At 44.9% G+C, this 49,484-nt stretch carries 41 protein-coding genes and 2 pseudogenes; 11 read left to right on the top strand and 32 right to left on the bottom strand.

Going from position 1 to position 49,484, the window contains the following annotated elements:
* Positions 1-301: 301 nt before the first annotated feature.
* The 22 genes from RIC07_RS38065 to pyk form a co-directional block, all read right to left on the bottom strand.
* A complete protein-coding gene (locus RIC07_RS38065) occupies positions 302-1,363 on the bottom strand; it encodes a glycosyltransferase family 2 protein (protein ID WP_446399042.1) in 1,062 nt (353 codons plus the stop codon).
* A 57-nt stretch (positions 1,364-1,420) separates the two neighbouring features.
* Positions 1,421-2,332, bottom strand: a complete 912-nt coding sequence (locus tag RIC07_RS38060) for a glycosyltransferase family 2 protein (protein ID WP_446399041.1) — start codon at positions 2,330-2,332, stop codon at positions 1,421-1,423.
* 117 nt (positions 2,333-2,449) lie between these two features.
* Entirely contained in the window at positions 2,450-3,337 is an 888-nt protein-coding gene (locus RIC07_RS38055) for a glycosyltransferase family 2 protein (RefSeq protein WP_446399040.1), read from the bottom strand.
* Positions 3,334-4,509, bottom strand: coding sequence for a glycosyltransferase (locus RIC07_RS38050; RefSeq protein ID WP_446399039.1), 1,176 nt, complete (start codon positions 4,507-4,509; stop codon positions 3,334-3,336). The genes RIC07_RS38055 and RIC07_RS38050 overlap by 4 nt, the downstream gene beginning before the upstream one ends.
* A gap of 59 nt (positions 4,510-4,568) precedes the next feature.
* The gene (locus RIC07_RS38045) at positions 4,569-5,378 is read right to left on the bottom strand and encodes a class I SAM-dependent methyltransferase (RefSeq protein ID WP_446399038.1); all 810 of its coding nucleotides are present in this window, start codon (positions 5,376-5,378) and stop codon (positions 4,569-4,571) included.
* 21 nt (positions 5,379-5,399) lie between these two features.
* The gene (locus RIC07_RS38040; RefSeq protein WP_446399037.1) at positions 5,400-6,305 is read right to left on the bottom strand and encodes a hypothetical protein; all 906 of its coding nucleotides are present in this window, start codon (positions 6,303-6,305) and stop codon (positions 5,400-5,402) included.
* Positions 6,306-6,313: 8 nt separating this feature from the next.
* On the bottom strand, positions 6,314-7,276 hold the full coding sequence (locus RIC07_RS38035) for a glycosyltransferase family 2 protein (protein ID WP_446399036.1): 963 nt from the start codon (positions 7,274-7,276) through the stop codon (positions 6,314-6,316).
* A gap of 64 nt (positions 7,277-7,340) precedes the next feature.
* On the bottom strand, positions 7,341-8,678 hold the full coding sequence (locus tag RIC07_RS38030) for an ABC transporter ATP-binding protein (protein ID WP_446399035.1): 1,338 nt from the start codon (positions 8,676-8,678) through the stop codon (positions 7,341-7,343).
* A 278-nt stretch (positions 8,679-8,956) separates the two neighbouring features.
* Positions 8,957-9,601, bottom strand: a complete 645-nt coding sequence (locus RIC07_RS38025) for a sulfotransferase family protein (protein WP_446399034.1) — start codon at positions 9,599-9,601, stop codon at positions 8,957-8,959.
* Positions 9,602-9,751: 150 nt separating this feature from the next.
* Positions 9,752-10,510 carry a sulfotransferase family 2 domain-containing protein gene (locus RIC07_RS38020; RefSeq protein ID WP_446399033.1) on the bottom strand — a complete coding sequence of 253 codons (759 nt, stop codon included), beginning with the start codon at positions 10,508-10,510 and terminating at the stop codon, positions 9,752-9,754.
* Between the two features lie 76 nt (positions 10,511-10,586).
* Positions 10,587-11,453: an FkbM family methyltransferase gene (locus RIC07_RS38015; protein WP_446399032.1), complete on the bottom strand. Its 867-nt coding sequence runs from the start codon at positions 11,451-11,453 to the stop codon at positions 10,587-10,589.
* A gap of 59 nt (positions 11,454-11,512) precedes the next feature.
* Positions 11,513-12,223, bottom strand: coding sequence for a methyltransferase (locus RIC07_RS38010; RefSeq protein WP_446399031.1), 711 nt, complete (start codon positions 12,221-12,223; stop codon positions 11,513-11,515).
* Between the two features lie 60 nt (positions 12,224-12,283).
* Positions 12,284-13,162 (bottom strand): sulfotransferase family protein, encoded by an 879-nt coding sequence (locus tag RIC07_RS38005; RefSeq protein ID WP_446399030.1) that lies wholly within the window; start codon positions 13,160-13,162, stop codon positions 12,284-12,286.
* 58 nt (positions 13,163-13,220) lie between these two features.
* The gene (locus RIC07_RS38000; protein ID WP_446399029.1) at positions 13,221-14,537 is read right to left on the bottom strand and encodes an ABC transporter ATP-binding protein; all 1,317 of its coding nucleotides are present in this window, start codon (positions 14,535-14,537) and stop codon (positions 13,221-13,223) included.
* A gap of 98 nt (positions 14,538-14,635) precedes the next feature.
* Complete coding sequence (locus RIC07_RS37995; RefSeq protein WP_446399028.1) at positions 14,636-15,538, bottom strand: ABC transporter permease; 903 nt, start codon at positions 15,536-15,538, stop codon at positions 14,636-14,638.
* Between the two features lie 144 nt (positions 15,539-15,682).
* Positions 15,683-16,600, bottom strand: a complete 918-nt coding sequence (locus RIC07_RS37990; RefSeq protein WP_446399027.1) for a glycosyltransferase — start codon at positions 16,598-16,600, stop codon at positions 15,683-15,685.
* A 27-nt stretch (positions 16,601-16,627) separates the two neighbouring features.
* On the bottom strand, positions 16,628-17,710 hold the full coding sequence (locus tag RIC07_RS37985; protein ID WP_446399026.1) for a glycosyltransferase family 2 protein: 1,083 nt from the start codon (positions 17,708-17,710) through the stop codon (positions 16,628-16,630).
* A gap of 19 nt (positions 17,711-17,729) precedes the next feature.
* Complete coding sequence (locus RIC07_RS37980) at positions 17,730-19,001, bottom strand: glycosyltransferase (protein ID WP_446399025.1); 1,272 nt, start codon at positions 18,999-19,001, stop codon at positions 17,730-17,732.
* A gap of 63 nt (positions 19,002-19,064) precedes the next feature.
* The gene (locus RIC07_RS37975) at positions 19,065-19,988 is read right to left on the bottom strand and encodes a glycosyltransferase (protein ID WP_446399024.1); all 924 of its coding nucleotides are present in this window, start codon (positions 19,986-19,988) and stop codon (positions 19,065-19,067) included.
* A gap of 161 nt (positions 19,989-20,149) precedes the next feature.
* Complete coding sequence (locus RIC07_RS37970) at positions 20,150-21,610, bottom strand: NAD(P)/FAD-dependent oxidoreductase (protein ID WP_446399044.1); 1,461 nt, start codon at positions 21,608-21,610, stop codon at positions 20,150-20,152.
* 43 nt (positions 21,611-21,653) lie between these two features.
* Positions 21,654-22,784, bottom strand: a complete 1,131-nt coding sequence (locus tag RIC07_RS37965; protein WP_446399023.1) for a glycosyltransferase family 2 protein — start codon at positions 22,782-22,784, stop codon at positions 21,654-21,656.
* A gap of 922 nt (positions 22,785-23,706) precedes the next feature.
* Positions 23,707-25,134 carry a pyruvate kinase gene (pyk, locus tag RIC07_RS37960; RefSeq protein ID WP_446399043.1) on the bottom strand — a complete coding sequence of 476 codons (1,428 nt, stop codon included), beginning with the start codon at positions 25,132-25,134 and terminating at the stop codon, positions 23,707-23,709.
* Between the two features lie 137 nt (positions 25,135-25,271).
* Between pyk and RIC07_RS37955 the strand changes: the two genes are divergently transcribed.
* The 4 genes from RIC07_RS37955 (at position 25,272) to RIC07_RS37940 (ending at position 29,557) form a co-directional block, all read left to right on the top strand.
* A complete protein-coding gene (locus tag RIC07_RS37955) occupies positions 25,272-25,466 on the top strand; it encodes a hypothetical protein (RefSeq protein WP_446399022.1) in 195 nt (64 codons plus the stop codon).
* Between the two features lie 338 nt (positions 25,467-25,804).
* Complete coding sequence (gene tal / locus RIC07_RS37950) at positions 25,805-26,956, top strand: transaldolase (RefSeq protein ID WP_446399021.1); 1,152 nt, start codon at positions 25,805-25,807, stop codon at positions 26,954-26,956.
* 234 nt (positions 26,957-27,190) lie between these two features.
* Positions 27,191-29,158 carry an AMP-dependent synthetase/ligase gene (locus tag RIC07_RS37945; protein ID WP_446399020.1) on the top strand — a complete coding sequence of 656 codons (1,968 nt, stop codon included), beginning with the start codon at positions 27,191-27,193 and terminating at the stop codon, positions 29,156-29,158.
* A gap of 6 nt (positions 29,159-29,164) precedes the next feature.
* Entirely contained in the window at positions 29,165-29,557 is a 393-nt protein-coding gene (locus RIC07_RS37940) for a hypothetical protein (protein ID WP_446399019.1), read from the top strand.
* A gap of 120 nt (positions 29,558-29,677) precedes the next feature.
* Here RIC07_RS37940 and RIC07_RS37935 read toward each other — a convergent pair whose 3' ends face one another.
* The 4 genes from RIC07_RS37935 to RIC07_RS37920 form a co-directional block, all read right to left on the bottom strand.
* The gene (locus RIC07_RS37935) at positions 29,678-30,751 is read right to left on the bottom strand and encodes a hypothetical protein (RefSeq protein ID WP_446399018.1); all 1,074 of its coding nucleotides are present in this window, start codon (positions 30,749-30,751) and stop codon (positions 29,678-29,680) included.
* A gap of 144 nt (positions 30,752-30,895) precedes the next feature.
* Entirely contained in the window at positions 30,896-31,825 is a 930-nt protein-coding gene (locus RIC07_RS37930; protein WP_446399017.1) for a methyltransferase domain-containing protein, read from the bottom strand.
* Between the two features lie 168 nt (positions 31,826-31,993).
* Entirely contained in the window at positions 31,994-32,998 is a 1,005-nt protein-coding gene (locus RIC07_RS37925; RefSeq protein WP_446399016.1) for a sulfotransferase, read from the bottom strand.
* 297 nt (positions 32,999-33,295) lie between these two features.
* Positions 33,296-34,654 (bottom strand): alanine/glycine:cation symporter family protein, encoded by a 1,359-nt coding sequence (locus RIC07_RS37920; protein WP_446399015.1) that lies wholly within the window; start codon positions 34,652-34,654, stop codon positions 33,296-33,298.
* A gap of 187 nt (positions 34,655-34,841) precedes the next feature.
* Here RIC07_RS37920 and RIC07_RS37915 point away from each other — a divergent pair, with 187 nt between their 5' ends.
* Positions 34,842-35,012, top strand: coding sequence for a hypothetical protein (locus tag RIC07_RS37915; protein WP_446399014.1), 171 nt, complete (start codon positions 34,842-34,844; stop codon positions 35,010-35,012).
* Between the two features lie 205 nt (positions 35,013-35,217).
* Here RIC07_RS37915 and RIC07_RS37910 read toward each other — a convergent pair whose 3' ends face one another.
* Both RIC07_RS37910 and RIC07_RS37905 read right to left on the bottom strand, forming a co-directional pair.
* The gene (locus RIC07_RS37910) at positions 35,218-35,466 is read right to left on the bottom strand and encodes a hypothetical protein (RefSeq protein WP_446349323.1); all 249 of its coding nucleotides are present in this window, start codon (positions 35,464-35,466) and stop codon (positions 35,218-35,220) included.
* Between the two features lie 179 nt (positions 35,467-35,645).
* Positions 35,646-35,999 (bottom strand): hypothetical protein, encoded by a 354-nt coding sequence (locus tag RIC07_RS37905; protein WP_446344383.1) that lies wholly within the window; start codon positions 35,997-35,999, stop codon positions 35,646-35,648.
* A gap of 59 nt (positions 36,000-36,058) precedes the next feature.
* Between RIC07_RS37905 and RIC07_RS37900 the strand changes: the two genes are divergently transcribed.
* From RIC07_RS37900 to RIC07_RS37880, 5 genes are all read left to right on the top strand, one after another.
* A complete protein-coding gene (locus RIC07_RS37900; RefSeq protein WP_446399013.1) occupies positions 36,059-36,295 on the top strand; it encodes a hypothetical protein in 237 nt (78 codons plus the stop codon).
* A 205-nt stretch (positions 36,296-36,500) separates the two neighbouring features.
* The gene (locus tag RIC07_RS37895) at positions 36,501-39,056 is read left to right on the top strand and encodes a sigma 54-interacting transcriptional regulator (protein WP_446399012.1); all 2,556 of its coding nucleotides are present in this window, start codon (positions 36,501-36,503) and stop codon (positions 39,054-39,056) included.
* A gap of 270 nt (positions 39,057-39,326) precedes the next feature.
* The gene (locus RIC07_RS37890) at positions 39,327-39,779 is read left to right on the top strand and encodes a hypothetical protein (RefSeq protein ID WP_446399011.1); all 453 of its coding nucleotides are present in this window, start codon (positions 39,327-39,329) and stop codon (positions 39,777-39,779) included.
* Positions 39,779-39,925 carry a hypothetical protein gene (locus RIC07_RS37885; protein ID WP_446399010.1) on the top strand — a complete coding sequence of 49 codons (147 nt, stop codon included), beginning with the start codon at positions 39,779-39,781 and terminating at the stop codon, positions 39,923-39,925. The genes RIC07_RS37890 and RIC07_RS37885 overlap by 1 nt, the downstream gene beginning before the upstream one ends.
* A 475-nt stretch (positions 39,926-40,400) precedes the next feature.
* Positions 40,401-41,405, top strand: a complete 1,005-nt coding sequence (locus RIC07_RS37880) for a PEP-CTERM sorting domain-containing protein (RefSeq protein ID WP_446399009.1) — start codon at positions 40,401-40,403, stop codon at positions 41,403-41,405.
* A gap of 84 nt (positions 41,406-41,489) precedes the next feature.
* Here RIC07_RS37880 and RIC07_RS37875 read toward each other — a convergent pair.
* Together RIC07_RS37875 and RIC07_RS37870 are read right to left on the bottom strand one after the other, a co-directional pair.
* Positions 41,490-43,538: pseudogene (locus tag RIC07_RS37875) on the bottom strand (LAGLIDADG family homing endonuclease); the annotation flags it as partial.
* Between the two features lie 90 nt (positions 43,539-43,628).
* Positions 43,629-45,710 (bottom strand): annotated as a pseudogene (locus tag RIC07_RS37870) (ATP-binding protein); the annotation flags it as partial.
* A 250-nt stretch (positions 45,711-45,960) separates the two neighbouring features.
* On the opposite strand from RIC07_RS37870, the gene miaA reads away from it, so the two are divergent.
* Positions 45,961-46,890, top strand: coding sequence for a tRNA (adenosine(37)-N6)-dimethylallyltransferase MiaA (miaA, locus tag RIC07_RS37865; protein WP_446399008.1), 930 nt, complete (start codon positions 45,961-45,963; stop codon positions 46,888-46,890).
* 439 nt (positions 46,891-47,329) lie between these two features.
* Here miaA and RIC07_RS37860 read toward each other — a convergent pair whose 3' ends face one another.
* Both RIC07_RS37860 and RIC07_RS37855 read right to left on the bottom strand, forming a co-directional pair.
* Entirely contained in the window at positions 47,330-48,439 is a 1,110-nt protein-coding gene (locus RIC07_RS37860) for a tetratricopeptide repeat protein (protein ID WP_446399007.1), read from the bottom strand.
* A 176-nt stretch (positions 48,440-48,615) separates the two neighbouring features.
* Positions 48,616-49,071: a YbhB/YbcL family Raf kinase inhibitor-like protein gene (locus RIC07_RS37855; protein WP_446399006.1), complete on the bottom strand. Its 456-nt coding sequence runs from the start codon at positions 49,069-49,071 to the stop codon at positions 48,616-48,618.
* Between the last annotated feature and the right edge of the window lie 413 nt (positions 49,072-49,484).

The following is a 49,484-nucleotide window of genomic DNA, read 5'->3' as shown; positions in this document are numbered from 1 at the left end:
CTCACAAGGGTAGGTTTTTTAAGATGGGGGTTTAGGCAAGACAAGGAAGACAGGTAGACCAGTAGACAAGGAAGAGTGAGAACGAAAAATAGGGCGTTTCGGCTTTTAGAAGTTAGTTTGACCGAACCGAATTCTGTACGGTTTTCCCACCTTGTCTTCTTTCCTTCCTTGTCGTCCTTGTCTTGTCCCAACCATAAAATAAAAAACCTACACCTGTCAGCTACCCCCTACCCCCAGTAGTACCCTCAAGTCCCTTGTCACCCCCTCAGCTACCCTCACCACAATACTTATTCAGCAAACCCTACTTAGAAGGATTAGTACTTGCTGGAAACGGTTGCATCTCTAAGCCTTGAGTGGGAGCGCTCTGACGTTGGCTTCGGGCGTAGCGATCGCTGACATGACGGTTCACCATTCTATCGAGACGGATGAGAATTTTTTCTAATGTCAGACTGCGCTGTCCAAACAGAAGGCTTTTGGCTAGAGGTTTGACATAGGCTTTATGTCGGCGGAATCCTAGCTTTTTATATCGGCTTTGGAAGTAATTATCTTCAGTCAAGTCCCACTTTTCTCGAAAATGTTCCAGACTGGCTAAATCCCAAGCATCACTCCAGCGCAGCATAAAGAAGCCTAGGTCAGACCATTGCACAGGGGGTCCGGGAACATAGGTCACAATCACCTGTCGCTCTGCATAAATTTTGCCTCCAGCACGAGCCACCATCATGCAAAAATCGAGGTGTTCGCGAGTGCTGAACAAACCTTCATCAAGGAGACCCGTCTTTTCAAAGATGTCAGTGCGAGCCAACATACAGTGAAACTCTACGTAGTCACACTCTGCTCGTTGGAGGCGATCGCGCACGTCATCCACTCGTCTTTTAAAATGGCACTTGTGGTGAAAACGCCGTATTTGCTCCTCGCCAACCTGCTCCTCCTTGATAGCGATCGTTCCACCAGGATTGTGGATCATTTCATGAATCGGAGTGCCAATGCAGATTACGGGTCCAACCACTGCCGCTTCTGTCTCCTCAGCACATTCAACTAATCCCTTCAGCCAACCGGGTGTGACAATGACATCATTGTCTACGAAAACAAGATACTTTGTCCGTACCTGACGCAGTCCTAAATTTCTGGATTGGTTAGGCGAAAGGTAGCGATCGACTCGAATCAGTTGAAAATCCTTCTCCTGTGCTTTATTTGCCAAATACTGCTGGATATGCTGAGGCGAACCCCCATCGACATAAACCAAGTTAAAGGGAATTTCCGTATAGTCATAAATGCTCTCCAGGGATTCACGAGTATAGCTGAAACGCTCTCGTGGGGTAACAACCACTGTGACTTGCGGTTCGTTTGTACGTGCAGTTTCCATTTTTGAAGTCTCCTAACAATTGGATTGAGTAGAATTAGCGTTCACGTTTAGACAAGTTTAATTGCTCTTCAACGGTTCTGTTAACATTCGCCCGGTAGATTCGCTTAGTCTGTGCCAAAAGGACTCAGTAATTTGACTGAGGGTATAAGTTGGATGAATCCGCAGCGCTAATAATACGCTCAAGAACGCTGCCCGTTTTTGATTCAGCTCGTAGGACTTAAGGGCGTGTTTGTACACAAAATCAGCAAACATCTTTGGATGCGCCTGAAAAATTGCGCCATGCTTATGGATCAGTTGATTGAAACTGACTTGACGCAGCGATGGATCGCGAGAAATGCGCGAACCGCCATGTACGAACATTTGATAAGTGACAGTTGGCAAACCGAGAATCGAGCAAACTGGATTGAGCCTCAGGAATATCTCGGTATGAACGCGAGAGCTAAATGATTCGTCATATCCACCAATCCCTAATAGCAACTCACGCTCCACCATTAAAGTTTGCTTCGAGAGAAAGGATTGCTCTGGCTCAATTTCTTCGAGGAAAAAATGCTTTCCGCGTGGTAATGTCGGGGGAATCCGCCTCTGAGTCACGTTGCCATCGAGATCCACTACCTCCAAACCAGACAGTACCGCCACGGGTTGAGGAAGCGTTGTATTGGCAAGGGCTGTGAGTGAAACCTCTGCCATCTGGGGTAACAGTTGGTCGTCATCATCCAAGTAGGTGATGTAGCGTCCGCGAGCGGCTTTTGCCCCAGCATTGCGGGCGGCGGCTGTACCTCGGTTCTCAGATAATCGTACCACTCGCAGTCGCGGATGCTCCGGTAAATTAACCGACTCTGGCGAACCATCATCGATAACAACTACCTCAAAATCCTCTACTGTTTGAGCTAGCGCACTCCGAACCGCCCGTGGCAGCAGTTGAGGTCGGTTATAGGTGGGAATGATAATGCTAATCAAAGGACTACTCATGTCTTGACTTCCCTAGTTTGGGGTGAATAGAAGCGGCAGCAGCTTCTTGCTTTTGAAAGTAAGTCATCATATCTCGGCGGATTAGCAACCCATTGAATACCAATACCGCCAACCTAATTAAGCAGGGTTAAATCGGTTAGCATATTGGCAAACACCTTGAAGGAAGTTCCTTAAGGGATGGGTTGGGTCAATTTTCAAAGCCCAAGCGATCGCCAACAGAGCAGCTTGAAATTGTCGTTCTTGCCAGGAGTTTCGAGCATGTCGATAAATAAACTGAGCAAACTGGCGAGGATGGGATTCAAAGGCAACCTGATGCTTTTGAATTAAGCGGTGGAAGCTCTCCTGCCGCAGAACCGGATTGCTCGATACGCGAACCCCACCGTGGCAACGAAGTTGATAGGTTACTGTCGGTAAGCCAATTAAGGTGCAGACGGGGTTGAGCCGTAAGAAGAACTCTGAGTGTACTCGCGAGCGAAACTGTTCGTCCCACCCGCCAATCTGCAAGACTACTTCTCGTTCTACAACCAGAGTTTGTTTGGTTGCATAGGAGCGCCCAGCTTCGGGAGTTTCTAGAAAAAAGTGACTCCCTTTCGGACACAGCGACGGCGGAATGCGGACTTTGATCACTTCTCCTTGAGGGCTGACTTTTTCCAGCCCGGAGATGACGGCTACGGGCGGGGTTGCCGAAGCGCGAGCGATCGCCGCCAGCGAAACCTCCGCCATCTGGGGCAGAAGGCGGTCATCGTCATCTAAGTAGGTCACCCAACGCCCTCGCGCTGCTTCGGTGCCGACATTACGGGCTCCAGCCCCGCCCCGCGACTGCTCTAGGCGAATCACCCGCAGCCGAGAGTCTTTGGGCAGTTGAGCCATCTGAGTCGAGGCATCATCCACGACAATGACCTCTAAATCGTCTAGGGTTTGTGCTAACGCACTGTTGACAGCATGGGGGAGCAAGTGAGGGCGATCGCGAGTTGGGATAATGATGCTGAGTAAAGGTTTGCTCATTGTCCAAGTCCTTGTTTGAGCGATGGCGTATCATCAAGGGAAAATGTTTTCCCGTAGACCGATAATCCACAGTACTTGAGAATCGCTTCCACCCTTTTCTCGTATGACAGCGCTTGTGCTTTCTTGATCCCAGCGACTCGAAGCTGCTCAACCCTGGATTTGTCACTTAACAGACGACCAATCCCTTGAGCCAACGCTTCCGGATTATCAGGTTGGACAAATTCTACTTCCTCATCAGTTAACCAGTCTCTCAGGGCGAGGATATCTGTCGCCACGACTGGCGTTCCCGATGCCAAGTACTCACCCAGTTTCACTGGACTCGTCCAAGCCGCACTGGGATGATGTTGCGAAGGTGGAAGCAGTAATACCTCTGCATGCCAGAGAAAGTTTGGCACCTCGACTTGAGGCTTAAGTCCGTGAAAAATGACATTTTGTAATCTCAGTTCTTCTACTCGTTTCTGGTGTCGGTCAATGTCCTCTTGCCATCCCCCGACAAAATGAAACATCACCTCCGGTAGCTTGGCTGCTGCTTCTAGCACAGTAGGAATACCCTTGTAATCATATAAGTGTCCCACATAAGCCACGTTGGCACAATTTACTGGATAAGGACTCTCTGGTAAGCATTCTGGGCGCTGGTAAAGCTTGAGATCGACTGCATCGGGGAGTACAAGCAGCTTTTCCTTAGGCACACCTTGGGAATGGTAGTAATCAGCTAAACGATGGGAAATCGTCAGCCAAACCAGGAAAGCGCTATGGTGGGTTCCTTTGACTAAACGAAAGAAGCGAGAATTGACGACTCCCACCCGTGAATGCTTTTCTGCAACAGTAGCCATGCCCAATTTACTACTTAACCAAGGAAAAAGGTAGCCACGAGCAAAAACTAAGTCGGGTCGGATTTGGAGTGCAGTTGGTAGAGTTAATAGTGCTGTCCGCCAATAGGTATCCGTACTCCAGCCCAGAATCTTACGAGGCAATTGCACCCAGCGTAGCGGTTCGGTTAACCCATAAATTTTGGCTAGCTTATCCGGGGAGACTCTACCCTCTGGGGGTTCGCGACAAACAACAGTAACGTCATGCCCCAGTCGAGCAAACCCCTGAGCCATCTTAATCGTATTAATTGCATGAGCTTTTTGATAGGAGGCTTCAAACTCACAAGAAACCAGGATATGCATGGCTATCGGTCTTAAAAAAAACGGCTAATGGCATTGAATATAGCAACGGTTAACCTCAGTCAACTCTGCTTAACGGCAAAAAAGATAATTTCATCCGGATTTAACCCATATTTGTTTTTTGATCCACCAAAATATTGGGGATATTTTGACCAAATGAATTCGTTAACTATAAATCCGGCGTTTTGCAATCTTTGAATATAATCACGCCCATAGAGTCTGACATGATTGTGCTGACCATAGGCTCGCTCTCGCTCCTCTGGACTAGATATCGATGGGTCTTCAAACGTCGTATCCAGAGTGAGAGAAATAGGCACCTGAAGAATCGCCCAGCCACCAGGGCGAAGCACTCTATACAGTTCAGACATCGCTACTCTATCCTCTGGCACATGTTCAAGGACATGATTGCAAAGAATGGCATCAAAAGATGCATCGGGATAATGGATATCGGTTATGTCCATCTGCTCCATAACACGAGACGGACTTGAATCGAGATCGGCAGTCAGATAATCTAAGTGGGAGAATTTGGCAATCAGTTTGGTCAGACGTTTCTCTGGAGCAACGTGTAGCAGCTTAGTTGGGCGTGAAAACAAATCAGTTTGATATAAGAGAAACCGATAAATCAATCGTTCGCGATCTGAAGATTTACAACAAGGACAGCGAGCATTCCGTTGCCTACCGCCAACAACATTTTTTTCAACTAGGACGGGAAAATTTTCACCTAATGGGTGCAAAGAACCAAGCCGCGCCTGACAAAGTGGACACTCATATCGGAATCCGATATTTGCAAACTTTAGGCGTACTGATTCAAATCTCGATTGGCGAGGGATAGGAACAAAGAGCCAAAACAGAGTTTCAATTGTGCTTTGCATAGTCAGCTTCATGGAGGATTGCTATATATTCTTTTTGGTTAATAATTTTTTAATCAAAGATTGTTTTGCTTCAGATGGTCTGGGCTGAGGAACGGGTAAATGACTCACCCTGTATTCGTAACCCAACCTTTTAGCCATCGGCTCCACCTCTGCCTCAAACTCACTAATCTCTGAGGGAGTCCATGTCGCAATCGTAGGAACGCTAGATTTTGCATTGGGACGACGTCGCGCCAATTCTTCATAGATTTCCTGTGAAACCATAGACGGGAAGCCAAAAAACTGAGCAATTTCTAGATAGCGGCTGTAGGATAAGTGTTCCAGCTTTTCTACCCGCCAGTGGGTTTCTGGTATGCTTTCAAACTGTTCCATAATTTTTGCATTGAGTGCATTCCAGTACCAAGCAATCTTTCCCACTCGGCTCATTTGGTTCCATTGCCGGAATTTGTCCCCAGAGGGCATAATTCTACCGAGGAAGTGATGAAAATTATGGCAGTAGTCCTGATAGCCTGGTGCTAAGTCAGGATTCGCTCTCACGGCGGGTTTTTCATACCATCCTTTACGCAAATAAGAGTTAACTACTCGCTCTGGACTACGCACTAAAAGAAGAAACTTGGATTCAAAGCGATTATAGAGTTCTAGCAGTGAGAGGGAAAGGTGAGCGCTTGCTTCAAAAGAAAAGAGATGATTTTCCAAGTCTTGTTTAATTTCATCTTCTTTTGTCTGCAAAAAACCCTCGTGATCTACAGGCAAATCATACCATTTACAGTAGCGATGAAACGTTTCATTTAACGGATTCCGTTCATGAACTGATGAAACGCTTGATTCTAGAGCGATAATTTTGGCAAGAAAATTAGTGCCGCAGCGCCCTGTGCCAATGGCAAAACCGATGCGTTCCTGACTATCTTCTCTTGGCGAATAATTATTCATTGGTTGACTTAAGTATTTTGAGGTTTAAATTTTATTGTTTTTAGATGATGAAAGAGATATTTCATAAACAGATTAGCCCGTTCTAAGACGCCTACTTGACTTAATGAAATCAGACGCCAGCACTCAAGAGGTTTAAAACCTGATTCATCCTGTAGCCATTTTTCAAATCTTTTCTTATGAATTTTTTTGATCGATAAATCATCACCTTGATAAATCTCTAAAATTTTTTGATTAAATAAGCAATAATTTTCCGTTACTTTTCTATGTATAGACCGACTTTGATGAAGTCTCTTGGCGATAACTTTTTTTCTCCAGTATCCCACAGATCCCAAGGTGTTTGCAGTTAGAAAAAATGCTTTATCATGTTTGGCTCCAGTATCTGTAGGAAAATTGATGTTATATTTTCCCATCAAAAAGCGATTAACAAGTACTCCTGGGGCTTTACCGCCTATACCTTCCTCCACAAAATACTTTAGGTACTCTCCCTTAGCAAAAACTTTCAGATTCTCTTTAATGTCAATTAAATCGGGTACAGTTATAGGAAGATTGATGAGTTTGTTTAACTCGTCCTCATTTTTAAACTTGAACGCCTGAACATAAACTCCAAATACATCAATATCAACATGATCCAGATAGTTGACTAGAGATAGATAAGTGCCAATAGAGGTGGGGATAAACCGATCATCATCATGCATAATAACGACGTACTTAGTAGACGAATTATTCAACACAGTATTGAAATTTTCGGCTTGGGATATACTAAATTCAGTATGTACATAGTTTATCTTTAAACGTTCAGCATATTCTTTGACCACCTTAGCTGTATCCTCTGGTCGATCACTGTTATCAGATACAACCACTGGTAAATCGGCTTGATATTTTTCAATGTCACTTAGTAATTCTGCTAACATCAAGGCACGATTTTTGGTCGGGATTCCAATCGTTAGTTTTTCCGTTGTTTTTGATATCATTTTTTATTAGTGTCTTGTATTAGTTTAAAATTACTCCGCCATTTTTTATTATTTGATTAAACAGTTATATATTTTTTACTACCCATTCTTTGTCTTGATAATATAAATTTCTACTCATAAGTAAATTAACATCCTCCGATTCCTCAACCTTAAACCTAAAATTTTGAATAATATCAAAACAGTACTGAGGCTTCTTAACCAAATAAATTTCCATACTGTATGTGCTTGGTTTTAAATTACAAGATGACATTTTAATTTGGATTTCCGTATTTCCTGTCTCTAGACTAAATAAATTGTTATCATAATCACTATTAAGATCGAGGATAATTTCATTTTCTCGAGCCATGTCGCAAACTTTACATTTAAGGTAAACATCGTCAAACTGACGATGGACTTTACAGCCAACACAAAAATAAGCAGGTTTTCCAGTTTGAGGAAAATTTATGATATCATTGCCTTCGCCTCTAAAGCAAAGATAAGTAATATCAATCCCTCCACTGTCTGCCTCATCTTTCTCTGGCAAAATTACCTTCCCTTTTGAATATTCAATTCCCTTGATCATCAAATCTTCTTCATACTGTTTGATGATCAAATTCGTTTCCCCTTTCAAAACTACCTTTCCCTGAGAAAGGTAAACGGCTGAGTCACATATAGATAGAATTGCCGCTGGTTTATGGTTCACCAATATAAAAGATGTTCCCTTTTCCCGAATCTCTGCTAGCCTGCGACCACATTTTGCTCGAAACTTTATATCCCCTACAGCCAACACTTCGTCCAGCAACAAAATATCTGGATCTACATGAATTGCACTGGCAAACCCCAACCGTGCTGCCATACCCGAACTATAAGTTTGTACGGGTGCATCAATGGCATCCCCAATTTCCGCAAAATCTACTACCGCATCAAATCGCTCCTCAATTTCTTTTTTAGACAACCCCAAAATTGCCATATTGGCATAGATATTTTCTCTTCCTGTCAGAATTGGATTAAATCCGGCTCCCAAAGCAATGAGCGGAGCTACCCGTCCCTTAACCTTGATCAAGCCAGTGTCTGGCTTGATCAAACCACTAATAATCCGTAGCAGCGTACTCTTCCCCGCACCATTAGCGCCAACTAAACCTAGCGCCTCGCCTCGCCGTAACTGAAAACTAACATCTTTTAACGCCCAAAACTCAGAAGGACGTAACACTTCACTCTGACGCCGTCCGCCGACTAAATCAGTGGTGATATCTTGCACGCCATAGAATAATGACCGCTTTAAGTCGCGACAAAACTTCTTAGAAATCCCATCTACAGAGATGACGACTTCATTGTCGCCCGATTGATTGGCAATATCTTTCTCTGTACTTTCACTAATTGTTCTATTCATTAAAAACTTACCGTCTTCAGAATCATAATTCATTGGGTAGCCTCTGTATAGCCTCGTACAGTAGTTTACTCTTTTTCAAATCAGAGAGCAAACACTAAATAATTATAAACACCAATCCTCGAAAGCAAGTCCAGTATAGTCTCTCAAACGATTTATATCAGGTCGGAGATAGTCTATCAATTCTGCTTCTAAACTTTTGTCCAATGTTGGTCGTTGAACTTTGTGGGAAAATGGCAAGTACAATAATGTTTTGGCTTTTTCTCTAATCGGGCGGGGCAGGTGTTCAATTGTCTCTCCTAGTGAACTTTTTTCTAAAGACTTTCCCAAACATTTTTGCGTCTCTTTTGGCTAGATTTATGATGAATGCGCGATAATTTTTGGTGATAAAATGAATTGTCAACTCCTAGAAAAATGAATAGTTTTTGCAGGAATTTCTGAGGCTTATTCTGCAAATCCTCAGTCGTCATAATAAAAATATTTGATTGAGGGAAATAATTTAAATATTGTTCGAGTTGCGTATAATAAAGGCAACGACGTGTATAGCGACTCGATTCTATTTTTATCAAAGCATCTGATAGACTTCTATTTTCCAAACCAGCACTATACCAGTGCATATAGTGAGAAATTATTCTCTTGATTGGATCTCGCAGAATATAGACAATTTTCACCTCCGGGACGATAGAGTGCATTCTTTTAGGAACTTGATCATACCGAGGATAGTCTGTGTAATTGGGCGATGATTCTCCATAAATCTTTGCTTCACCGACAAAATTTTTCTTATACCATTCAACACCTCGTTCCCAGTTGCGTTGAGCAATAAAAAAATCCAACTCTTTCTCTCGACACATATAAATTTGCGGATGGAGAGATAAGTAGTAATGCAAGCTGCTTGTCCCGCCTTTTTGTGTGCCAATAACAATTAGATTTGGTAAATTTCCCGTTTTTTGTTTTAACATTTGTCAAGTTTTTAGTGTAGGTCAGCAAAAAGCAGATTGTCCAGTTCAGTTAACCCTGTAGGCAAGTTGCTTATCCTTCAGATCAATTAGAACTTGGCATCATGATTAAAAAAAACTAATAAATATCCATATAATCATTGAACGGTAGAACTAAGCTTGTTTGAGACAATGCAATTTCATAAACTCATAAATCTCTATATCAGGTTGACAAATCTCTTGAATTACCTTCAAAAGATGAGACTCAACTAAAGGATTAACAACAGGATTTTTGTTTTGATGAGGAATTCTCAGCGTTAATCCAAACTGTTGTTTAAACCTCTCTTTAAATCCTTGCAAGTTTTCTAAAATGCCAACACAATCAAATTTTAAAATATTTTGCTTGGCAATTTCAACTCGTTGGGAAAGCTTACTCAAATCATAGTCGCGCTCGATGGGAAATCCCGAAAAATAGTTTATATATAAGTGTCCCCGCCTAATCCCTCTACGAGTTTTTAGAAAATCCAAAAGACTCTGTTCGACATAAGAATGGTCTCCTTTGACTTTACTAGCATCAAAAAAATAGTTAGATATATATCGTTTGACTGGATCTCGAAGCAGCGTCACATAAGCATAGTTTTTTGAATAACGTTCCAAAATTTGTTGATTAAAGTGAGCGTGTCCGGAAATATATGAAACATCTCGATTCATGGCATCTAAGATAAAGCTATCTCGCAATAGGTATGTTCCTCTTTCAACAGCAGGAACAGACTGATAAAGCAATTTTGCCATCGCTTTCGTTCGGATTGGATCAAGGATATAACTCTGGCGACCATAATGTCTTTGGATGGCTGAATTTACTGAAGTTCCGCCTGTCTTGGGAACATGCATGAAAAAAATTCGGGGTTTTTTAGAAAAGATATGAGGCGACATAATCAAGCATACAGGTAGTCCTGGAGAAGTAATATTGATGTATCCTCTGCCTTGTCAATCGCAGCGCGATCGCTCGTTATTGGCGGACGTAGAAAAAACTTTGACCAGCACGCTCAGTTTCCAAGAAGCCCTGATTTCGCAATTGTCGGCGTAGCGCATTGACATGGGAAATTCCCAGTATATTCGGATGCATCTCAACGAGCAGTTTGCGAACGCTAGAGAGATCCGCAAAGCTCAACAGTTCGCCTTCGCTACCTTGAACATCCATAATCAAAACCGTTGGTTGGATACGCTGGATCTCATCGTTGAGAGGTTCGACAGGTACTTCGCAAGCCGTTGTTTCTTGTTGAGCTTCAAGTTTGTATGTCGATGAACGGGCAAAGTGTTCAGAAACATAAAACGTGCAGGTATCAGCCGTCCGACCAAGCATGCACATTTTCAGGTGTGGGTTCACCCCATTGAGGGTGTAGTTATCACGGATTAAAGACTCCAGGAAGGGATTAGCTTCGTAGGAATGAACGCGATCGCCGCCGATTTTCAAGGCGCAGGCGGTTGCCAACATGCCAATTCCACCGCCGAGTTCCATCACGATATCGTCAGGCTCAAGCCGAGGGATTACCAAGTGACGCTCATGTCGAGTATGGCGACCGCAGAGCAGCTTTTGCACTTGATAGGGTGACATTCTGGGATCGATACGCATACGGATATCCTCGACAGTGACGACCGAGCCATACATTTGGGGGGATATTGTTTCCTCGGGTAGGGGTCGCTGGCGGCGATAAGCTACTTGTAGGTTGTGATAGAGCGACGGTGTTGCCGACTCCCAAGCGGTAAGAAACTGCCACCACAGCCGTTTTCCTTGTTTGCTTTGTTGTCGCCGAAGATGGCGCATCAGTAGAGCGGCATCCCACCAGTAAGAACGTAACGTATGATAGATAGTCATCTTTTCTTATTCTCTTAATGTTTGTTTTATTACAATCTTATGCGTTTTCCACGGCGCTGCTATTTAATTGCCAAAAAGCCTTCAAAGCAGAGGTGCTTAAATACCGTCATGATATCCACAAAGCCCGCTCGCTGCATCAAGTCAATATTTCCCTGAGTGGAGAAGGGTTCGAGTATACCCTTTAAACTACGACTTTTATTGACAATCTCTTGCTCAGTAAATCCCTGCTGTAATTTGAAATCAACATAGAGCGACGACATCATATCCTGAAAGCGAGCATCAGGCGCCCGCACTTTTTCAAACAGGAGAAATCCACCGCCCCAGTTCAAGCTGTTGTAAATTTTATTGAACAATAGCTGCCTTACAGCAGGTTGGATGAACTGAACGGTATAGTAGGCAACAATCAGATCGGCAGGCTCCAGCTCCGCGTTGAGAATGTCAGCCTCTCGGATTTCAACCCGGGGGAAATTCGAGGTTTTCCGCTTTGCTGCTTCCACCATGGCTGGTTCAATTTCTAAACCGATAAACGAGACATGGCGATCGCTATTCGCTTCGGCGATCTTTCGCGTGAGTTCACCTGTCGAACAGCCCAGTTCATACACTCTCGAACCTGGACGGATAAAAAAATCAGACAGCGCCACCACAATTTCGTGACCTTGTCGATATTGGGGAACTGAGCGACCAACATGGTTATCGAAGGTTTCCGGTACGCTACCCCCGAAAGACCAACGTGCATTTGCTACAGATATAGTATCACCAACTTCAGACATAATAGACCTCTTACATGAATAAATAATTTCAATTAAATTCTTTTAGTTTGTGCCGCTCTCCTAACGTTCAAATGTATACCCTTCCAGGAACGGAAATAACTGTATTTCGTTTTCAATTTCTTGCTTTAAATCTACAGTCCACTCTATTTTATGCCGACTTTTCTTCGGTGATTCAAAAACGATACTGGCACAGGCATCTAAATAACTTGATGATGGCTCTACTCCCAACCAGAGACACAGGTTACGCAGTTGCGCTTTTGGATCTTGAATAAAATCTTCGTGACGCAAATCAAATACGTCTCCTGAATCCGCCATTTCTTTCACCTTCATAACGGATTCACAAACCCGAAAATAGCGATCTGTAGTCGCCTGCAGGTCTAACGAATTCTGCTGGGCGTTCTTCTGGGCTTTCTTGAGCGCCATTGTTGCTATATTATCAAACGGATTGCGGACAACGTGAATAAATCGTACTGGTACTTTGACCACATCTCGAAGCTTCTGAAGTAACTCTGGGTTAGCCGCCAGGTTATTAACTGTAAACTCGCCATGCTTATTACCAATAACCTGAATCTTTTTAAAAGAACCTTGCCATTGATCGGGGACATCGTAGGTATACCCACCCCCGCGCATCCAAGAATGTCCTCTAATTCTAGTCATTTGAAACAGGAGATAATATAGGACATCTCGCTCAAAGCCTGCCTGAACATATTTAACAGCACGCAGTTCATGAGCCATGACAATATTGGGGTGTGCATCAAGTAAAGCGGCGACGATACTATGTCCGCTTCGAGAATAGCCGATAAACGTGCAGTAGGTTTCTATATCTGTGAACCAGTGAGCGAATTTCTGCCTTGTTCCCAGAGTGGCTAAATGAGCTAGACTCAATTGAATGGGTAAAGGGAGTTTTTTACGTTTTTTCAGTAGAAGCCTTAATAACATTAAAATTTATCCGTAGTTTTATTATTCTAAAATTATACCGAATCTGATTAGCAGGGGCTTAATCAATCTTATCTGGATTGACTACCCTCCAGCTTCGAGGTTGATAGAACATGCAACGACTGGTATTCTTCCTGGAGTCTACCCGGAATCTAAAAGAGCGCACAATATCAAAGGAACGCACTCCCTGCTTGACATAGATTTTGGCACTGTAAACCCCCGGAATTAGACAGCAGTAGGGCATATACATTTGTAGTTCAAACTGTCCAGCAGGCACATCCAATGTTGCATTATCATTGACAGACGTAAGGTTAAGAATGCGATTGCTTTCTCCCGATAAAGAGGTCACTAGAACACCGAGATTAACTGAAGTAATATCTTCGTAAGCTCGGCATTTGACACAAAAATAAGCAGGTTCTCCTGTCGAAGGAAATTCTATTATATTGTCCTGATCATCCCGAAAAAACAGTGCTATAATATCTAGACCTATACTTTGATGTTTAGGTTTTTCGGGTAAGGTCATCATACCCGGAACCGGGCTAGTTCCGGATAAAGATAGATCTTTTTCATACTGATGAATAACCGATTCGGTTTCCCCTGCCAGCACTAATTGACCCTTTCGTAAATAGATAGAGTTTTCGCAAACATTCAAAACTGTGTATGGGTTGTGGGAAACTAAAATAAAGGCAGTGCCATTTTCTTTTAACTTAGCCAGCCGATGATGGCACTTCATTTTGAATTTTACGTCCCCAACCGCCAACACTTCATCAATCAATAAAATTTCGGGTTCAACATGAATGGCACAGGCAAAACCTAATCGCGCCGCCATACCAGAACTGTAGGTTTGCACAGGTGCATCGATAGCATCTTGAATTTCGGCAAACTCAACCACATCTTCAAACTTTTCTTCTATTTCCTGGGTTGATAAACCTAAAATTGCCATATTGGCATAAATGTTTTCTCGTCCTGTTAAAATTGGATTAAACCCAGCCCCTAACGCAATTAAAGGAGCGATTCGCCCTCGAACTCTGACGGAACCTGTATCGGGTTTGATCAGACCACTCAGAATGCGTAATAAAGTACTTTTTCCTGCACCATTCGCCCCCACTAGACCAAGTGCTTCTCCGCGCCGTAGCTGGAAGCTAACGTTATCTAGCGCCCAAAATTCTCCGGTTCGTAGCGTGTTACTCTGGCGACATCCACCGGTTAAGTCGGTGAAGATATCACAAATTCCATAAAACAAAGATCGCTTCAAATCTCGACAAAACTTTTTCGACACTCCATTAACAGAAATCACCCCATCTGTATCGGAAGTGGAGGAAGATGAAATGTTTTGGATCAATGATTTTTCGGCGGTCTTTGCTTCATTAAGAGTCATTTTCTTGTATTTGCCTTATTTATTATTGAGATCCAATTTGGAGTTTGTCACTAACTCAATTAAGAGCATCGGGATAAATCTCTTCTGCCTTCCTTCAGTCATGAGCTTACCCTTTCAATAACATACGGAAGCGCAATTCGGAAAGCAATCCAGGTGAGAAACAAACCAATCCAGGTCAAGACACTGACGACCCAAAAGCTGACGGGTTCGGAAATAATACCAGTTGTGGCTAACTCTCGTGTGGTTACCAATAAAGGGGTAACCGGATTGAGTTGAACGAAAAAACCAAATAAGCCTGATTCAGGAACGGAATAGACAACTGGGGTGAGAAACAGCCAGAAGCCTGTCACCATTGTTAATGCCTTTTGCACATCTTGGTAAAGCACTCCTAAGGGAGACAGTAATGTCCCGAAAAGAGTACCCAGCATGATTAAATGAATAAGAGCAACTGGAGCTATGATTAATGTCCAACTCACGGGAATGCGATACCAAATAAATAGCCCGATAATCAAAACCAATTTAATCATAAAGTTAAAGAAAACCTCTCCAACTTTAGCTAATATAACCGCTTCGCGGGGAAAATTAACACGGGCAAGCATTGGCTTTGCCTTGGTTACTGCCTCGACTGGACCATTCAACGATTCAACAAAGGTTTGCCACAAGGCAGTACTGAACATGACATAGGCAGGATAAGGAAAATCGGTTTGACCGACATTGACAATGTTGGCTTCACTTGCCAGGGTAAATCCGACTGCCATGGCGATGGGAGGAATAAGTGCCCACGCAATTCCCAAGACTGACTGACGATATTTAGCGCTGATATCGCGCACCATTAGCCGCCATGCTAACTCGCGAGAAGCGAGTAAGTCATACCACATCTGCCCAAACAGTTGTCGGGGATGTCTAAGTAAGCTTTCAGGAGTATAAGTTACATCAAGCCGTAATTTTCCTCTTCCTAATGGATTGGCTCTTTTTGTATTCCCGTTAGATAGTTTTTCCATTTCTATTTGTCGAAAATATTTATCCGATTAATAATTTTATGTGGTATAATGCATTTCTCGTTTCTGAAGTTTTGAGCATTAATTTTAGGGATAGGTTGTGCCTCAGTAGGGGTTAGGGGAACGAAAATACGGCGGTAATCCGGATTACTCAAATTTCAAATTTTCGGCTTTTGAATCGAACGGGGATGTTCTTTTTGACTGAATCATTTCCCAAAAGAAACCTGCCGCATTTGCCACCTGGGATACGAACAAGACGGCTGTTAGCACCAGTCCTTGTTTTCCCTGCCCATTTTCAAAGGGATAGCGGAGAAGATTAAGATAATAGTTCCCTTCAATCTGGAAATTTCCCCAGCCTTTCTCCGCCCTTGTCTGATGAAAGCGGAAGGCTCCTTGTCCGTAGCTAAAATGCTGCTTCCAAAAGCTGCGAAGTGTCATCGGATGAGCATGATAAATGACGACTTCAGGTGCATAGGTCATCTGATAGCCCTGATGCAACCAGCGATCGCACAATTCCCGATCTTCTGACGTGGTGAAGCTTTGATCAAACCCGCCCAGTTCCCGAAAGCGCTCGGCAGGTACAACCATGTTGTTGGAGGCAAAGAAGCGGGCTTGGTCGGCAATCGCGTTATAGTGGGCGTACCCCATGCTGATAATGTTCTGACTCGTCGTAGAGTAAGGATTATCAGCCAGGGCATTCACCGTTCGACCGCCGACAATGCGATCAGGTGTTGCCGTGAAGCAGTTTTCTAACGCTTGCAACCAATTCGTCGCTGGTCTACAGTCATCATCGGTGAAAGCAAGATACTTCCCAGTTGCCTGTTGAGCTGCACCGTTGCGTGCTGCGGCAGGTCCGGCATTGTTCTGTCGAATTAGCCTTAGGTTGAGTGAGTCTTTAAAGGGAGCCACCACTGTGTCGAGGGGGCTGTCACTACCATCGTCAACCACAATCACTTCAAAGCGATCGCGTGGATAGTCAAGCTGAGTTAGAGATTCCAGACAAGCCGCCAGTTGCGTTGGGCGGTTATAGCTGGGGATAACTACTGAAAAGAGAAATTGTTCCATGTATCTGATTAACTGAGGAAATTGTTATTAATGATTAGCTGGGCTGGAGACTAAGTTTGGCGTAGGTGAAGTGGCAGACTGTTGCTGTCGTTGTTGTTTAGCATGGCGAGTGGTTAAGGTTTGATTAAGTAACTGTTCTGGCTTAATTAAAAGACTTTCCAATTTGCCGCTGCCGATACCAAAGGTTAAAAAACGAACCAACGGAACAATAATTGTGCCTTTTCTCCGCCACCCCTTTTGCAGCTTTTTGTATTTAGTTTGAAAATAGCTGTCTTCAGCCAGATTCCATTTCTTTTGCAGATGCATCAAGCTAGCGAACGTCCAAGCATCGCTCCAGCGCAGCATATAGAAATGCAAATCAGACCACTTCAGAGGGGGTCCGGGAACATAAGTAACGATACAAGCGGGTTCCAAATAAACCGTACCCCCGGCTTGGCGAACGCTCATGCAAAAATCTAAATGCTCTTTGGTGTTGAGCATCCCTTCATCCAGTTGACCCACCTGATCGAAAATAGACCGACGGACTAATACACAGTGAAATTCGGCTAACTCTGTTTGAGTGCGCTCAAGGCGATCGCGAACCTCTGTAACAGGTTTTCCCTGATCATACATTTTCTCCCGCAGCCGTCGCCGTCCCGTTTTATCGACCCAAATATGAGATTCTCCACCAGCGAAATGGACAATTTCATGAATCGGCTCATACTGACACATCAGAGGACCGACTACCGCCGCGTCTGTTTCCTCTGCAGACTGTACTAAAGTGGTGAGCCAATTGGGTGAAACAATGACATCATTGTCTAAAAAGACGACATATTTGGTATCGACTTGAGATAAACCTAGGTTTCTTGCCTGGTTTGGATACAGGTAATACTCTGTGCGTAATAGCTGAAACCCTTTTGCCTCCGCTTGCTGTTCCAAATAGCGTCGAACTGGTGCAGGAGAATTCCCATCGACGTAGATTAACTTATAGGGCAATTGAGTGTGAGCAAATACACTCTCTAGAGACCGACGCGCACAGCTAAATCGCTCGCGGGGAACAACCACAATCGTAACCTGAGGTTGCTCTGAGGATAAGGTATTAGAGGTAGATGGGTGAGTCGTGAGAGTCATATAAAATCCTCCGTGATAGTTAGGTACTTAAAGGGAGTGCCACCTCTGGGTGAGGAACTGAGTCACCCTGAAGTAGGGATTGATAAAGGGCGACAAGGGCATCATTTAAACGATTAAGATCATAATGTTGCTCCACAAACAAGCGTCCGGCTTGTCCCATTGCCGACCAACGTTCAGGATGCTCAATTAAGTAAATTAACCGATCCGCGATCGCATCAGCATCTCGTTCTGGGACTAAGAAGCCAGATACCCCCTCTTCAACTAGCTCTGGAATCCCTCCATGAAGTGTACTAATCACAGGTAGACCCATCGCCATTGCTTCTTTGAGAACGTTAACGGGAGCATCCTGATTGCCATCAGCCGCCGTCACGCTTGGTGCAATAAATAAGTGAGAATTCTCTAGTAATGTAATTAATTCCGCTTGAGATTTTTGCCCCACTAACTTAATGGCTTTTTCAGCATTAAGGGACTGAATGAGTTGCTCTAATTCCGGGCGTAATAGTCCCTCCCCAATAATCATATATTCTAAGTTAGAATGCCGTTCTAAAACTTTCGCCACGGCTCGAATAGCATATTCAATCCCTTTCTTTTCAACTAAACGTCCTGTCGTGGCGATGCGAACTAAGCCATCTTTAGGAAAGTGACGAGGTTTAAAGGGAAAACGGCTATAGTCTAACCCCGAACCATGAACTCTTATTTTTTCCGGATCGCACCCTAACTCAATCACTCGGCGCTTGAAAAATTCACAGTTTGCCAGAAAATAGTCTCCGTTTTTGAATAAAGGATTATAAATAGCTTCACCGTGTTCTTGAACAAAATTGCTGATATCGTGTCCTCGAAAAATAGTAATTAACTTGGCATTCGGCGAATTTACAGCCCGGAACGCCATACCTCTGAAACTAACGGTTCCGAACTGACAATGGATAATGTCATAGTTTTTTTGGAAATTAGGAATCAGCGTGTAAAGCAACCAAAGCGATATCGCTTGCTGTCCATGTTTGAGAAAATTTAGGGATTCCCAGGTATCTTTAGGCGATTGCATAAATTTAGATAGGAATACACCGCAACCTTTAACCACACGCCAGAAAAGATTAGCTGGAATTTCAGGGAGATAGTAAGTGCGATCAAGCAGACGGTAAGTCACCACATCATCATGCAGTTTCGTCAAATCACCGGGATTATCCGCGTAAATATCAACTTCATGCCCTCGGTCGAGAAGACCTGTAATCTGATTTAAGATAAACGTCTCCGATAACGTGGGAAACTGACCGACTATGAACGCAATTTTCATAACATTTTTTCTTTCTCAATACGGCGAGATTGCTCAACCTTTATTTTCACAACTCCTAGAGAACTACTCTCGAATTGAAGCACCCCCTATCATTAATCGTATCCTTTCCCAAGCGCTTACATATCTGACAAAAAACATAACCAAAGACACTCTTAGCTTTTCCTCGATTCCCTGTAATCGAATATCTCGAAATGTTTTAACCACAAAATTCAGCGGTGGCAGTAAATCGGCTAATAGTGCCTGGAGCAATATCCTATTGCGCTGTAAAATCAGATTGTTTTTCTTCCAGTGTAGATCATAAGCACCACCCACGATTCGAGTTGTTCTTTTATAGAGCTGTTTAAAGGAATATCGCGCCGGATGAGCGACACAAGCATTGGCGGCATAAACCTGCTGATAATTAAACGCAGCAACCCGCTGTCCCCACTCTACATCTCCACTTGATTTCAGACTAGAATTAAAAGATCCAACTCGCTCAATTACGGTTTTGAACGTAAATAAGTTGGCTGTTGCCCCATATTTGTAGTTTTCCAGATAGTCTTTTTGCTCAAAAGCAGTAACTTTTTCAAAAAGTTCCACAGGTGTGAGTCGCTCAGGATTTTTGAAGAAAATTTTGATTTCTCCTGCCACTAAGCCACAGTTGGGTGTATTGAGTAAATGTTGAACCCCCTTTTCAATCCAATCCGATGCTGGAATGCAGTCAGCATCGGTAAAGGCAATCACCTCACCTTTCGCCAAGGATATCCCTTTGTTCCGAGCCGCATAAGAACCGGGAGTGCTTTCATAAGCCGCTATAGCTTGACTAAATTGAGCGACTACCCCTTTAATATCTGCTGCTTCATCAGATGCATTATCGACAACAATCACTTCATATCCTGTTTTGGGATAGGTCTGATTTTCCAGAGCCTCTAAACAGAGTTTCAGACGCTCGGCGTCATTATAGACGGGAATGATGATGGATACAAATGGATGAGAATGAGATTCCATTTCCTTGGCGAGAAAGCGGTGATTTGTTATTCAATGAATTTTATAGGGACAGGCGATTTATAGTCTAGAAACCTGAGTCGGGGCGGGTTTAGTCACATCTGGGTGCAACCGAAAAGATAGTAGTGAAACCCGCCCCTACACACTCAAAACTCAACGTTTGTTTACTTTGCCACAAGCTGTTGCTGGGGCTTTTTGGGCGACTCCTTTGTAGTAAACTCCTCGTGGTAAGACCGCTCCACATTGACATTCCACAAATCGTGATTTTCACCCAGGATGTTTTTCACGGCTAGCATCGCTGTCAGCATGGAGTGGTCTTGATTGTTGTATCGGTGCATCCCGTTACGACCCACTGTTTGCAGGTTTTCAAAGGTCTGGATGTACTCTTGAATGACTTGAAGATGTTTACGGTATTCGCCGTCATAAACGGGATAGGCTTTATGTTGACGGATAACCACGCCGTCTTCAACATCATCCTGATTAACACCTATATTTAGATCAATCGCCTCACGACTAGCTAACTCAATCAGCTCCACATCCGACAATTCCCAAAGCGGATCACCTTCACTGCAAAAATATTCCATCCCCAAGCAGGTTTTACTCGGATCAGGCACCATCGCCGGACTCCAATTTTTGAAGTTTTGAATGCGTCCCACTTGGAATTCTGGACTATGAATATAAATCCAGTTATCGGGAAATAGGTCGGGCTGATTTACAATCAGTGAGACAATCAGAAAATCTCGATACTTTAGACCTTTTGCCGCTTCTAATACATGGTCAGGGGGCGGGGGATCGAGTCGATACAGGAGGGCGGTTACAGGCATACTAGAAATGAAATGATCGCCTGTGAATTGCCGGGTTTCATCCCCTTGTTTTGCGGTGATACTCTTAATCCGAGTCCCTTCCCGTTCGATGCGAGTCACCGTTGTATGCAGATGCACCGGAGCACCTTGACTCTCTAGCTTTTCCTGGCAACGTTCCCACATCATTCCCGGTCCCAAAACGGGATACTTAAATTCCTTAATTAAACTTTTGGCATTTTGACTTTTGAATACAGCATTGATCACCGCTCGTTTGAGAGACATGCCTTGAATGCGCTGTGCTGCCCAGTCTGCGCGAATTTGGTTGCAAGGAATTCCCCAAACTTTTTCGGTGTAAGTCTTGAAGAAGATTCTATAGAGGCGACGCCCAAAGCAGTCAGTCACCCACTCTTCAAAGGTTTCCGGTTCAAAATCAGGGTTTAATTTAGCGTGGAGTTTTGCCCGTAAGTAACTCACCAGAATTAGGCAACTTTGGATGATGCCAAGATTGGATAGGGCGTTGAACAGAGAAAGGGGATAGTTGTAAAACTTGCCCTGATAATAAATCCGGGACAGGCGCGGAACTTGGATAAATTCGTCTGCCAGAATTTCATACCAAAACTGATCGACTTCGCCCACCTTGGTGAAAAAGCGATGACCGCCAATGTCAAAGCGATAGTCTTTGTAGGTTTCGGTGCGGGAAATCCCACCCACTTTATCTGCTTTTTCCAGGACGATGGGTTTAATTCCCTGTTTAAGTAGTTCGTAACCCGCCGTCAAGCCAGCAGGACCGCCTCCAATAATTACCACTGGATGATGGGTCAAGGATTTGCCTCCTAATGCTTTATTATCTTCGAGATGTAGAGGACTAGAAAGAGTTGCCAATTACTAAAGAAACCAGAATTGAGGCACCGACTAATTCACGAGAAATTGACGCAAATATCCGTTTCTCAATCGCTAACAAGTCGCCCCAGGGTAATGTTTTCCAAGTTGGGATAGTTGGTTGATAAGTTTGCCAGTGGTGACGAACTAGCCCGATCGCAAAGGCTAATCCGCTATAAAAATAGTATAGCCAGTGCCAGGGTACGGTTTGCAGGGCGAATAGGAAGCCGCGTTTTTGATAAAAGAATTGATAGACGGAGGCGTTGATTGCCAACAGCCCTAGACTCAATCCCGCGATGCCAACCCATGCAGCCGATACCCACCAAACGGCGATTAGAGCTGCTAATAAGGTATACACTAAGACAACACTGACGCGGTTGGCAAGGTTGAGATTTAGGTCATTGACCATTTCGCGATCGCGTAATATTATCGCTGTCCAAGGGATTGCCCGATAAAAGATATCCGCTCTCAGCAGGGAGTAGGTTCTCCAGCATTTCAGATGTTTGACTTGGATGGTTTTACGCAAGCCAATTTGATACCCTCTGCGTTTCAGCCGATTGCCTAATTCAATATCTTCAACACAAGGGAGACGATAACTCTCGTCAAAGCCGCCGACAGCTAAGAAAATATCCCGCCGGATTGCACCACAAGCGCCCCAGAAAGTAGAGGCGTCTTCTGATCCGGTTTGATGGGTGTAGTGATGGAATAAATTTTTATACTGAGACAAGAAATTAGGTGCCCCCGGCTGATCATCGTAGGAGCCAATTAGGGCGGCGAGTTCAGATTCCTGGTGGAAGGTTGTCGCCACTTTACCGATGGTGTTATTATATACTTCGACATCGGCATCGACGAAGAAAAGAATATCACCGCTCGCTGCCTTAGCGCCTAAGTTGCGAGCTTTCGCCGGTCCACCAGAGGTGGGAACTCGGATTACCTTGGCACCAAAGTCTTGAGCGAACTGCCCAGATCCGTCAGTATCGCCGTCAGCGACGACAATCACTTCCAAGGGCTGGGGTGAGGTTTTCGCTAGACTGGCAAGGCAACGACGAAAGGCTTCGCCACCGTTATAGACAGGGATAATTACCGAAATAGTCGGTGTTGCGGTAGAACGTGTCATCTGGCTCCTAGTCGTGGGGGTTGTTGGGGCTAGCTTAATAGTTAGCTTTGTTTACAGCATCCATCTGGGGTCAGATAGACAGTGTTTCTGGCACTCGGGTCAAGCTATATACCAGAAATCCTGAAGATATACTTTTTAAATCTTAATCAAGGTTTGGGGTGAGCGATCGCTTATATTTATTTTCTTTACGGAATCTTCACGAAATTCGCGTATTTGAGGTGATTGTATGAAGTTTTCGTGAAGGTTGCTCGAATGTAGCGTCTGATACGGAAATAAAATTTAAAATAACTTAAGCGTTCACAGTATTCAAATCTGGTTATTTTTGGGAAGTAGTCTTGTTCCCTCCCCTTGACAAGGGGAGGGTTAGGGAGGGGTTTATCTCCAGTCGATACCAATACCAATGGATCAGAGGGCGACCCGAGTTTTTTGATAGGACTACCGCCCTTGAATTAATGCAGGCGGGTCGCCCCTACATGGGCATTGACGCAGTGTGGGTCGCCCCTACATGATCAATGACCAATAACCAATGACCAATAACCAATGACCAATAACCAATGATATTTTAGGCGATCGCTTAAACCTGTGGGCGCAGGGCGACCCGATTTTTTGGATAGGACTACCGTTGTGAATTAGTGGAGGCGGGTCGCCCCTACATGGATATTGATGCGGTGCGGGTCGCCTCTACATGACATAAGACCAATGAACAATCACATTTTAGGCGATCGCTTAAACCTGTGGGCGCAGGGCGACCCGATTTTTTGGATAGGACTACCGTTGTTAATTAGTGGAGGCGGGTCGCCCCTACATGGATATTGATGCGGTGTGGGTCGCCCCTAAATGACAAATGACAAATGACAAATGACAAATGACAAATGACAAATGACAAATGACAAATGACAAATGACAAATGACAAATGACAACCTAAGCGATCGCCTGTCCAATCTTGTGGACTTTGATCAGACTCGTGGTTCCTGGCGTACCAATGGGAACACCGGAGGTAATCACCACTTTATCTCCGTATTCGGCTAACTCCATCTCCACCGCAGCATTCACCACATTAGTTAACATCTGTTCGGCATTGTATACAGGGGTAATCAGATAAGGTTGCACCCCCCAAGACAAAGCCAACTGACGATAGGTACTTTCTTCTGGCGTAAACGCAATAATCGGGGTTTTGGGGCGATACTTAGACACCAGGCGGGCGGAACTGCCGGATGAAGTGTTGCACATAATTCCCCGTGCGCCTAATTGACTGGCAATATGACAAGCGGCTTCGGCTACGGATTCGGTGGTGCTAATACTGCAACTGGGAAACTCAGACGAGGTTTGCAATCCTTCGGCTAGGGCTTTTTCCGTCTGGATAGCTATATTGTTCATCATTTCCACGGCGGCGATGGGATATTGTCCCACAGCAGTTTCACCCGAAAGCATTACCGCATCCGTCCCATCTAAAATTGAGTTGGCGACATCCGTGGCTTCAGCGCGAGTCGGATCAGGGGCGTTGATCATTGACTCTAGCATCTGGGTGGCTGTAATTACGGGTTTACCGAGTTGGTTGCAGCGACGAGTAATTTCTTTTTGGATTAAGGGTACTTGATCCAACGGCGTCTCAACTCCCAAGTCACCGCGAGCAATCATAATTCCATCCGCAGTATGGAGGATTTCCTCTAAGTTTTCCACCGCTTCCCGTTTTTCAATTTTGGCAATCACACGGGTTTTAGCGCCTGCGGCTTCAATCATCCGCCGCACGGGTTCTAAATCACTGGCGCTTCGCACAAAAGACACCGCCACCCAGTCAATCCCCGATTGCAACCCAAACCGTAAATCGGTCATGTCTTTTTCGGTGACAGAGGTGACGGGTAAATAGGTTTCAGGTAAGTTAACCCCCTTTTTAGAGGACAGGAGTCCACCAATTTTCACCAAGGCGCGAATGCTATCCGCATCTCGTTCCGTGACAATCAATTTGACTCGACCATCATTAATCGAAATCGGTTCACCTACGCGCACCATAGCAAACAGCGTGGGAATGGGTAAGGGAATCTCATCCGGGTTGTTGCCTTCCTCGTTTAACACAAAGGTTACTTCATCCCCCGTTTTCACATTAATCCCGTCAGGAGGTAGTTTTCCCAGACGAATTTTCGGTCCACATAAATCTTGCAGCAAGGCGAGGGGTTTGCGATGTTGGCTACTAATTTCTCGGAGTTGCTGAATCGTCTGTCCGTGAAACTCATGGGAACCGTGGGAAAAGTTTAACCGGGACACATCCATCCCCGCTTCGATTAAGGCATCAAGGCGTTCGGGTGAGGCGGTAGCGGGTCCAATGGTACAGATAATTTTAGTGCGACGCATAAAATACTGGGTCATAACGGCAATAGAACTGATGTTCTCTCTAGCGTTTAATTTTCAGGGTCTACACACCCCTACCAATTGAACGTCCGCCTAACCGGATGATTTGTAATCCGGGATGGCGCAGGAGAACACCTGTCATGAAGAATAGATCAACTTTCTGGAAAAGGGGGTGTCGGGTGTGGGGTGTCGGGTGTCGGGTGTTGGGTGTCGGGTGTTGGGTGTCGGGTGTCGGGTGTCGGGTGTGGGGTGTTGGGTGTCGGGTGTGGGGTGTTGGGTGTCGGGTGTCGGGTGTCGGGTGTGGGAAGCAGGGGGAGTCAACGAATGACCAATGACAAATAACCAATGACAAATGACAAATGACAAATGACAAATGACCAGTTACAACTATGGGCAGATTTTTCCGGCAATCCTGATTAGCACTTCTACCCCTTAACCCTGACTTCAGATAGAAGTAATCCTCTGCTAAAAATTAGTAGGCTTGTTATTGAGTGTCTATCATTTTCCCGTCCTCTCAGACATCTGAGGTGGGTTAGTGAGGCGCTGAACCCTTGTTTTAAAACCTAACGAGCATCAAGTTATATAAATTGCCAATATCAAACAATTGGCATCTTGTCTTGAATAACTGTTAAGTAGCTCAAGTAACTATAACTACGGAGGATATAAAATCATAATGGCTAATAATCCAATTTTCAAAATTAAAGAATACGGTCAAAGTATCTGGATGGATTATCTGGATCGCCAGCTCATCGAATCCGGTGAACTGAAAAACAAAATTGAGACTCGTGGAATCAGCGGGATTACCTCAAATCCCAAGTCCTTTGCTAAGGCGGTGTCGAATAATCGAGTCTACGACAGCGATATCGAAGCGGGGATCAAAGATGGAAAATCAACCTCAGAGATTTACGAATCTCTGATCTTTGAAGATATCCGCAACGCCTGTGACATCTTCCACCCCATCTACGAAGAGTCAGGCGGAACCGATGGCTTTGTCAGTATCGAAGTTTCCCCTCACTTAGCGCGGGATACCCAACGCACGGTTGAAGAAGCCCGACGCTTTTTCCGCGCCATTGACCGGGATAATGTGTTTATTAAAATTCCGGGGACGAAAGAGGGATTCCCGGCGATTGAACAGGCAATTTCTGAAGGGATTAACGTTAATATCACTCTCCTGTTTTCCGTGGAGAGTTATGTGGAATCCGCTTGGGCTTATGTTCGTGGCTTAGAAGCACGAGTTGCCGCAGGTAAACCGATTGAGAATATTGCGTCAGTGGCGAGTTTCTTCCTCAGTCGCATCGATACCAAGGTTGATAATCGTATTGATGAGAGACTCACGGGGATTGGTACGGAGGAACTCAACGAAGAAGCCCGCTTACGGGAACTGCAAGGGAAAGTCGCGATCGCGAATGCTAAGGTTGCCTATCAACGGTTTAAGGAAATTTTCGAGAGCGATCGCTTTAAAGCCCTAGCCGAACAAGGAGCAAATATACAGCGGGTTCTCTGGGCAAGTACCAGCACTAAAAATCCGGAATATAGCGATGTCATGTATGTGAATGAGTTGATTGGTCCGAATACGGTGAATACTCTACCTCCGGATACGATTGAAGCTTGTGCTGATCATGCCGATGTCGCCCCCAATCGCGTAGAAACTGAGGCTGATAAAGCGCAGAAGACGCTGGAAAGTCTGGCTGAACCTGATATTCAGATCGACTATGACCAAGTTATGGCAGAACTGGTTGAGGAAGGGATTGAAAAGTTTGCTAAACCCTTTGATTCGTTGATGAAATCGATTGAAGATAAAGCTGAACAGCTTACGCCAGTTTGATGAAACGCTGGCTAATTGTGAAACCCGCCTCTAAAGACGCGCAAAGGCACGTCTCTACCCTAAAAGAAAGGGCGGGTTTTGCAACCAAGCTAGGAAGGACAATTAATATTAGTCCCTAAACCCGCCCCTACAAATTCAAACGTCAAACTTAAACAAAGGGCGGGTTTTGCAACCAAGCTAGGAAAGACAATTAATATTAGTCCCTAAACCCGCCCCTACACAATCAAAATTCCTATGAATGCCCCAGCTATTGCGATCGCGTCTAAACCCACGCCCCCAGAACGCCAAAATCTGGAACACCAAGCCGATTACAACACCATATCATCCTTACCAGAGGTTTGGTCGTTAGCCGCCCAGCGATTTGGGGAGACTGTCGCTTTACACAACCCCTACGCCAAACCCGAAGTCAAGCTAACGTTTGCCCAGATGTGGCAGCACATTCAGCAGTTTGCGGCTGGATTGCAAGCATTAGGTGTCTCGGCGGGCGATCGGGTGGCGTTGTTTTCAGAAAATAGTTCCCGCTGGTTTGTTGCTGACCAAGGTATTATGACCACTGGGGCGGTTGATGTGGTGCGAAGTTCTCAAGCGGAACAAGAGGAACTTCTCTATATCCTTAAGGATAGTGAAGCGACTGCCTTAGTTGTGGAAAATCAAGATACCTTAACTAAGCTGGATCAGCATTTGCACGATTTGCCGATTCAACTGGTTATTTTATTATCCGATCAGGAACCGGATACTGAGTCGGAGTTGAATATCCTCAATTTTCCCCAAGTGTTGGAACAGGGGAAAAATCACACATTCCAACCGATTGAACAAACCCCTGACACCCTCGCCGCCTTAGTTTATACCTCTGGCACCACCGGAAAACCCAAGGGTGTTATGCTCAGTCATGGCAACCTATTGCATCAAGTCACCAGCTTGGGTGCAATTGTACAGCTAGAAGCAGGCGATCGCGTCTTGAGTATTCTCCCTCCTTGGCATGTTTATGAACGCGCCATTGAATACTTCGCCCTCTCCCAAGGCTGTACCCTGGTTTATACCACGCTGCGCCATGTTAAGCGAGATCTGAATGCCCAACACCCGAATTATTTTGTTTCGGTTCCCCGTTTATTGGAATCGATTTATGAGACGGTACAAAAGCAGCTAAGTAAAGAATCTGCCCGCAAACAGCGCCTAGTTAATATCCTCTTCTCGATTAGCGATCGCTATATTAAAGCCCGTCGCCTTGTCAATGGCTTAAGTTTAGAACAGCAGCAACCCTCTGGATTCCAACGCCTCTGGGCTAGACTTCAATGCTTGACATTGGTTCTGATTCATGCATTGGCTGACCGATTCATCTACAAGAAAATCCGCGAACAAATTGGTGCCAATTTAAAGCAAACCATCTGTGGTGGCGGCGCACTTGCCCAGAAATTAGATGATTTTTATGAAATAATTGGTATTGAGGTTCTTGAAGGTTATGGTTTAACCGAAACCTCGCCCGTTCTCACCGCCCGTCGTTCTTGGCATAACCTCCGGGGTTCTGCGGGTAAACCGATTCTAGAGACAGAAATTCGCATTGTTGATCCAGACACCAGAGAAACCCTTCCCCAAGGAGAAAAAGGATTAGTTTGGGCGCGGGGATCTCAAATCATGCAGGGTTATTATCGCAACCCGGAAGCCACTGATAAAGTCATTGACGCGGAAGGCTGGTTTAATACAGAAGACTTAGGCTGGTTAACGGTTCAAGAAGACTTAGTTTTAACCGGACGGGCAAAGGATACAATTGTCCTGAGTAATGGTGAGAATGTCGAACCGAAACCGATTGAAAATGCCTGTATGCGGAGTCGTTATATTGATCAGATTGTGGTGGTGGGTCAAGATCAGCGATCGCTGGGTGCTTTAATTGTACCGAATTTCGATAACTTACAAGGGTGGGCAGAACAGAATCAGTATCACTTGCAACTTCCCGATGAGGAATCTGCTTCCGGTGAGGAAACGATTGACTTAAATAGCAAACCAGTTCAGGAATTTTTCCGCCAAGAAATCAATCGAGAAGCGAAAAACCGTCCTGGTTATAATCCCAATGACCGAATTGGTGTATTTCGTCTGATTTCAGAACCCTTTTCTCAAGAGAATGGCATGTTAACTCAAACGCTGAAAGTTAAGCGCCATATTGTTAGGGAACAGTATAGCGATTTGATTGACGAGATGTTTGCTTAAGCCGCGATGATGGGAATTAAACTTAGAATTAAATCCTTACTATTCGGATTCGTTGTGATTGGGCTATCTGCCTGTTCTACTTCTCTGAGAGTGGGTTGGTTCAGTAGGAATCTCCCAACTCAGGCAACAGCCTCCTATAACACCTTCACAGGTACAGAACGACAGCAAATTGAGGTTGATGCCGGAGATGAAGTTGTCCTCGACGTTCAGTCTGAGGTGACGAAAGGCGATTTAGATATCAGAATCCTCGAACCGGATCAAGAGGTGCTAAAAAGGATAGAAACGAATCGCGATCGCGAATATACATTTGAGGCAGAAGCAACCGGAAACTACTGGGTCGTGATTACAGGCGATAATGCGGGAGGAAGTTATGAGATTCAGTGGGACATAACCTCATAAGTTATAAGTCATCTGATGTCTGGAAAATCACTCATAATAAAAAATCCCAAAATCTTTGCTGTTACAGCCTTGCTATTATGGGCAATTAACAGGACTTGATCTTATAAGCCAATGAACATCTTACTTCGGTAATATCTCCTTCGACTTATACAAAATAAAGTTAGGATTTCGTAGTTCTTTTGTTATCTTGCTGACTTTATCTACCTTATGAGCTAGATAATTTCTCATCAAAAAATTTTGTCGGTTCCAATCTGATGTCGTACACCAGCGTTTATAGGCAGGTATAGCGATTTCTTCTATAAAGCTGCGCCACTTGGCACTGGTACTTGCAGGTTTTACCTCCTCAGCACGAACTCTACCGTTTTCAATCATTGCTTGACGTAGCCCTTTGTCATCACGTAAACGCTTGAGAGAAAGAATGACTTCGTTCAGTGAATTTACTTCCAAATAGTCTAGTTCGCTTTTACGCTCTGCTCGGTAGGCAGACTCACAACCTAGAATTGCAATTACACCAGCAGACCAAGCATTGTATAGCTTTGTCGCAGGTTTTAAAGTAACATCTAGCTGACTAAAGCTACGCATAGCCACAATTGCATCAGTCTCACTATAATCATTCCACTTATCACGTTTTACCACACGCCATGACAAACCCAAAGCATTGAGTTTTTCTTTCCACGACGGATATTTTAGCTCTGGTGCTAGATTGTACTGATTTCCAAAAAAGGCAATATTTTCAAATCGATCCCTACGTGCAGGATTGCGGGGAATTAAACCGGGCTGTGGCCAATGTGGTAGATAATAGGCATCCCCAACGGTCATCATCGATTTTTTTAGCATATTGTTCTGAGGATTTTGTATAATATGAAGCTGTGCATAGGGATGTCGCGGTCTGTCCGCCTTAATACAAACCATCAATAATTTTCGTCCTGGTTTTAGGTGATTAGGAAAACCCTCTCGATGTGAGATAATAATTCCCTCCTCTGGTATAGTTCTCACCAGTTGGCATGGAAAACCATCAGCTTTAAGACGAAGATAGGTTTGCAGATTCCAACAGAAAAGACCATAGGAAAAACCTTTCCAGTAGGTATCAGCGTTTTCCGGTAGACCATTTGCAACCAAATGAGCTAGTTTAGATTCAAGTAAGTCATCTGGAGGAAGGTAAAAATAAATAGGTGGTAACGTGCTGTTCAACATCTAATTTGCCGATTAAGTTAATCCTGTGACGCTGTGATGTTAGCTCTTTGAAGGAGGCTAAAACCCTTGCAATGCCGTTACTTTAGGTAATGCTTTTTCCAAAATGAGATGCTCCCCAAGAGAATAAATAATCACCAGATATACTTAACGAAGCTCATTAATAATTTCCTGTATTTCTTGGTAGTATTCTATATTACCTTGAGCTGAAAACAATTCTGCGGCTTTTTGCATATCTTGCATTGCTGCCTGCTTATTTCCTAGAATTTTGTGCAGCCTACCCCGATCATAATAAACTTCAGCAAAGTCAGGGTTGAGCCGCAATGCTTGAGTGAAATCCTCAACTGCTCGTGCATATCCTCCCCACGCGACTTTTGCAGTACCCTGGATATAATACAATTCAGCATCATTGGTATTGAACTGCGAGGTTTGCTTGGAAACAGATGCTTCAACATAAAGGGACTCGGCTGCACGCTTTTCTGAGTCAATTAGTAATGCTCTGTCGCTACCACACATAAAGCTTTTCTTCTGAATATCTACGAATCCCGCCTGTAACAACATAATTTTCAATGTTGCATAGTCATAAGCAAAACGATGTCCGTGTCCTCTAAATGTCCTGTTTATTTCTAACAAGGGTGTTATACTGCTAGGTACACCGTTATACCCAGTCAATCCATTAGGAAAATATACCCGTTCGCCTAACTTCCCTCTTTGGTATATATCCAAGAATAATTCGGCATCAGGCACCACAATACGGAGATATCCTCCAGGTTTTAGCATTCTCTTAAAATCTCTTAAAAGCTTATAAGAGTCTAAATAAGATATATGCTCAAGACAATGCTCTGTAAATATGCCTAAAAGTGAACTATCTTTTAGGGGAATTTTTTTAGTAATATCCCAAACCAAATCAAGATTAGGAGACCAGTAGTAATCAAGGTTGATAAAATCTTTATGCCTATTTGCCCCACAACCTACGTTAAGGTAGGCTTTTGACGTTAAACTATTATTGATTAGTTGAAGTTTGTTGTTGCGAAAAATTTTTGACATAAACTTCTGGAATTTCCATTTTAATGTCATGATGTATGTCTCTGCCTCCTTAGATACACTTCTTTGAAATTACAAAATTACCAACTGATTTCACGGCTAAACGGTGGAATTTTTACTTTATTGTCATTCAAGTGGATACTAATTGTAGTACCATACCAGAAAAATTAAAATTATTAGCTAGCTTAAGTGATAGTCTAATTAAAATATTTTCATAATATCCATGATTGCATCTTGTTCTAATTGGTTTATAGCAGACTTCCAAGAATATAATCTGTCAATATCTTTTAGATTTTGGCGTTTATAAGCAGTTGAAGAGGGTATCTTCCACTTTTCCTCTAAAGCTAAGTCATTAAAGGGTATTTTCATTTGCTCTAAAATTTTTTTTAAATAATCTGAACCTTCACAAATCATATCTTCATAATTTACTACATAAAATCTATTATGTTGATTATGAAATGAATCCAGCATATACTTTTCTGTAAGAGTCCAATATACTGCAAGACGCACGGTCAAATTCTGCTTATCTAATTCTAAAATCTCATTTTTCCATTTAGAGAAATATTTTTCACGACCATCATTTATTTCTAGTAATTGTTTTGCAATAGAAAGTTTATCAAAAGCTCCATCTCCCCAACCTGGTTTTCGCTTAATACTAGAAATAACAGCACGAGGGTCTCTATACAGATGAATGATGGGACATGGGAAATCATTGTAAATAGCTTTTAGACAGAGAGATGCTCTGACAAACTTCACAACAACTCTATCTCTAGAATAGTAGCTGATGGGTCTGATAGTACGTCGAGTATGTCGATGGGGCAATAGACCTAGTAATGCTTTTCTAACGATGTGCTTAAGATGTGATCCTTCCCGAAAATTATGCTCTTGGTAAGGCATTAACAGGTCGAGAAAAGTACGCTCTCTTTGTGGGGGATGAATTTCTGGTATAGCTTTATACAAATAACCAGCTCTTGCTGCAAAAGGTTCAAAAACTGTTTTAGAATTTGTTGCTGCCGATAAAATCTCTTGTAACCAGGTTGTTCCACTTCTCCAAAAACCATTTATTAGTAAGCATTTAGATATATCGATTTTAGAAGCTGTAAACCAATCGATAGGATATACAATTCTAGATTGTGCTTCTCTGGTTAGGGATTCTGTTTTTCTTTTAATGTTCAATTTATTAACCTTACGGGGAATCCAATGCATAGTTCTTTTAATTTAGTCATACATGTTTAGTTAATGGATAAAATATTCTAACTCGATGCCTGAACCTTGTTGTATCACAATACTTCTAGGGATTAGGATTTTCTAAATTATTACACCATCAAACCATATTGATGACCTTTTTAATTTTTTTATCGTACCAAGTGGTTGGACAAAATTCAACAGCAGTATGTTAAGTTTTGTAAAGTTTAGTGCTCACTGAAATCGCAATGACCATTTTGCCTAACCTTTATCTTGTATTGATTGATACATTTACGCTCTAGATCCAGGAAAACCCAATTATGGTGCTGTAACTAATCCTTTATTTAATCGCCGCATATACTGATCTAAATCCCCAGCCACTTGACCCGATAAAAAATAAGCGCCGAGTAAATTGGGAAACGACATAGCGATTAACATACCATCGCTAAAATTAATCACCACACCCGAACTTAAAACCGCCCCCGTAAAAACCGCCAGGATAAACAATACCTTATAGAGTATTAAATTATTCTGCCCAAACAAATAATCCCAACAGCGTTCGCCGTAATAACTCCAGGAAATCATCGTCGAGAAGGCAAAAAAGAAAATCGCGATCGCAAGCATCAGGGGAAACCAGGAAATCGCTGTCCCAAAGGCGGCTGAGGTGACTTCCGCGCCACTGAGTTGATTAAATTCGGGATTGCGATAGACGCCTGTAATCACAATTACCAATGCCGTCATATTACAGATCACCACTGTATCAATAAACGGTTCTAAGAGGGCGACAATCCCCTCTCGCACAGGTTCTTGGCTTCTGGCGGCGGAATGTGCGATCGCGGCTGAACCCACCCCCGCTTCATTAGAAAACGCCGAACGCCGTAATCCCTGAATCATCACGCCAAACACTCCCCCTTCCACCGCCTCTGGGGATAATGCGCCGTTAAGAATCGTCAGCATCGCGGCTGGAATTTCCATAAAATTCGTCATCAGAATCCACAGCGCCGCCACAAAGTAAATCACACACATCGCCGGGACAATCGCACCAGCCACTTGACCAATCCGTTTAATCCCACCAATAATCACCATTCCCACGAAAGTAACCAGAATCAAGCCATAAAGCCAACTGCGTCCCACAAACCAGGGTACAACGGTAGTTATCGCCGCATAAGATTGGTTCGCCTGAAACATACTTGCGCCGCCAAATGCGCCGCCAATACCCAGAATGGAGAAGATAACCGCCAACACCTTCCCCAAGTTCTGATGTCCCATTTCCGCCAAACCCGCCGACAAATAGTACATTGGACCCCCAGCCACCGTACCATCGGGTTTAATTACGCGATATTTCTGACCCAGGGTACATTCGACAAACTTACTCGTCATCCCAAACAGTCCCCCCAGTGTCATCCACACCGTCGCACCGGGACCCCCTAAACTAATTGCGATCGCGACTCCGGCAATATTACCCAATCCCACAGTAGCCGAAAGCGCCGTTGCCAGGGCTTGAAAATGAGACACCTCCCCGGCTTCCGTCGGATCATCATACTTTCCCCGTAACACCTCAATCGCGTGCCAAAAACCCCGGATGTTAATAAATTTCATCCGCAGGGTGAAGAAAACCGCACCGCTAATCAGCCAAAGGACACTGATCGAAAAAATACCTAGGGTCAAAAACTGCACTGTGGTCTGCTCACTCAGGATACAATATTGTGTCCTTCTTAGTGTGACAGTGCATCCTCCCTTCTTCAACTAGGTTGCGGTCTATGGGTGATTATCGCGGGAATCGGGTGCGGGAATATTCCAGAGGTGTCATGGTACGTCTGTAGGGGCGGGTTTTACGATTATCGTTTCTTCCCCTCACCCTGATGTGACTAAACCGTATCATGGTACATCTGTAGGGGCGGGTTTTACGATTATCGTTTCTTCCCCTCACCCTGATGTGACTAAACCGTATCATGGTACATCTGTAGGGGCGGGTTTTACGATTATCGTTTCTTCGCCTCACCCTGATGTGACTAAACCCGCCCCGATTCAGTGAGATGCACAGGATTAAGGGCGGGTTTTGGATCAACGTTATTGGTGTTGATGCTTGCATTAATCCCTAAACCCGCCCCTACAGGATTCAAATACTACAGGAATGCCTGATGATCTGTTGTTTAAATTTTGTATACAGCAGTTTGCAACACGGATGGGTACATAGACAAGTCTCAAAGGCAGACTGGCGGGCAAGTTTCAATTCCTTCCTATGCGGCATGTAACTCCATCTGACTCCCTAAAATCTGCTCAATCTTCTGGTATAACTCGGCTTGGGTATGAGGTTGAAGCATTTCCAAAGACGCCAGTAACCGTTGTCTATCGGAAAAGGGTAACATTGCCATCAACTCGTCCGCCTCTTCTAGCATACGCTCTTGGGCTTCTGGAATTAGGTTCATCCAATTCGATAACAGCAAGTTACGCTCTATAATTGTTAATTTCCACTGATATTCAGGCATCCTGATCGGCTCCTCTATTCCTTCGTTTTCCTTTGTTCAGGATTTACTGGTGTGGATCAGGATGCTTTGCTGGTTAACTCACAACTCTCTCATCTTCCCAACTTTGTCCCGTTTCGCTAACATCTTCCTCATCTCCTATAACAGGTGTATCAATCATCCCACTCGTTCCGGAATCAGGCTCATCCTCGGATCACCGATTTCCTTGCCCAATCTCTCGCATTTTCCATATAAATCAGTATCCGTTTCCAATATTTTTTCCAGTCTCCCTCTATCTTTAAGCAGTTTTTGACCGTCTCTAGGTAGAAAATAGTCGTGCGGCGTTCATCATTGTCAGGGCATCGCTCCAAAATCAGATTGTAGAGCTGCTGCCAATGATATTGCCAGTTGCCTTGCTCCGGATGGAAAATTGCCTCAAACAGGTTTCGCCAGAAAAACTCAATCGTGCCAATATCCTTAAGATGTTCTGGCGTTGGTTTATCCCAGCCAGTATGGCGAGCGCGTAAATCACTAATCGGCGGCAGATGTCCGCTCATAGATAACAAGGGGGCTAAAATCACTGATGCATATTTTACCTATACCTAGAGATAATGGGATGGTGGATGGCAATAGGGTACGGAAGCAGAGGGAGCTGGGGGAGCTGGGGAAGCAGAGGGAGCTGGGGAAGCAGAGGGAGCTGGGGAAGCAGAGGGAGCTGGGGAAGCAGAGGGAGCTGGGGAAGCAGAGGGAGCTGGGGGAGCAGAGGGAGCTGGGGGAGCAGAGGGAGCTGGGGAAGCAGAGGGAGCTGGGGAAGCTGGAGGAGACAAGGACGAATGACTATCCCTACCGTTAACTTTAATTGTCCCCACCTACTTACACCTTGTCTAACTTGCCCAACTAAAAAACAGCGCGGCTAGGATAATCAACCCCAAAAGCGCTAGAGGAACCCAGAGATTCGCCAGCTCGATCATTTGGTTGTGTTTTACCGTTGGTTACGGGAATGAATCCATTGATTATCGATAAACAAACTATAAACTAAATTGGATGATGAGGACAGGATGACCTATTTCGACCTAGTGACATGGCTGCGAGAACGCACAGCTTTTAGCATTCTCTCCGATGAAATTTTACAGGCGATCGCGCCACGAATGGAAGCGCTAGCGGTAAATGCCCAGGAGCGTCTCGTTATCGAAGATACCCCGGTAGACTATCTCTACATTCTGCAACAGGGGCGTATTGAAGGCTACCGAACCAACCAACTGGGTTCGATTTGGGGCGTCAGTTGGCTTCCTGGCGCTGTGATTCATTTACAGGAGTTACTTCTCAATCAATCGGCTCAAAGAACTATCCTTACCCGCAGCGACAGTCATCTGTGGCGCATCCCAGCCGAACAATTCCGAGACTTAATCCACCAGTATCCAGAAATATCCCAAGCCTTCTCACCCCAACTTGCCCAAGACTTGGCACACCTGTCGTCTCAACTCAAGGTTGAACAAGAACGCCAAGTGGCGCTGCGCCCCTATTTAGTCAACAAAGCCAAACGGGGGATTATTGGTAGAAGCCGCTATGCAGTGCGACTGCGACAACAAATCAAACAAGCCGCCGATACTCGCCAGTCTGTACTCATTTTCGGTGAACCCGGATTGGAAAAAGACAACACCGCCGCGCTGATTCACTTTGGTTCAGCCTATCGCCGCGAACCTGTGATTAAAATCGATTGTAGTAAAGTTCAAGCCAGTGGTGCGGAACTGTTTGGGCGGGAAGGGGGAAAACCGGGACTCATTGATTCCCTGAACACAGGGACGTTGATTCTCAATAATGTAGATGAATTGCCCCAGGATTTAATGCCTCAACTGGCAACTCTATTAGAAACTGGAACGTATCAACCTGTCCGCCGTTCTCTAGAACAATTGACCCAGGTGAAACAGTGCAACGCCCGGATTATTATGATTACCGAAACGGCGCTCCCCACCATTAACCCTCTGGTTGGGCAAGTGATTAAAGTTCCGCCACTACGGGTGAGAAAAACGGATATTAGCGACCAGATGAACTATTATATTAGTCTCTTATGTCGCGCCAAAGGGATTAATAAACCCAAAATTACACCCGAAGCCCTACGTCAATTACAAGCCTATGATTTTCCTGGAAACCTTAGGGAATTACAAAACTTAGTGGAACGGGCGCTGGTTCAAGCTAACTCTGGCAAAGAACTCACGGAAGAACTGTTGTGGCCCTCCCAGAGTAAGAAAAAACAATTCCGCTTTAATCTGTTAAATGCCTATCCCCAACTGCGGCGATTTCTCAGGAGTGATTGGTGGCCCGATCGCATTAACTATGGATTTACCTTAAGCTTGTTTGCCCTAGTCGTAATCATGGGCTTTATCGGTCCCCAAACCCGTGAGGAAAACTTCACCTTAAATCTTTTTTGGGCATGGTGGTGGCCCCTCGTCTTGATTGGCTTTCCCTTTGTCGGACGCCTCTGGTGTGCCGTGTGTCCGTTTATGATTTATGGGGAAGTGACCCAGAAATTATCCCTGTGGCTATTTCCCCGTCAGTTGAAACCGTGGTCACGACAGTTAGCGGAAACCTGGGGCGGCTGGTTTTTATTTGGTTTATTTGCCCTAATTTTCTTATGGGAAGAACTCTGGGATTTAGAAAATACGGCGTATCTTTCCGCTTGTTTACTCCTATTGATTACGGCGGGGGCAATGATTTTCTCGGCGATTTTCGAGCGTCGGTTTTGGTGTCGCTATTTGTGTCCCATTGGCGGAATGAATGGTCTATTTGCCAAGTTGTCGATGACGGAGTTACGGGCGCAGCAGGGAACCTGTTCAGCCGAATGTAGCACCTATCAATGTTATAAGGGTGGACCCCAGAAAGGGGAAGGAATGGAAACCAATGGCTGTCCGTTGTATTCCCATCCCGCCCAGTTACAAGATAATCGGGATTGTGTCTTGTGTATGACGTGTTTAAAAGCCTGTCCGCACCGTTCGGTGGAGGTGAATTTGCGTCCGCCAGGGATTGAGTTGTGGACAACCCATATCCCTCGCAGTTATGAGGTGGCGTTATTGTTGCTGTTGTTAGGCGGTGTGTTTTTGCATCGCTTACCGGAGTTAAATCAGCAACTGAATTTACACCTAGATTTGAGTCAATTTGGCACACACGCTTGGTTTTCGCTGGCGGTTTTGAGTCTCCCGGCGTTGATTCCTTTAATTGCTTATGGTGGAATTCAATTAACTTACCGACTGATTCAGACGCTCAATTTAACGATACCTAATCCCAAGCCGCGATCGCTGATTGAATTAGCGTATGGATATTTGCCATTGGTGTTGGCGGGGAATCTGGCGCACCATTTACGTTTGGGGTTGACGGAAGCGGGACGGATTTTGCCTGTAACGTTTGCCACGTTTGGATTAAGTGGTGAGGGATTACCCGTGTTTGTAGCGCACCCGGCGGTGATTGCGTTTTTACAGGGAGTGACGTTGATTGCTGGTGTGTTGCTGAGTATGGTTCTGACACAGAAAATTGCCAGTCAGCCCGTGCGATCGCTCCTGATGCAACATTTAGGGATAGTCGCTTTGGGGATAAGCCTTTGGGCGATTATTGTTCGGTAGTCATTCGTCATTTGTCATTCGTCATTTGTCATTCGTCATTTGTCCTTACAACCTCTGCACCCTTGCGCCTGTAGAGACGTTGCATGCAACGTCTCTACAATTTTGGAGAAGATATCAATACCACAAATTCAGAGATTTGTCAAAACACGGGCAATAGGTTTTCGAGAATAAACCTTCAGTAGGGTAACTAGCGAAACCTCTATCTCCTTCCTTGGTTTTCCTGGGGGATTGGGGAGAAGTTTGCTATTTATTCTTTATTCCGGAATCGCCATGAAGCACAGTGACTGGTTGCGCCTAACCAAAGAAGGTGAACGTCTTTGTTCGGTTCTCAGACAGCAGGGGTATCAATGTCAAAAACAACCTCGCCGTCTGGCTTGGAACGTCACTAAAGCAGAAGAGTCTCATACATTGACCTATTTACCCGCGCCGATAACCAGTTGGACAGTTCTACCCAATCAGGAAACTCCCGCCCGAAAACAACTGATGTTATTGGTGCGTAATGCGCTCAAACAGGAACGGTTAGAGACACTGACTCGCCAGTCGGACGAAGAACCCTTAGACTTAACCCGTCCTTGGGTCATTATCCGCTTATTGAATGATGCTCGTCGCTATACGGTAGCCCGATTTTACAACCGTCAAGACGCTGAAGATCACAAACGTGTACTCCGTCGCTTTATGCGTGGGGCTGAATTTGAGGTGATTTTTGACCCTTACGAGGAGTGATGGTATTGGTCATTGGTCATTGGTCATTGGTCATTGGTCATTGGTCATTCGTCATTGGTAGTGGGAGCATCTTGCTCCCTGAAATACTCTATGAAAACGCTGCAGATTATATAGAGAGCGAGTCAAAGATAATTGATTTGATGTGAACCGTCTTTCAGGGCTTTATATCAAAAGAAGGTATGTTTGTCAATGTATTCAAGTGAAAAGTGCATCTGAAATAACGAAAACTGGGAGCATTAAACGCTCAATAAGGACTACGAATACAATGTTGAGTTATGGGTTGACAGGGAGCGATCGCAGATTATCGAAGAATTACCGCTATAGCTGATCCCTCTAGTTAATGCGGCAATTCCAGTTCCGCCAGTCCCACATCAGAATGGTATTTTTTCTACATCAATTAGTTTCTTCATCCAATCTTCATCAAATTCTGGGAACTCTTTACGTAAACTTTATAAATAATCCTTAAAGCCGCTAGTTTACAATCTTTACAAAAAATTTATAGATTATCTCATCCATCTTTACAGAAGCTTTACCCAACTGTTCCGGAAGACAAATATGATGAGAACAAATGCTAAATGGGTAAACCACTTCCACTGTTCAAGCAGCTACACTCGGAAAATAATGAACAAGACTTTAACGAAAATTGCCGTTACCGGTGCCAGTACAGTTTTAGGAGCTACCGCAGCCCTCAGCTTATCGATTCCTGCTCAAGCTGCCACCGTGAGCGGTATCCCAGGTCCAGCCAAAGACTTTAACGTTTTCGTTTTTGAAAACATGGAGTCTGACTCTGATGCTCATGGTAGGGTAGCCGTTGGTGGAAATGCGACACTGACGGGTTTTGGGATGGGGCACAAGTTACCTACAAACTTTGAAGGTGACACTTTAGTTGTTGGTGGCGACTTAGACTACGAGGGTCAAGTAGACGTCGGTGATGTGGTGGTGGGTGGTAATGTGATCAGCGCACCCACCATTCTCGATGGTACGTTACAATTAGAAAAGCCGTCCATTAACTTTGCTGAGGCTGAACAATTCTACAAGAATTATTCAACTCAATTGGGAAATTTAGCGACCAACAGCACAGTTGAGAATCAGGATAGCACGCTCAAATTGAATGGTGTCCGTTCAGACCTAAACGTTTTTGAGCTGGATGTATCAGACCTCGCCAATGCAAGTGGTTTGAATATTAGCTTTAATCCGAACTCAACGGTGTTGGTTAATATAACAGGTACGCCATTCAATCGCACAAGTGGCTTTCAAACATGGCTCAATGGCTATTCAAGTGGTGCGGGAGCTAACCGGGTTTTATTTAACTTTGTTGATGCAACGCAGCTTAACTCTAGAAATTTTTCTTGGCAAGGCAGCGTTTTAGCTCCGTTAGCAGATTATAATGAGTTCTCGAGTGGTCATATTAATGGGCAATTGATTGCTAAGTCAGTGAAAGGAACAAGTGGGCAATTCCACATCGTTGCCCCCAATAATGAAGATAGTTCAGTAATATTTGATGGAAACTTGCCTGATCCAGAGCCTGTTCCCGAACCGCTAACGATTCTGGGTTCCGGTATGGCGTTAGGATTCGGTGCGTTCTTTAAACGCCAACAGTCTAAAAAGCAGAAGAATGCCAACTAATAATCTGAATTGATTGATCACTCTTATGCTCAGAATTTGTAGGGGTACGATATATCGTACCCCTACACTGTTTTATGGGGAAACTTAGATATCCAGATCGGTCAAATCCAGTCGAGAACCGTAGGTTTCTATGAATTCCCGGCGAGGAGCAACCCGATCGCCCATGAGAACGGTAAAGATGCGATCGGCTTCAGCCGCATCTTCGATCTCCACCCGCTTCATCGTCCGCGTTTCCGGGTTCATGGTGGTATCCCAGAGTTGTACTGGCATCATTTCACCCAACCCTTTAAACCGTTGGATCGTGTAATTGGCGTTAGCGGGGAACTCATTTTGAACCAGGTTCGTGAGTTCGCGATCGCTATAACAGTAGTAATGATTGCGTCCGCGTTCTACTTTATACAATGGCGGACAAGCAATATGGATATATCCCTGATCCACTAAGGCTCGTTGATAACGGTAGAAGAAGGTCAGTAACAGGGTGCGGATATGGGCACCATCTACATCAGCGTCCGTATTCTTTGCGGCCAATCCTCCTATGCCACAAATAAAGTTTTCGTCACCCTCCACGGAGAAATCATACACATAGTCACCCACCAGTTCAACTTCATGATTCTCCACCACTTTCAATCCTATCAAATCATCGCTGATAGGCAGATATTGTTGCGGCTGACTCTTTGGACGTGCCAAATAATCTTCCAATCGTTTTGCCTGATGATGGCGCTGCCAGATTAGCCGACACTGTTTCAGTTGCTCTTTACTGTAGATGCGAATAAAGTAGGCAAGATGTCTTGTTTGAACAGGAGATTCAGGAGGATTTCGGTGCTGGCTATTGTGAACACCAGCAATTAAGCCAAGTTGTCCCAATAAATAGAGTAACCCATCTTTCAATGTGGCAGAAACCGTTCCAAATACAATGCTATTTTTGGTGACTGAGCCATCACCGAGTAAATAACCCTCCAAAAATGCCAGTTGCAAGGATTCAGGTAAGCTAAAGACAATATCTGGCAACTTCTTCTCGTGCGCCCATCCATTCAATCCCCACGCTTGTAATAGTCGCGCTGCTGCAACACTGTGGAAATAGAGTTTAATTCCATCGTATCGGGGATCATTATAGCGACGTGGTGTCTCACCGAATACTTTCTCAATCGCTGCGATTAATTCAGGGATAAATGGTTCATCTTTTTTGCCCAAACTCAAACTCACCTGATGTTTACTCAGGGTTCCCTCAGCTACATACCACCCCAAGAACCACATGAGTTCTGGCGTAATTGGCAAATAGCGGTTAAATGCCTTATTGCTATGCGCCTGGGGTACAAGTTGCACGTCATCACCAAGCTGCGCCAGTTCACTCGGCGTAAAATATTCAAAGGGTTTATAGTTACTCACCTCACGCCAACGGGCATTTTTACTCGTATCATCTTGGGCTAAACAGTCGTCCAGCTTCGAGGGTAATGTCTCGTAACTCACATTATCATTTCCGCCAATCGCATCCAGATAATTGAGGAAATCCGGTAACGTGGGACGATTAATCCCCCGTTCCCAGTGACTAATCGTTATCGGCTGCTTCACGCCAACTGTTGTCGCCACCTGCTTCTGGGATATTCCTAACCCTTGACGTTGGGTAATTAACTGTTGCCATCCGGCTGAGTCTAGCGTAACCCGTGGCTCATTCCATTGGTCAGGTCGCGTCACCTTTGCCAGAACCCGTTGGCTGGCAATTTGCCGCACATCTTCCCCTTGCAGATAAAGGGATTGAGTCAATCCGGCTCGATACAATGTTTTGAGCAAATCCACTCGTGTCGGAGTTTCGGTGGGGCGCGGTAAACGCCGACTCGCTACCAACCAATCACCGGGTTTCACTTCATTCCCTTTCTTCAGGCGAACCTCTCCATCCTCATAGACAAAGACACTATGAGAAGACGTTACCTTCACCGAGCGATTGTAGCGCGTGGTGATTTTGTACATCGGTTCCTCATGGCTGTGACGAATCACGGCTTTCAGAGGGCGGAAGCGGGTGGCGTGTGTCACCGGATCAAAGGAAATCACCCGATAACGTTCGGTGGTGCGACGCCCTTCGATGCAATCATCAATGAACCCGCCAATGGAGACAAACTCCGTGCGTCCGGTATCATCCATGACAAGAGTCGGTTCATCTCCGGCGACACTCATAATCACAACCCGGTGATAGCGCAGATTAGAGGGGTCAAACTCCTCACCTTTGATTCCCAAACCCAGTGCCGTAATCAGAGACTGAATTTCTGTGTTCTTGTAAATTTTGGCATCATCTGTTTTCTCGATATTGAGGATTTTACCCCGTAGCGGTAGAATCGCTTGAAATTGGCGATCGCGTCCTTGTTTGGCACTATTGTGAACAAAAACGCCACTGGCTAGGGCAAAGTTATGGGTATGGGGAACTTCAATATCGTAAACATCAACCCGTTTTTCTAGGCGTTCGATAGCAACAACCCGATGATTGTCTTTCAGGGATGGGGACTCCTCACGCACCAACAGAGCTACTGATGATTCTTTCGTATCTTGCCCGGGGTGAGGGCGCAAGGATGGTGTCCCTACAGCCCCGACTGTTTGAGATACCGCATTGGCTTGGACATCACGAGAAAACGCCACTTCCGATAAGCGGGTGTTGAACCCAGCCGCATCAATCTCTGCTACCCTTTGCCCTCGGCTTCGTTCTGATAGTTTGGCATTCAGGGACATCAGGAAATCGTCTGGCGTTAATAAGGCGGCGGCTTTGTAGCTACCATCTCGCAACATAAAGGGGTGATCGGGTGTACAAATCAGCGTTTCTCCATTATCCAGCGTCACCTGAATCACTTGGGCATTCGCCTTTGTGATCCGAGGGTTGATAATCCGCTCTAACCCAATCGTTCCATCATGGCGAATGGTGTAGCAAAAATGCTCTTTCCCCATCGCCTGTTCCGCCACAATGTCTTTGAAGCTGAGAGAACGCCCATCGGCTAACGCAACCAGCGTATCGCCATCAAAACAGCCTCCTGCACTATCCCCCTCAACGATGAAGATTTCCGATTCAGCCGGATCTCTGGAACTACAATCGGCTAACTTACCCGGTAGAGGAGACGACTCTAATACAGACTTACGTCGTACCAACTCCCGCGCCCGACGTGCGGCTTCAGCGGCTTTAAAGGCTTGGATGGCTTTCTCTAAAACAGAATCAGCCACTTGAGGACGAAATTCCAAATACTCTGTCAACACTTCGCCCACCAGGGAATCAACGATACCTCGGACTTCGGTATTCCCCAGTTTGGTTTTGGTTTGTCCTTCAAATTCTGGCTCAGGGACTTTGACGGAAATGACACCGGTTAATCCTTCGCGAACATTCTCACCGCCGAGGTTAGCCTCATTGTCTTTAAGTTTATTCCGCTTGCGTGCGATCGCGTTTAATGTCCGAGTCAGAACTGTCTTTAATCCCTCTAAGTGAGTTCCACCATCAATTGTGCGGATATTGTTGGCAAATCCTAGCAGGTTATCGCTGTACGCATCCACGCACCATTGCAGCGCCACTTCCACTTGCACATTATTCCGTTCACCTTGAACATAAATAATTTCTTGGTGCAGGGGTTCCTTTTCCCGGTTCATATATGCCACATATTCCTGGATACCCCCCTCATAGTGGTAGCTGTCTTGGCGTTCAGGAGAGATGCGGTGATCCGTAAACGTAATCCTCACGCCGCCATTCAAATAGGCGAGTTCTCGCAGTCGCCCTGCTACCGTGCTGTAGTCAAACTCGATCCCATTGGTAAAGATTTGGGTATCGGGTTTGAACGTCACCGAGGTTCCCGTGCGGTTTTCTTTACTGGGTTTGACAACCAACTCACCCATGGCAATACCGCGTTCGTAGCGCTGGGTATGAACCTTTTTCTCTCGCCAAACCGTAACATCCACCCATTCTGACAGGGCGTTGACAACCGAAACCCCAACACCGTGCAATCCGCCGGAGACTTTATACCCGCCGCCGCCAAACTTACCGCCAGCGTGCAGCACGGTCATTACGGTTTCCAAGGCTGATTTGCCGGTCTTAGAATGAGTATCAGTGGGAATACCCCGTCCATCGTCAGTCACGCTAACGGAACCATCGCTGTTGAAGTCAACTTCGATATGAGTACAATAGCCAGCCAGCGCCTCATCGATCGAATTGTCTACAACCTCGTAAACTAGATGATGGAGTCCCCGTGGACCGGTAGTACCAATGTACATTCCCGGACGTCTGCGTACCGCTTCGAGACCTTCCAATACTTGAATCTGATCGGCACTGTAACTACTTGTCATATCAGGGTTTCTCCAGTAAACGCTTTCAGCGGTTTATATGCTTTAAAATGACAAAACACTCGAAAATTTTAACACAAAAGGGTTATAGGCGGCTACAGAGTAGCCTGAAGAGATATTTATAGAGGGGATAGACCTTACTTGGGATTGGGCGGGGAGATGGGGGAGCAGAGAGGCAGAGGGGTAGAGAGGCAAAGAGGCAGAGGAGATGGGGGAGAGAAGAATTGTTTCAATGAACCACGAACAATCAACAATGAACAATAACAAACATCCCCAACTGATTGTGATATGTGGAGCGACGGCGACAGGGAAGTCGGGGCTAGCGTTAGAATTAGCGCAGCGATTAAATACCGTAATCTTAAGCGCGGATTCCCGTCAAGTTTACCGAGAGTTTGATATTGGCACAGCTAAACCTTCAGTCGCCGAACGACAGTTAGTCCCCCATTACTTGATTGATATTTGCGCTCCCACCGAAACATTAACCGTAGCCGACTATCAGGAACAAGCCCAGGAATTGATTACATCTCTCCATTCGCCCCTATTACTGGTGGGGGGTACGGGCTTGTATATTAAAGCCATAGTCCGGGGATTAAAGATTCCCAGAGTCGCCCCCAATGAAAACTTGCGATCGCAGCTTTCTGGTTTGGGTCAAACTCAATGCTATAGCTTTTTACAACAAGTCGATCCCATTGCGGCTGAGAAAATTCATCCCCATGATCAAGTGAGAACATTACGGGCATTAGAAGTATTTTACATCACCGGACGCCCCATATCCGAGCAGCAAGGGAAAAATCCGCCGAATTATCCCATTCTTCAAATTGGTTTGCAATGTCAAGACGCTGACGCCCTCACCCGCCGTATTACCCAGCGCACCGAAATGATGGTGACAGCCGGATTAATAGAAGAGGTGAAAACATTGGTGGATAAATATAGCTGGGATTTGCCGCTTTTAGATACCTTAGGGTATCGGGAAATGAAACACTATTTGGCGGGTGATATATCTTTATCTGAGGCAAAAGCGTTAACAGTTGTGCATACGCGACAATTTGCCAAGCGTCAGCGAACGTGGTTTCGGGCGTATCCAGACATTCAATGGTTTGATGCAGATCGTCCAGATTTAGTCGATCAAGTTTGGCAAGGTGTACAGGAATTTCGAGACAATATATCAATGAACTTAAGCTAGGTTTGTAGTTGCGCTTTAGCGCCATCAGCATTTGCATCACTTATTACTAGCGTAGTGGCGTGACCGGGTTAAAATAGGACTTTGTTTGTAGTAAGCACAAAGCGTGCTTTAACGCCTAGCTGGAGAGGGCTAAAGCCCTCACTACGAACCAAATCTATTTCACCATTTTAGGTGGGTCACGCCAGTAGTACAGCTAAAATGGTGCAATAAGTTGTAGATTAGGTTGACGACAGGAAACCAAACAGAATATGTAATTTTTGTCAAAAAGACGACTGATGTGCTTGGGAGTTAAGTTCCGCCGCAAAGCTAAATTCTTTTGCTAATACACTGCAGTAAAAGACTCTGACTTTTGTCAAGTACAATTTATACCAAATTAGATGAGCTTACCCTGATTGCCCACCGGGAGTACCAACCTTAAGTCAGTGCCATTCAACTTAGTTCAACGTCGCGCTTTCTTTAAATCTCGCAGCAATGATTCGGCTTTCTTGACACCATCGCGATTGTCCTGACGCCGGAAGAGATCACGCGCTTTTTCCACAGCCGTAATCGCTTCTGCTATGCGCTCTCGTCCTTTTAATGCTAATCCTAAATTATAGTGGGCTTGGGCATCTTGGGGGGCAATTTCAATTAAGCGTCGATAGGCGACAATGGCTTCTAAGTAATTTTCCTCGGTGAGTAAAATATCACCAATAGCGGCTTGAGCTTCAACTAAGTCTGATTGAACCGCCACGGCTCTTTGAAAGGCTTTCAATGCACCGACAAAATCTTCTTGAGCTTGGAGGATTTTGCCAATTTGCAGATAAACTTGACTATTATTGGGTTCTAGTTTTGCCGCTCGGTCAAAAGCCTTCAGTGCGGTGTCGATATCGCCCTGGCTTAACCAAGCCATACCCAATGTAAGCTGAATATTACTATCCAGAGGTGCTAAGGATTCGGCTTGTTGGAGTGCTTTAATCGCCTCTTGGGGACGCCCCTGCTGGAGAAAAACAGTACCCAGTAACTGATGAGCCTGAGCATTCTTGGGTTGAAGACTGATGACTTGGCGGTAAACTTGGATGGCTCCGTCATAGTCCTTTTGACGCAGGAGGACAACGCCCAATCCCCAATAGGAGTTAATATGGTTGCGTTCAAGTCTTAGGGCTTGACGATAAGCCTCTGCTGCTGGTGCATTCTCTCCGGCATTGGCTAAACTGTAACCTAGAGCATACTGAAATTCTGCATTATTCGGTTCCAGGGCAATTGCTTGTTGATACGCCCTAGCCGCTTCTCGGAAGTTTCCCTGACGCGCCTGGAGATAACCGATTCCGGAGAAAATCTTGGCATTATCTCGATCTAGATTAGCGGCTTGTTGATAGGTTGCGATCGCCTGAGGATAATTTCCCGCATCCACCAAGTCTCGCGCTTGGCGGAGTAACTCACGCAGCCGCTGTTGTTCCGGCTGTAGCTGGCTAACGAGCTGGGGTTGACTGACCCCGACCACAGGCGTTAGGGTTATCGTCAGCCCGGTGATGAATAGGCTACTCACCAAAAATAGAGTCGGCTTGGACACAGCTAATCTTCTCGTCGCGATTGAGTGTAATGGTTTTGGTTTACGCCAACCAGAGCTAGACATCAGGACATCCTCAAGAGGCATATTCTAGGGTTTAGTGCCAGTTTTCCAGCAGAAATTTTGAACAAAGAGGATTGTAACAGAGAAAACCCATAACTTTAACCCGATTAACCCGATTAAGTGCGTGCATAACGTCCAATCAATTCTGAAGAAGCCAGAATATGACCACTCATCGCCGCTTGTAGCTGTTCTTTAGTTGCACCTGCGTCTAATTTCAGGGTACGGTCAAGGGCGTAAAGTTTAAAGAAGTAACGATGGATGCCACTGGGAGGACATGGACCCCCATACCCTAAATTACCAAAATCATTTTTACCTTGAGTCCCACCCTTCGGTAGTGGTTCTTGCGCCGGAATTCCTTGAGGTAACTGGCGAGTTTCTGGGGGGATATCATAGACAACCCAATGCACAAAGGTTTGCCCAGGCGCATCGGGGTCATCGACAATTAAAGCAAGGCTCTGGGTTCCTGTGGGGGGTGCATCCCAGTGGAGTTCAGGAGAAATCTCTTCTCCATCACAAGTGTACTGGGACGGAATCATCTCGTTGGCATTAAAGGCTTGACTTTCCAGGTTCATCGTATTTTTATCGGATGGGGTTTGCGAGTCTGTGGACGTGGAATTGTTATCAGCCGTCTTCAGTCAAATGTTACTGACTGGTATGCTGGTGGGCTCTTGCGAAGTCTGTGGGTTGAGCGAAGCCGAAACCCACCCTACGGTATATCAAAGGTTTTGGCAATCTCACAATGCTTAAGGAGCGTGCCATTCGTCTTAAGTTTCGATTGGCAAGACACAATGGAGGATAGTGGGAAATTTTTCCCTCAATTGTAGGTAACAACTTCAGTGAACAGGTTCAACAACCCCACGCTACTAACGTAGAGCGTGGGGATTGCAAGACAAATTGCGATTTAAACCATTGAATACCGCACTGAGTCTCAACTTGGCACAGACCTCCGAATGCCTCCCTAGTTCGGATACCCTCTAAAACCTTT

This window comes from Coleofasciculus sp. E1-EBD-02, from assembly GCF_040218245.1.
In the GTDB taxonomy this organism is placed as follows: domain Bacteria; phylum Cyanobacteriota; class Cyanobacteriia; order Cyanobacteriales; family Coleofasciculaceae; genus Coleofasciculus.
Note: the sequence above shows the minus strand (reverse complement) of the source record. Positions and strands in the feature narration are given on the sequence as shown.

Excerpts from the sequence above, each read along its gene's own strand:
- RIC07_RS38025 (WP_446399034.1), bottom strand. The coding sequence starts at position 9,601 with ATGTTAAAACAAAAAACGGGAAATTTACCAAATCTAATTGTTATTGGC.
- RIC07_RS37980 (WP_446399025.1), bottom strand. The coding sequence starts at position 19,001 with ATGAAAATTGCGTTCATAGTCGGTCAGTTTCCCACGTTATCGGAGACG.
- RIC07_RS38005 (WP_446399030.1), bottom strand. The coding sequence starts at position 13,162 with ATGTTATTAAGGCTTCTACTGAAAAAACGTAAAAAACTCCCTTTACCC.
- RIC07_RS37890 (WP_446399011.1), top strand. The coding sequence starts at position 39,327 with ATGAAGCACAGTGACTGGTTGCGCCTAACCAAAGAAGGTGAACGTCTT.
- RIC07_RS38060 (WP_446399041.1), bottom strand. The coding sequence starts at position 2,332 with ATGAGTAGTCCTTTGATTAGCATTATCATTCCCACCTATAACCGACCT.
- RIC07_RS37895 (WP_446399012.1), top strand. The coding sequence starts at position 36,501 with ATGACCTATTTCGACCTAGTGACATGGCTGCGAGAACGCACAGCTTTT.
- RIC07_RS37940 (WP_446399019.1), top strand. The coding sequence starts at position 29,165 with ATGATGGGAATTAAACTTAGAATTAAATCCTTACTATTCGGATTCGTT.
- RIC07_RS37925 (WP_446399016.1), bottom strand. The coding sequence starts at position 32,998 with ATGCATTGGATTCCCCGTAAGGTTAATAAATTGAACATTAAAAGAAAA.
- RIC07_RS38030 (WP_446399035.1), bottom strand. The coding sequence starts at position 8,678 with ATGAATTATGATTCTGAAGACGGTAAGTTTTTAATGAATAGAACAATT.
- RIC07_RS38045 (WP_446399038.1), bottom strand. The coding sequence starts at position 5,378 with ATGCAAAGCACAATTGAAACTCTGTTTTGGCTCTTTGTTCCTATCCCT.
- RIC07_RS38055 (WP_446399040.1), bottom strand. The coding sequence starts at position 3,337 with ATGAGCAAACCTTTACTCAGCATCATTATCCCAACTCGCGATCGCCCT.
- RIC07_RS37930 (WP_446399017.1), bottom strand. The coding sequence starts at position 31,825 with ATGACATTAAAATGGAAATTCCAGAAGTTTATGTCAAAAATTTTTCGC.
- RIC07_RS37990 (WP_446399027.1), bottom strand. The coding sequence starts at position 16,600 with ATGGAACAATTTCTCTTTTCAGTAGTTATCCCCAGCTATAACCGCCCA.
- miaA (WP_446399008.1), top strand. The coding sequence starts at position 45,961 with ATGAACAATAACAAACATCCCCAACTGATTGTGATATGTGGAGCGACG.
- RIC07_RS38065 (WP_446399042.1), bottom strand. The coding sequence starts at position 1,363 with ATGGAAACTGCACGTACAAACGAACCGCAAGTCACAGTGGTTGTTACC.
- RIC07_RS37885 (WP_446399010.1), top strand. The coding sequence starts at position 39,779 with ATGGTATTGGTCATTGGTCATTGGTCATTGGTCATTGGTCATTGGTCA.
- RIC07_RS37905 (WP_446344383.1), bottom strand. The coding sequence starts at position 35,999 with ATGAGCGGACATCTGCCGCCGATTAGTGATTTACGCGCTCGCCATACT.
- RIC07_RS37965 (WP_446399023.1), bottom strand. The coding sequence starts at position 22,784 with ATGACACGTTCTACCGCAACACCGACTATTTCGGTAATTATCCCTGTC.
- tal (WP_446399021.1), top strand. The coding sequence starts at position 25,805 with ATGGCTAATAATCCAATTTTCAAAATTAAAGAATACGGTCAAAGTATC.
- RIC07_RS37985 (WP_446399026.1), bottom strand. The coding sequence starts at position 17,710 with ATGACTCTCACGACTCACCCATCTACCTCTAATACCTTATCCTCAGAG.
- RIC07_RS38050 (WP_446399039.1), bottom strand. The coding sequence starts at position 4,509 with ATGCATATCCTGGTTTCTTGTGAGTTTGAAGCCTCCTATCAAAAAGCT.
- RIC07_RS38010 (WP_446399031.1), bottom strand. The coding sequence starts at position 12,223 with ATGTCTGAAGTTGGTGATACTATATCTGTAGCAAATGCACGTTGGTCT.
- RIC07_RS38035 (WP_446399036.1), bottom strand. The coding sequence starts at position 7,276 with ATGATATCAAAAACAACGGAAAAACTAACGATTGGAATCCCGACCAAA.
- pyk (WP_446399043.1), bottom strand. The coding sequence starts at position 25,134 with ATGCGTCGCACTAAAATTATCTGTACCATTGGACCCGCTACCGCCTCA.
- RIC07_RS37945 (WP_446399020.1), top strand. The coding sequence starts at position 27,191 with ATGAATGCCCCAGCTATTGCGATCGCGTCTAAACCCACGCCCCCAGAA.
- RIC07_RS37855 (WP_446399006.1), bottom strand. The coding sequence starts at position 49,071 with ATGAACCTGGAAAGTCAAGCCTTTAATGCCAACGAGATGATTCCGTCC.
- RIC07_RS38020 (WP_446399033.1), bottom strand. The coding sequence starts at position 10,510 with ATGTCGCCTCATATCTTTTCTAAAAAACCCCGAATTTTTTTCATGCAT.
- RIC07_RS37910 (WP_446349323.1), bottom strand. The coding sequence starts at position 35,466 with ATGCCTGAATATCAGTGGAAATTAACAATTATAGAGCGTAACTTGCTG.
- RIC07_RS37975 (WP_446399024.1), bottom strand. The coding sequence starts at position 19,988 with ATGGAATCTCATTCTCATCCATTTGTATCCATCATCATTCCCGTCTAT.
- RIC07_RS37880 (WP_446399009.1), top strand. The coding sequence starts at position 40,401 with ATGAACAAGACTTTAACGAAAATTGCCGTTACCGGTGCCAGTACAGTT.
- RIC07_RS37955 (WP_446399022.1), top strand. The coding sequence starts at position 25,272 with ATGAAGAATAGATCAACTTTCTGGAAAAGGGGGTGTCGGGTGTGGGGT.
- RIC07_RS37935 (WP_446399018.1), bottom strand. The coding sequence starts at position 30,751 with ATGTTGAACAGCACGTTACCACCTATTTATTTTTACCTTCCTCCAGAT.
- RIC07_RS37995 (WP_446399028.1), bottom strand. The coding sequence starts at position 15,538 with ATGGAAAAACTATCTAACGGGAATACAAAAAGAGCCAATCCATTAGGA.
- RIC07_RS38040 (WP_446399037.1), bottom strand. The coding sequence starts at position 6,305 with ATGAATAATTATTCGCCAAGAGAAGATAGTCAGGAACGCATCGGTTTT.
- RIC07_RS38000 (WP_446399029.1), bottom strand. The coding sequence starts at position 14,537 with ATGACTCTTAATGAAGCAAAGACCGCCGAAAAATCATTGATCCAAAAC.
- RIC07_RS37900 (WP_446399013.1), top strand. The coding sequence starts at position 36,059 with ATGGTGGATGGCAATAGGGTACGGAAGCAGAGGGAGCTGGGGGAGCTG.
- RIC07_RS38015 (WP_446399032.1), bottom strand. The coding sequence starts at position 11,453 with ATGACTATCTATCATACGTTACGTTCTTACTGGTGGGATGCCGCTCTA.